Genomic DNA, 44919 nt, shown 5'->3' on the forward strand with positions numbered 1-44919 from the left:
CGCGTCGCTGCAGGGCATCATGTTCGCCTACGGGCGCAACATGTACTCGCTCTCCCGGGCCGGCTACTACCCGCGGGTGTTCTCGCTGACGGGTAAGCGCCAGACGCCGTGGATCGCGCTCACCGTGGGGGCCGTCATCGGCTTCGTCGCCCTCGTCGTGGTCGACGTGCTCAGCAGGCTCGACCCGGACAACGCCGGCGCCGTCGCCGGGGCGATCGTGCTGAACATCGCGGTCTGGGGCGCGGTCGTCGCGTACTTCATGCAGATGGTGTCGTTCGTGCTGCTGCGCCGCCGGTTCCCGAACGCGAGCCGGCCCTACCGCAGCCCGTGGGGCCTTCCGGGTGCGGTGATCGCGGCGCTGATCAACGTGCTGATCTTCCTCGGCTTCCTCTTCAACGACGCGTTCCAGCCGGCGATCATCGCGATCGCCGTGGTCTACGTGATCATCCTGATCGGCTTCGCCGTCTGGGGCCGGAAGCGCCTCGTCCTCTCGCCCGAGGAGCGCTACGCGCTGAGCGGCGGACTGCAGGCGGCGCCGAGCATCCCGGAGCCGGACCGCGTCGACTGAGTGCGGGGCGGGCGGAGGCGCCGCTGTCTCAGCCCCTGCCGCCCCGGCTGTCGTAGGCGCGGTCGAACGCGACGGGGGAGTAGCCGTCGCGCCGGACCGCGAGTGCGAGCGGAACCGCGACGGCGGCGAGCAGGACGAGGACGAGCGCGAGGACGAGGAGCAGGGCGAGCATGGGGCATCCGATCTCGAGGTGATGCTCCGAGAGTGGCCCGGTCCACTCTGCTCTGGGGAGGAGAAGAAGGGCCACCCTGCCGGTCGCGGTCCTTCGGTGGCCGCTTCGATCGGGGTGGCCTGGTCAATGGTGGGACCGTCGGCCAGGGCGGCCCCCGCGGATCCGTCGGAAGATGGCGCGCCGGAGCGTGCGTCGAACGCCGCCGACCCGGCGGATCGGAGCCCCGGCGTAGGCTGGCGGCGCAGTTCGCGGACCCCCTGCACCCTTCGGGGCCGCACGACGACAGCGACGGAGCTGACGTGACATCCGCCTCGACCACCCTCCCCGAGAGCATCGACCCTGCGAGCAACGACCCCGTGAGTAACGACCTGCGGGGCACCGCCCTGCAGGCCCCGCCGGAAGGACCCCCCGTGGACGCCGCCACCCGCACCGAGACCGACTCGCTCGGCCCGCTCGACATCCCGGCCGACGCCTACTGGGGCATCCACACCGCTCGGGCGCTCGACAACTTCCCGATCTCCAAGCGCCCGATCTCGATCTACCCCGATCTGGTCCGCGCACTCGCGACCGTCAAGCTCGCCGCCGCGCGTGCGAACACCGAGATCGGCAGCCTCGCCCCGGCGAAGGCCGAGCTGATCGAGCAGGCCTGCCGCCGGATCATCGACGGCGAGTTCCACGACCAGTTCGTGGTCGGCGTGATCCAGGGCGGCGCGGGCACCTCGACCAACATGAACGCGAACGAGGTCGTCGCCAACGTCGCTCTCGAGATCGCCGGGCGCCCCAAGGGCGACTACGCCTTCCTGCACCCGCTCGACGACGTGAACCGCAGCCAGTCGACGAACGACGTCTACCCGACGTCGATCAAGATCGCGATGACCTGGTCGCTGCGCCGCCTGCTCGACGAGCTCGCCCTGCTCCAGGCCGCGTTCTCGCGGAAGGCCGTCGAGTTCGGCAGCGTCCTCAAGGTCGGCCGCACCCAGCTGCAGGACGCCGTCCCGATGACCCTCGGCCAGGAGTTCCACGGCTTCGCCACCACGCTCGGCGAGGACCACGCGCGCCTCTCCGAGACGATCTGGCTGCTCGCCGAGGTCAACATCGGCGCCACCGCGATCGGCACCGGCATCACCGCCGACCCGCGCTACGGCGCCGCCGCCGTCCGGCACCTCAACGAGCTCACCGACCTCGACCTCGAGATGGCGCAGGACCTCGTCGAGGCCACCAGCGACACCGGCGTCTTCATGTCGTTCTCGAGCGCGCTGAAGCGCTCGGCCATCAAGCTGTCGAAGATCTGCAACGACCTGCGCCTGCTCTCCTCCGGTCCGCAGGCCGGGTTCGGCGAGATCAACCTGCCGTCGCGCCAGGCGGGCTCGAGCATCATGCCCGGCAAGGTGAACCCGGTGATCCCCGAGGTGGTCAACCAGGTCGCCTACTCGGTGGCGGGCGCCGACGTCACCGTGACGATGGCGGCCGAGGCGGGTCAGCTGCAGCTGAACGCGTTCGAGCCCGTCATCGCGCACTCGCTCCTGCAGAGCATCACCTGGATGACCCAGGCCTGCCTCACCCTGCGCATCAACTGCATCGACGGCATCACCGCGAACGTCGACCGGCTCGAGGCGATGGTCGCCTCCTCCGTCGGCGTCGTGACCGCGCTGACCCCGAGCATCGGCTACACCGCGTCGGCGGCCATCGCGAAGGCCGCGCTCGCCACCGGCCGCAACGTCGCCGACCTCGTCGTCGAGGCCGGGCTGATGTCCCGCGAGGAGGTCCTGCGCCTCATCTCGCCCGCCCGCCTCTCCGGCATCGAGGCGATGACCGCGGCCCTCCCGATCATCGAGCCCCCCACGGAGTAGCCCGCCCCCTCCCTCCGCGAGATGCCACTTGTGCACGCCTTCCTCGGCATGTCGCGCTCACAAGTGGCATCTCGCGGGGAGCGCCTGAGCGCGGCTGCCGAGGCGCATCACCCGAGCGGGTCGCTCTCAGTGCTGGTGCGTCGTGGTCCGCATTCCGCGAGATGCCACTTGTGACCGCGTTTCTCAGCGTGTCGCGCTCACAAGTGGCATCTCGCGGCGAGGTGGCGGGCGGCGTAGCTGCGCCAGGGCGCCCAGGGGCGAGCGGCCGCGGCGAGGGCTCGGGGAGTCGAGGGGAGGCCGAGTGCGGCGGCGCCGGCGCGGACGGCGCGGTCGTGGGCCGGGAAGACGTCCGGGTCGCCGGTGATCCGCGCCGCGACGGACGCGGCCGTGGCCGGGTCGATGCCGTCGACGGCGAGCAGGCGCTCCACCAGATCCTCACGGCGGAGGCCCGCGTCCAGGCGCAGTGTGCCGTCGACAAGGAAGGCCGCACTCCGCCGGACCGTCTGGACCCGGTGTTCGGAGCCACGCAGCACGTCCGCTCCGTTCTCCGCGATCGCCGCGGCGGAAGGGAACGCGTGGGTGACGCCGCCGGCGGCGAGGCCGACGGGCAGCGGCTCGCCGAGCGCCGCGATCAGCCGGGTCAGCGCCGTGCGCGCGACCGCGGTCGGCGCACCGAGCCCGATCAGCGCGCGCAGCAGGGTCTCGGCCGGGTCGACGGAGCCCGCCAGTCGGATCCCGGGAGTCGCGGAGACCAGCGGCGCCAGCACCGGATCGGCGCCGAGCGCCTCGTCGATCGCGGCGGAGTCGGCGTCGAGGTCGAGCAGCCGGCGCACCCGCGCGACCAGGGGTCCGACATCGGCCACCGAGACCAGGGTCGCGGTGCAGCGGATAGCCTCGCCGTCCTGCTCGAGCCGCACGATCGCCGGGCCGCCGGGCAGCGCGAGCGAGCGCGAGTACTGGCCCGGCCCCGCCTCCTCGAGCCCCGGAACTGCGTCGGCGCCGAGGACGGCGAGCACGCCCGGATCGAACGGCGCCCGCACGGCGAGCCGCAGCTCGAGCGTCGTCGCGCCCGCGTGCACAGCCGCCTCCGACCGGCCTCCCCGGGCCGAGGCCCGCAGTGCGCTCGGGCTCCGCTCGTACACCTCCTGGATCGTCGCGTTGAACTGCCGGATGCTCGCGAATCCCGCGGCGAACGCCACCTCCGACACCGGCAGCTCCGTGCCGGTGAGCAGCAGCCGCGCGGTCTGCGCCCGCTGCGCCCGGGCGAGGGCGAGCGGAGGCGCGCCCAGCTCGACGCGCAGGATCCGCCCGAGCTGGCGCGAGCCGTAGCCCAGGCGCCCGGCCAGCCCCTCGACGCCCTCGCGGTCGACCACGCCGTCGCCGATCAGCCGCATCGCGCGCGCCGCGGTGTCGTCGCGCAGGTTCCACTCGGGCGACCCGGGCACCGCATCGGGGAGGCAGCGCTTGCAGGCGCGCAGGCCCGCCTCGTGCGCGGCGGCCGCGGTCGGGTAGAACCGCACGTTCGCGGGGCGGGGCGTGGTGGCGGGGCAGCTCGGGCGGCAGTAGATGCCGGTCGAGTGCACCCCGGTGATGAAGCGGCCATCGAAGCGGGAGTCGCGCGAGGCGACCGCGCGGTAGCGCTCCTCGAACAGCGGATCCTCGACCATGCTCCGAGCCTGGCACGCCTCGCGCCTGGAGGATCGCGGGAATCGGACACGGCCCCGCGAGCTGTGCAGCTGCCCACCCGCACGACGGAGCCGCTTCGCGACTCGGTGGCGAGGGAAGGATGCCGCGGCGCCCCTCTTCATGGTGGTGGATCTCGATACGCCCGCTCCGCGGGCTACTCGATCAGCATGGATTTCCCGCATCGACGAGGTCATGGTGGTCGAGTAGCCCCGGAGGGGCGTATCGACACCCGGCGTGACCAGCAGGGCAGGTCTGCAGACCGGGCTTCTGACGGTGGTGGATCTCGATACGCCCGCTGCGCGGGCTACTCGATCAGCATGGCCGGCCACACCCGCACCCCCTGTCAACCGCCGGACCGCGCGCCCGCCGGTGCCCTACTCTCGGACCCCATGAGCGCCTACCCGCCGCCGGCCCCCGCACGCCCCTCGATCGTCCCGACGGTGCTGGGCGCGATCGGCGTCGCGCTGCTGGGCGTCCTGCTCCTGCTGGTCCTCGCCTACGTCGTCTCCGGGCTCGGCGCGACCGCGGCCGGGATCTGCGCGGTCGTCGCCCTGGTGCCGCTGCTCGTCGTGCTGGCCGGCGTCCGCTGGGTCGACCGCTGGGAGCCCGAAGCACCGCTCGGCCTCTGGTTCGCCTTCCTCTGGGGAGCGGCCGGCTCGGTGGCCATCTCGCTGCTGGTCGACCTCGGCGTGCAGATCGCGGTCTACGCCTCCGGTGCGCAGCCGAGCGAGTCGGACTTCGTCGGCGCCGTGATCCAGGCGCCGATCGTCGAGGAGTCCGCGAAGGGCCTCGGCGTCCTGCTGATCCTGCTGATCTGGCGCCGCAGCTTCGACGGACCGGTCGACGGCATCGTCTACGCAGCGGTCGTCGCCTCCGGCTTCGCCTTCGTCGAGAACATCCTCTACTTCGGCAGCGCGCTGGTGGAGGGCGGTCTCGGCTCGCTCGCCGTCACGTTCTTCCTCCGCGGCGTGCTGTCGCCCTTCGCGCACGTGCTCTTCACGTCCTGCACCGGTGCGGCCCTCGGGTTCGCGATGAGCCGCCCGCCGGCCGCGCGCCTGCCGATCGCGCTCCTGGGACTCGCCCTCGCGGCGTTCCTGCACGCGCTCTGGAACGGCTCGTCCTTCCTGGTCGCCGACTGGTTCGGGTTCTACGGGGTCGTGCAGGTGCCACTGTTCGTCGTCGCGGTCGTGGTCGTGGCGCTCCTGCGCCGGCAGGAGCGGCGGGTCACGCTCGAGCGACTCGGCGACTACGCGGCTGCCGGCTGGCTCTCGCCGACCGAGGTGCGGATGATCGGCACCGCCGAGGGGCGTCGCACCGCGGCGCGCTGGGCCCGGGTGGCGGGGGGCGACCGGCCACGGGCGATGCGCGGCTTCATCCGCTCCGCGACGAGGCTCGCGCACGTGCGCCAGCAGCAGCTCGCCGGGCGCGGCGGGCGGGCTGCCGCCGTCGACGAGCGGGTGCTGCTCGACGAGCTCGTCGCCCGCCGCGCGGCGCTCACCGGCGGCTGAGCGGTCCGGACCGGGGGATCAGCGGGCCGCGGGGTCCGCGAGAGGACAGGAGCAGCACATGGCCCCCACCATCGAGGTCGCGACCGCCGACGGCAGGACGCTCGTCGTCCACGACAGCGGCGACGAGGGGCGGCCGCTGCTCTGGCAGCACGGCTCCCCGCAGACCGGCGCCCTGCTCGCGCCGGTGCTCGAGGCCGCCCGCGCGCGCGGACTCCGCCTCCTCTCCTCCGCCCGCCCCGGCTACGGCGGCTCGACCGCGCGGCCGGGCCGCGACGTCGCCTCCGCGGCGGAGGACGTCCGCGCCGTGCTCGACGCGCTGGGACTCGACCGGATCCTCACCGCGGGCGCCTCGGGCGGCGGCCCGCACGCCCTGGCCTGCGCCGCACTGCTCACCGACCGGGTCGACGGCGTCGCCGTCCTCGCCTCACCCGCCCCGGACGACGGCGACCCCGCCTGGTTCGACGGCATGGCCGCTCCCGGCGGCCTCACCTCGGCGCGCGACGGCCGCGAGGCGCGCGCCCGCTTCGCCGAGACCGACGAGTTCGACCCCGAGTCGTTCGTCGCGGCCGACTACGCGGCCCTCGAGGAGGAGTGGGCGGCCCTCGGTGAGGACGTCGCGCGCTCGGAGCAGTGGGGCGACGGCGGCCTCATCGACGACGACGTCGCCTTCGCCGCGCCGTGGGGAGTCGACCTCGCGGCGATCCGCTGCCCGGTCGTCCTCGTGCAGGGCGGCCTCGACCGGGTGATCCCGGCGCACCACGCCCGATGTCTCCGGGCGCTGCTCCCGACCGCCGAGCTGATCGAGCACCCCGACGACGGCCACGTCTCGGTGCTGCGCCGGCTGCCCGAGGCGCTCGACCGCCTTCTCGCTCTGCGCTGATCGCCCTGAACTGATCACCCTGCGCTGATCGCTCCGGGCGGAGGGCCGATCGTCGATCGCCCCGTGCTGACCCGCAGTCGGCCGACCTCAGCCCGCGCGCAGCACCCGGCGCTCACCGGCCGTCACAGCGACGCCGAGGCGGTTCGGCGCGGGCGGCAGCGGGCAGTTGTAGTGCGGCGAGAACCCGCACGGCGGGATGTAGGCGCGGTTGAAGTCGAGCAGCACCGGGCCGGGCGTACCGGCGTCCGCTGTTCCGCCCAGGCGCTGCACCACGAGGAACCGGCCCACCGGATAGCTCTTCAGCTCCGGGTCGTCGCTGCGGTTGGTCGGGTCGCCGAACGGGACGAGCAGCGTGCCGCCGTCGTCGAACGCGGCGACCGTGTACTCGTGCGCCCGCCCGTCGTCGACGAGCGAGAAGGTGATGTCGCCGGGCACGACGAGGTCGCGCGTCGCCCCGTTGTCGCGGAGGTGCTCGAACGGGATGGTGCGCGCGTCGTCGACCGGCTCGAACCAGGCCTCGAGCACCCAGGCGGCGTCGAAGGGGAAGGTCTCGATCGCGTCGAACGAGCGGATGCCCTCGGAGGCCGCGTCCCAGACGCGGTAGCCGTACTCCTCCTCGCCGGTGTCCAGGCTCGCGCGGCGCATCCGGGTGAGGGTCGCGGTCGGCCCGTAGCCGGCCAGCGCGGCCTCGTCGTCGACGCTCTCGCCCGGCTCTAGCCAGCGGGTCTCGACCAGGGCCAGGTCGCCGCGCGGGCCGGTGACCCGCTCGGCGCGGCGCGCGAGCCACGACTCCCAGCCGGCGCGGGCCGACTCGGTGGTGTCGATCGAGGCGCGGGAGGGGGCGGTGACAGTGCTGCTCGTCGAAGGCATGCATCCTGCAACGCGGGGGCGGCCGCTTCTCTTCCCGAGGGGGCCGAGGGAGCCGAGGGGATCGACGGCCGCAGATGAGACGGCTCTCATCTTCGTCTCACACCCGGCTTACGCCCCGTCGGGAGGCTGTGAGCACGGGTCGAGGATCCGCCGCGGCCACCGGGCCGCGCTCATCGCCTTCGAGGGGAACGACATGGTCATCCGCATCGCCCTGTACTCGCACGACTCGGTGGGGCTCGGCCACGTGCGGCGCAACGTCGCCCTCGCGCACGCCCTGAACGGCGCCCTGCCCGAGCTGCTCGGCGAGGAGGTGACCGGCCTGCTGGTGACGGGTCAGTCCTCCGCCACGGCGTTCGCCGCGCCCGACGGCTGGGACTGGCTCGCGCTCCCCGGCGTCACCACCGGCGAGCAGGGCTACCGCTCGCGCCACCTCGACGTCGAGCTGCGCACCCTGACGAGCCTGCGCGGCGACGTCGTCCGCGCCGGTCTCGCCGCCTTCGCCCCCGACCTGGTGATCGTCGACCGGCACGCGTTCGGAGTGCACGGCGAGCTCGAGCCCGCGCTGCGCGCCGTCCGCTCTGCGAATCCCGCCGCGGTCGTCGTGCTCGGACTGCGCGACGTGCTCGACCGCCGCTCCGCGACCTCGGCCGAGTGGAAGGCGATCGGCGGGGCCGGTGCCGTCCGCGAGCTGTACGACGCCGTCTGGGTCTACGGCGACCCGACCGTGCACGACCCGGCGGCCACCGGCGAGATCCCGCGTGGGCTGCACGACCTCGTCGAGCACACCGGCTTCCTCGCGAACGGCCGGCTCGGCGCCGGTCACTCCGTGGTCGAGGAGCCCTTCGTCCTCACCACCGTCGGCGGCGGCTCGGACGGCCGGGCGATCGCCGAGGCGGCGGTCGCGGCGGAGGTGCCGGTCGGCTACCGACACGTCGTCGTCACCGGACCGCAGATGCCGGCCGAGCACCGGCGGGCGATCCGCGCCGCCGCCGGCCCCGCGACCACGGTGGTCCGCTCGGTCCCGGACGCGCTCGCGCTGCTGCGCCGGGCCTCCGCCGTGGTGAGCATGGGCGGCTACAACACCGTCTGCGAGGTGATGAGCACCACGGTGCCGGCCCTGATCGTGCCGCGCTCGCACCGCCGCCAGGAGCAGCGGCTGCGGGCGGAGGCGCTCGAGGCCCGCGGCGCCGTCGAGGTCCTCGCGTCCGCCGAGGTCAGCGCCGAGCGGCTCGGCGCCTGGTTCGCGGCGAGGGTCGGCACCGAGGTGCAGCGCACGGGGATCGACCTCGACGGTCTCGCCGCCGTCGGTCCGCTCGCCGCCCGTCTCGTCACCGCCGCCCGCGGCACCGCGGTCGAGGAGGCGGACCGTGCCGTCTGACGCTCCGGCCCCCACCCCGCCCGCCGCCCCTGTCCCGTCCGCCACCGCCTCCGGAGGAGCCCCGATGCCCCGCACCGCCTACGTCCTCAAGGTCTACCCGCGCTTCTCCGAGACCTTCGTCGTCTCCGAGATCCTGGCCCGAGAGGCCGCGGGGGAGGACCTGGTGATCTTCTCGCTGCGCGCGCCCGACGACCCGCGCTTCCACCCCGAGCTCGCCCGGGTGAGCGCTCCGGTGCGCTACCTCGACAAGCCGGTCAAGGCGTCCGCGCTCTGGCAGGGCCTGCGGGCCGCCGAGCAGTCGCCCGAGCTGCTGGCCGCCGTCGGCCGGCTGCTGCCGGAGCTGCTGCGCGCGAGCCCGGAGGACGCGGCGCAGGCCGTGCAGCTCGCCGCCGCCGTCCAGCGCGAGGGCGTGACGCACCTGCACGCGCACTTCGCCTCGAGCGCCACCACGGTCACCCGGCTCGCCTCGCTGCTCACCGGAGTGCCCTACTCCTTCACGGCGCACGCCAAGGACCTCTTCCACGAGTCCGTCGACGCCGCGGACCTGGAGCGCAAGCTCGCCGGCGCCCGGTTCGCCGTCACGGTCAGCGACTACAACGTGCTGCACCTGGCCGCGCGCTTCCCGGCCGCGAGCGCCCGGGTGCACCGGGTCTACAACGGGCTCGAGCTCGAGCGCTTCGCCTTCTCGCCGCGGCCCGAGCGGACCGGCGTGCTCCGGGTCGCCGCGGTCGGCCGGCTGGTCGAGAAGAAGGGCTTCTCGGTGCTCGTCGACGCCGTCGCGATGCTCGCCCTCGGCGGGACCGCCGTCCAGGTCGAGATCGCGGGCGGAGGCGAGCTGCACGACGCGCTCGCCGAGCGGATCCGCGCCGCCGGCCTCGACGGGAGCGTCCGGCTGCTCGGCCCGGTGCCGCAGAACGAGGTCGCGGAGCTGCTGCGCCGCGCCGACGTCTTCGTCGCTCCCTGCGTGGTCGGCGCCGACGGCAACGCCGACGGTCTGCCGACCGTGCTGCTGGAGGCGATGGCGACCGGGGTGCCCTGCATCTCGACCGCGGTCACCGGGATCCCCGAGGTGATCCGCGACGGCGACACCGGAGTCCTCTGCCGTCCGGGCCGCGCGGACGACCTCGCCCGCGCGCTGCAACGGGTGGTGGATCCCGACTTCGACACCGCCGGGATCGCCGCCCGCGCCCGCGCGCTGGTGGAGCGCGAGTTCGACTCCCGAGGGCAGGCGCGCACGCTCGCCGCGCTGACCCTCGCGGCGCCCGCGCCCGCGCCCGCGACCGCGACCGCGCCCGCCCGGCCCGCGGCGGAGGCGGCCTGATGCGCGTCGCGTTCGTCTGCGCCGACCCCGGCGTGCCGGTCTTCGGCAGCAAGGGCTCCTCGGTCCACGCCCAGGAGATCCTCCGGGCCTACCGCGCGCGCGGCGACGAGGTCCGCGTCTTCTGCGCCCGGGCCGGCGACAGCGTCCCCGCCGACCTGGAGGACGTCGAGGTGCTGGAGCACCGCACCCGCGTGCAGGACCCGGCCGCGCGCGAGCGCGCCGTGGAGGAGGCCGCCGCCCACCTCGCCGAGGCGGTCGTGCTCGACGGCTGCGACCTCGTGCACGAGCGCTACTCCCTCTTCAGCCGCGCCTCCGCCCTGGTCTCGCGTGCCCTGGGCGTCCCCGCGGTGCTCGAGGTGAACGCGCCGCTGATCGACGAGCAGCGCGAGCACCGCGTCCTCGTCGACGAGGCGCGAGCGGAGCAGGCGACCCGCGCGGTGCTGTCCTCGGCCGCGGTCGTCGCCTGCGTCTCCGAGCCCGTCGCCCGCTGGGCCGCCGAGCACGGCGCCGCCGCACCGCTGGTCGCGCCCAACGGCGTGAACACCCGCCGCATCCAGCCCGGCCCCGCGCGCTCCGGCGGCCCGCTCGTCGTCGGCTTCGTCGGCACCCTCAAGCCGTGGCACGGCGTCGGCGGCCTGCTCGACGCCGTCGCGCTGCTCGACCCCGAGCGCGTCCGCCTCCTGGTGATCGGCGACGGCCCGGAGGGACCGGCCCTGCGCGAGCAGGCCGGTCGCCTCGGCCTCGACGTCGAGTTCACCGGCGCCGTCGCCCCCGCGGACATGCCCGCGCAGCTCGCCCGCCTCGACGTCGGCGTCGCGCCCTACCCGGCCCGCGAGGGCCAGGACTACTTCTCGCCGCTCAAGGTCTACGAGTACCTGGCCGCCGGTCTGCCCGTGATCGCCACCGCGGTCGGGCAGATCCCCGCGATCCTCCGGCACGGGGTCACCGGCCTCGTCGTCGAGCCGGGGCGGCCGGAGGCGCTCGCCGCGGCCGTCGCGGACCTCGCCGCCGACCCCGCCCGCCGCCGCGCGATGGGCGCCGCCGCCCGAGCCGACGCGGTCACCGAGCACGACTGGTCGCGGGTGCTCGAGCGGATCCTCGCCGCCGTCCCCGCGGATCGTCCCGCGGGCAGGCGCACCGACGACGTGCGCACCGGCACCGGCACCAGCACCGACAGCACCGAGGAGGCCGCCGCATGAGCCGCGCGAGCCGCAGCACCCCCGACCCCGGCGCCCTCCGCCGCAGCCTCGGCATCGTTCGCCCGCACCTGCGCGAGCATCGCTTTCTGATGCTCGGCGGCCTCGTCGCGCTGCTGGCCGAGGTGATCCTCCGGGTCCTCGAGCCGTGGCCGCTGAAGATCGTGATCGACAGCGTCAGCGCGAGCCTGGGCGCCACGGCCGGCGCCAACGCCGGCACCCCGCCCGCCACCATCGGCCTCCTCGTCGCCTGCGGCGCGATCCTGCTCGGCCTGGTGGGCCTGCGCGCGATCACCGCCTACCTCTCCACGATCGCCTTCGCGCTGGTCGGCTCGCGGGTCGCGACCGCGCTCCGCGCCCGCGTCTTCGCGCACGTGCAGGCCCTCTCGCTGCGGTACCACACGGTCTCCTCGGCCGGTGACACGGTGCAGCGGCTGGTCGGCGACATCGGCCGGCTGCAGGAGGTCGCGGTCACCGCCGGGCTCCCGCTGGTCGGCAACGTGATCACGCTGGTCGTCCTGACCGTCGTGATGCTGTGGCTGGATCCGCTGCTCACCCTGGTCGTGATCGGCGCGGCGATCGTCTATCTCGTCTCCTCCCGCCGCAGCTCGAGCTCGATCACCAGCGCCTCGCGCTCCACCCGCAAGGGCGAGGGCGCGCTGGCCGACACCGCCGCGCAGACCCTCGGCGCGATCCGCGTCGTCCAGGCCTACGGGCTGGAGAAGGAGGTGGGCGGCGCGTTCGACCGCGGCAACGCGACGGCGCTGCACCAGGGGGTGAAGGCCCGGCGGCTCGCCGCCGCGCTCGAGCGCCGGACCGACGTGATCGTCGGCGCCGCGACCGCCCTCGTGCTGGCCGGCGGCGGCTGGCGGGTGCTCGAGGGGCAGATGACTCCGGGCGATCTCGTGGTCTTCACGATGTACCTCAAGATCGCGATGCGCCCGCTGAAGGACCTCGCGAAGTACACCGGCCGGATCGCGCGCGCCGCCGCCTCGGGCGAGCGGGTCGCCGACCTCCTCGACGAGGAGATCGAGGTGCACGACCGCCCGGGCGCGCGAGCGCTGGTCACGACGGCGGGTGCCGTCTCGTTCGAGGCGATCGGCGTCGACGACGGCTACGGCCGCGCGCTCTTCACCGACCTGTCGCTGCAGCTGCGCGGCGGCGAGAGCGTCTGCCTGCTCGGTGCCTCGGGTGCCGGCAAGTCGACGCTCGTGAGCCTGCTCGTACGCGCCTCCGACCCGCGCCGCGGCCGCATCGCGATCGACGGGACGGATCTGCGCGACGCGACGCTCGCGAGCCTGCGCTCGAGCATCTCGCTGCTGCTGCAGGACTCGGTCCTCTTCGCCACGACGGTCCGCGAGAACATCCGCTACGGACGCCTCGACGCGAGCGACGCCGACGTGGAGGAGGCCGCCCGCCGCGCGAACGCGCTCGACTTCGTGCTGGCGCTGCCGCACGGCTTCGAGACCGTGCTCGGCGAGCGCGGCGGGACCCTCTCCGGCGGGCAGCGTCAGCGGATCGCCATCGCCCGTGCGCTGCTCCGCGACGCGCCGGTGGTCGTCCTCGACGAGGCGACGACCGGGCTCGATCCGGAGGCGCGCGCCCAGGTCGCGCAGTCGCTCGCCGAGCTCACCCGCGGCCGCACCACGATCTCGATCACCCACGACCCCGCCGCGATCGCGGGCGCCGACCGCCTGCTCTGGCTCGAGGACGGCCGCATCGTCGAGGACGGGACACCCGAGGAGCTGCTCGGCCGCGACTCCCGCGTCGCCGCCTGGTTCCATCGCGCCGCGGCGACCGAGCCCGGAGCGGAGGTGCGCGCATGAGCGCCCGCACCGGCGCCGACAGGTCCGCCGTCACGACCGCCGTCACGACCACCGTCACGGAGGCGGCCGTCGCCGACCTCGCCCGCCGCGACCCGGCGCTGCCCGCGCTCGCCGAGCTCCTCGACCCCCGGCGCCTCGCCGAGGCCCTGGGCCGTCCCGTGTGGGTCACCCGCCGCCGCTGGAAGCGCTCCGCGGACGTCGTGGTCGCCTTCGACTCGGCCGACGGCCCGGGCTGGATCGCCTCCTACGCCGACCCGGCCAAGCTCGACAAGACGCGCGAGCGCGCCGCCCGCGTGGGCGTCGAGCTGCGCGAGCACCCGAGGCTCGCGGCCGTGAGCGGACCGGTGCGCGCCGATCGCGAGCTCTCGCCGACCCTGCGGCGTCTCGCGCTCGCCGAGGCGGGACTCCTCGAGCGCTCGCAGGTGCTCCGGCACAATCCGCACCGCCGGCTGGTCCTGGCGGACGGGTCGCGCGTCGTCAAGATCGTGCCGCGCGGAGCCGCCGCCTCGGTCGCCGAGGTCGCGCGCGTGCAGGCGGAGCTGGCCGCGCAGGGCGTGCCGGTGCTCGTGCCGACGGTGCTCGGCTCCGGAGCGGCGTCGACTCCGTGGTGGGGCGAGGGCGATCTCGCCGAGCACCCTTCGGCCGGCGGCGCCGAGGCCGCCGGCGCGGCACTCGCCCGGCTGCACGAGGTGCGCGGAGTGCGCGTGCCCGGCGGCTCCCGCGACGAGGTCGCGACGGCGGTCCGCGCGCTCGTCGACCTCGCGCCGGGCCTCGCTCCGCGCCTCGAGCGACTCGGCGCGGCCCTGGCCGTCGAGGCCCCCGCCCGCTCGGTCGTCGTGCACGGCGACTTCTCCGCCGACCAGGTCCTCGTCGGCGACGGCGTCCGCCTGATCGACTTCGACCGCGTCCGTCGCGACGAGCCCGAGCGCGATCTCGGCGGGCTGGTCGCGGCCGAGGCCCCCGGCTCCGCCCTCGCGGAGGCGCTGCTCGACGCCTACCTGGCAGCCGGGGGAGTCATCGACGAGGCGGCGCTGCGACGTCGCACGGCCTCGAGCGTGCTGCTGCGCGCGGTCGAGCCCTTCCGCACCGCGCTGCCGGACTGGCGCGAGCGCCTCGACGACGCCGTCGCCCGCGCCGAGGAGGTGCTCGGATGACGACCGCCCCGGACCTGCTGAGCTTGCCGAGTGCGCTGAGCGCGGCGCCCGCCGTTCCCGCCGAGGTCGTCGAGGACGGCGTGAGGTGGACCGTCTCGCGCGCCTGGCCGTCCCGCGACGGAGCGGATCTCGAGGCCCGCACCGCCGGCTCGCCCGAGGTGCGCGCCGGCCGCTGGACCGCCGAGCGAGGTGTCCGGCTGCTCCCGGTCGGCACCGACCGCCGCCTCCCGGCGCTCGAGCACGCCCGCCGTGAGGGGGCCGTGATCGTGCACCGGCCCGGCCGCCGTGCCGTGGTGCGCGCCGCAGACGGCAGCAGCTTCCTCAAGGTCCTCCGCCCGCAGGCCGCCCCCGCGGTGGCCGCGGCCCACCGGAGCGCCGAGGCGTTCGCCGCGGGCTTCGACCTGCCGCGGCTGCTGCACCGCCCGGACGACCCGGAGGGACTCGTCCGCTTCTCGGCGCTGCCCGGACGCACCGTCCTCGAGGTCGGCTCCGACCCGCGGACCACCGCCGTCCAGTGGCGTGCGCTCTGGGGGCGCTGGGCCGAGGGCTGGGCGCTCCTGCCCGCGGCGCCGGCCGAGCTGCCCGAGCACGGCCCGGAGGCGGAGGCCGCCGTCGTCACGCGCTGGGCGGCCCTCGCCGCGCCACTGCTCCTCCCCGGGCTGCGCGCCGAGGTGCTCGCGGCCGCCGAGCGGGTGGCGGAGTCACTCCTCGCGGGGCCCGTCGAGCCGCTCGTGCTCTCCCATCGCGACCTGCACGACAAGCAGCTGCTGGTCGCGGAGAGCGGGCTCGCCCTGCTCGACCTCGACACCGCCGCACGGGCCGAGGCGGCGCTCGACCTCGGCAACCTGCGGGCCCACCTGCGGCTGCGCACCGCGCAGGGCCTGCTGCCCGCGGATCTCGCCACCCGGGCCGCCGCCGTGGTGGACCGGGCGGCCGAGCACGCAGGCGCCTCGCCCGAGCGCCTCGCGGCCTGCGAGACCGCGACCCGGTTCCGCCTCGCCTGCCTCTACCTCTTCCGCCCGGCCTGGCGCTCGTCGGCCGCCCACTCGCTCACCCGCCTCGCTGGAAGGATCATCGCTCCATGAGAAGATCATCAGGAAACCCGTTCCGCCGCCCCGATCCCGACACGACCGATCAGGAGACGCCGATGCCCCGTCGCGGGCCCGTCCTGCTCGCCGCCGCGGCGGCCCTCTGCCTGGCCGCGATCGCCGGGGGAGTCGTCACCGTCGCGAGCGCGCTGCAGCAGCCCCCGCAGGTCACCGAGATCGGCTCGACGCCCGTCGTCGGACCGAGCCGCGCCCCCGGTGCCGGCGAGACCCCGGGCGCCGACCCGTCGAGCACCGATCCGGCCGGCGATCCGGCCGGCGCCGATCCCGCCGCGACCGATCCCGCCGCCGTGGACCCCGCCGCCACGACCGCGCCCGCGGCACCGGCCGCACCGGCCCCGCAGAGCCCGGCCGCCGAGCAGGGCGGCGGCACCGCCCCCGTCCCGGTCGTGCCGGTCCCGGCCCCCGCGCCGGCCGACGGGGACGACGACGGCGACGACGAGGACACCGACGACCCGGATGACGACATCGACGACGACACGGACGACTGACGACGGTGCCCGTCCCGGTACCGCTCGGCGCCGGTGGAGGACCGCTCCGCCTCAGCCCACCATCCGGTAGCCCATGCCGCGCACCGTCTCGATCCGCTCGGCCCCGATCTTGCCGCGCAGATACCGCACGTAGACGTCGACGACGTTCGAGCCCGGATCGAAGTCGAACCCCCAGACCCGGCTCAGCAGCTGCTCCCGGCTGAGCACCTGCTCCGGGTGGCGGAGGAACTCCTCCGCCAGCGCGAACTCCCGCGCCGAGAGGTCGAGCGTGCTGCCCTCGACCGTCGCCCGGCGAGAGCGCAGATCGAGGGTCACTCCGCCGTGCACGAGCAGGCCGTCGTCCTCGGCCGGACCCGAGCCCGCCGCTGCGTCGCGCAGCCGCACCCGGATCCGCGCGAGCAGCTCGTCGAAGCGGAACGGCTTGGCGAGGTAGTCGTTCGCGCCGAGGTCGAGCCCCTCGACCGTGTCGGCGACGGAGCTGCGCGCCGTCAGCATGATCACCGGCAGTGTCGCCCCCTCTGCCCGCAGCGTGCGCAGCACGGCGAAGCCGTCCATGCCGGGCAGACCGACGTCCAGCAGCACGAGGTCGAACCCGCCGCTGCGCAGATACGCGAGCGCGTCGTCGCCGCGCGCCGCCCGGGTCGTCGTGTAGCCGGCCGAGCGCAGGCCCTTCTCGACGAAGGCGGCGATGCGCTCCTCGTCCTCGGCGATGAGGATGGTGCTCACTGTGCTCGTCCTCTCGGGGGAACGTCGGTCGGTTCGTCGTCGGCGGGGGAGCGCCGCTCGAGGGGGAGCGAGAGCGCGAAGCGGGTGCCGCGGCCGGGGACGGAGTCGAGCTCGACCCGGCCGCCGTGCGCGCGGGCGATCGCGGAGACGATCGCGAGGCCGAGCCCGGAGCCGCGGATGCCGCGACCGTCGTCGACGCGGCCGAAGCGCTCGAAGATCCGCTCGCGCGCCGCGGCCGGGATCCCGGGTCCCTCGTCGGTGACGAACAGCTCGACCCGGTCGCCGCGCCGCTCGCTGCCGAGCACGACCGCCGAGCCCTCCGGGCTGTACTTCGCGGCGTTGTCGGCCAGCTGCAGCCAGGCCTGGGTGAGCCGCGCCGGATCCGCGTCCATCTGCACCTCGGCCACGGGCCCTGCCCGCCAGTCGCGTCCGGGGATCACCGCGACCTTCGCCAGCACCCGCCGGGTGAGCTCGCCGACGTCGACCGGCTGCAGCGGGACGCGGTCCTCGCGCTCGGCCTCCGACAGCTCGGCGATGTCGTCCAGCAGGTTCCCCATCCGGTCCAGCTCGTCGAGCGCTATGGCGCGAGTGGCCTCGACGTCGCCGGGGTCGCGGGCGTCGACGAGCTCGAGGTGGCCCCGGACGATCGTGATCGGCGTGCCCAGCTCGTGGCGCACGTCCGCCAGCAGCCGCCGCTGTGCGTCGAACGAGCCCTCGAGCCGCCCGATCATGTCGTTCACGGTGCGGGTCAGGTCGGAGACGTCGTCGTCTCCGCCGACCGGGATCCGCTCGCCGAGATCGGTCGCGGTGATCCGGGACGCGGTGCGCCGCAGCTCGCGGATCGGGGAGAGCAGGCGGCCCGCGACGAACCAGCCCACGAGTCCCGTCGCCGCGAGCGCCAGCGCGGCGATCACGGCGTAGCTCCGCGACACGTCCGCGAGGTCGGAGAGCCGAGCGTCGGTGTCGACCGCCGTCACGTACACCCCGGCCGCGTCCGAGCCCTCGACGCGCAGGGGCACGGCGGCGTAGCGGAGCGTCCCGTCCTCCGTCTCGCCCCAGCCGAGCACCGTCGCTCCCGCCGCCGTCTCTCCCGACACGCGGGCGAGGAAGTCGGGGTCGTCGTCGAGCAGGAAGCTGAGGGCGTAGGGCTGCGGCTCCCAGCGGGCGATTCCGTCGACCAGGCCCACGGTGCTCCCGTCCAGCCGCGGCAGCACCTGCCCGAGGACGGTCCGCAGCAGGGCGTCGATGTCGGTGAACCCGGAGCCGTCCGTGGGAGCCGCGGTGAGCGGCGACTCGTCCGGCTCGATCCGAGTCGCCTCGGCGGGCGACTCCACGATCGTGCGCACGCTCTCGACCTGCTGGCGCAGCTCCTCGTCGATCGAGGCGAGGATCCGGTCGCGCTGCAGCAGGAACGACGCGCCCCCCGAGACCAGCAGGCCGAGCGCGGTGACGACCAGGATCGCCGCGAGGATCCGCACCCGGACGGAGCGCAGGCGGCGCACCGGGGCGGGCGCGGGTGTCGGAGTCATGCGGGCTCCCGAGGGCGTGGCCGTGCGCGGGCAGGCGGTCGAGAGCCCTGAGGTTCCCGCACTCATCATCGCAGCAGCTCGCACGGATCACTGAGAAGCTTCTCAGGAGGAGCGGGGACGGGGCCGCGCGAACCTGCCCGTTAAAGACCTCGACGCCCTGCGGCAGCGGCAGGGCCGGCTGCTCTGACGGGGCGTCGAGCTCTTCTTGACCGACAGCATGCGCCTCTCGGCGGCCGTCCGCAAGAGGGCGGCGCCGTTCGCCCACGGCGAGGCGCGAGAAGCCCCGTCGCGCGGGTCGGCACCCGCGCGGTCGTTAGACTGGACCGCCTGTTTTTGACGGTCCCCGGAGCGCATCCGCCTCCCGCCCGAGACCGCGGAACCGGCAGGGAAGGGCGCACGATGACGGACAGCGACACGATCCTCGAGTCCGAGCTCTCGCGCGAGCGCGCGTACGTGGCGGGGCTCTACGCCCGCCTCGACGAGCTGATCGCGCAGTCCAGGGAGGCGCTCGACTCGGTCCGGATCGAGAGCGTCGGCGGCAACCACCAGAGCCGGTCCGAGCGCGACGCGTTCGCGCGCCTCTACGAGGACCGCATCCGCTCGCTCTCCGGCGCCGACGACCGCCTCGCCTTCGGCCGGCTCACCCTCGCCGACGCCGAGACGGAGCACCGCTACATCGGCCGCATCGGCCTCCGCGACGACGAGCAGGACACCCTGCTGCTCGACTGGCGCGCTCCCCAGTCGGCCGCCTTCTACCAGGCCACCGCCGCCCGGCCGATGGGCACCCGCGCCCGCCGGCACCTGACCCTCCGCGGCCGCGAGGTGATCCGCTTCGAGGACGAGGTCTTCGACGAGGAGCTGCTCCGCGAGGGCACGGCGCTCCAGGGTGAGGGCGCGCTGATGGCGGCTCTCGGCGCCCAGCGCACCGGGCGGATGCACGACATCGTCGCGACCATCCAGAGCGAGCAGGACCGCATCATCCGCTCCGAGCTGCGCGGCGTGCTCGTCGTGCAGGGCGGCCCGGGCACCGGCAAGACCGCGGTGGCGCTGCACCGCGCCGCCTACCTCCTCTACTCGCACCGCGACCGGATCGCATCTTCGGGTGTCCTCGTCGTCGGGCCGTCGCGCTCCTTCCTGCGCTACATCGAGGCGGTGCTGCCCTCGCTCGGCGAGACCGGCGTCGTGCTCTCCACCCTCGGCCAGCTCTATCCGGGCCTCGACCTGATCGAGGAGGACCGCCCCGCGGTCGCCCGGGTCAAGGGCTCCGCGCGGATGGCCGAGCTGCTCAAGCGCGCCGTCCGCTCGCGCCAGGCGGTCCCGGCCGAGACGCTGGTCCTCGACGTCAACGGCGAGAAGCTTCGGCTCGAGCCGCACGAGGTCGAGCGGGCGATCACCCGCGCCCGCGACTCGCGCAAGCCGCACAACGAGGCCCGCGTCACCTTCGTCAAGGCGATGATCACCCAGCTGACGCGGCAGCTCGCCGACCAGCTGCGCAGCCACGGCAACACGGTCGACGAGGCCGACGAGGCCGTGCTCCGCGAGGACGTCCGCACCGCGTACGACGTCCGCGTCGCCCTCAACACCGCGTGGATCCCGCTCACCCCGGAGAAGCTGCTGCAGGACCTCTACGCGAGGCCGAACTGGTTCGCCTCGCTCACCCCGCGCTGGACTCCCGAGCAGCGCGCCCTGCTGCGCCGCGACCGCGACGCGGCCTTCACCGTCTCCGATGTGCCGCTGCTCGACGAGGCGGCCGAGCTCCTCGGCGCCTACGACGACCACGCCGACGCCCAGAAGAAGGCCGAGAAGGAGCAGCGCCGCCGCGACGTCGAGAACGCCGAGGCCGCGATCCGCAACATGGGCGTCGACGGGCTCGTGAACGCCAAGGACCTCGCCGCGGGCTTCGCCGAGCGCACCAGCGTCGGCACCACCGCCGAGCGCGCGGCGGCCGACCGCTCCTGGACCTACGGGCACGTCGTGGTCGACGAGGCGCAGGAGCTCTCGCCGATGCAGTGGCGGGTGCTGCTGCGGCGCTGCCCGATGCGCTCCTTCACCATCGTCGGCGACGTCGCCCAGGCCTCCGGCGCCTCGGCCGCGTCCAGCTGGGACGCCGCCCTCCGCGACACCTTCGGCCGTCAGGGCCGCGACGGCGAGGCCGCGCCCTGGCGCCTCGAGGAGCTGACCGTCAACTACCGCACGCCCGCGCAGATCGTCGCCTACGCCGAGCGCACCGCGCGCGAGAACGGACTCGAGATCACTCCGGGCGAGGCGGTGCGCTCCACGGAGTGGCCGGTCCGCACCGTGCGAGACCGCGGCGACGCCGTGCTCGCCGACCGGGTGCTCGCCGTCGTCCTGGAGGACCGCGCGATCGGGGACGGCACGCTCGCCGTGATCGCGCCCGACGACGAGCTCGACGCGATCACCGCGCGGCTGGAGCAGGAGCTCGGCCGCGAGGTCGGCCGCGGCTCCCGGGGACTCGACCGTCCGGTCGCCGTGCTCTCGACGGCCGATGCGAAGGGGCTCGAGTTCGACTCCGTCGTGATCGCCCGGCCGCGGCTGATCGCGGCGGAGGAGCGCGGCGCCGCCTCGCTGTACGTCGCGATGACCCGGCCGACGCAGCGCCTCACGCTGGTCGAGTGAGCCGGTCGGAGTGGCGGCCGGCGGGGATCGAGCGTCCAGGGCGTCCCTCCTAGGATGGAGAGCATGAGCAGCGAGAACCTGACCAAGCCCGAGCTCGACGCCCCCGACGGCCCGGCCCCCGACACCCTCGTCGTCGAGGACCTCGTCATCGGCGACGGCGCCGAGGCCCAGCCCGGCTCCACCGTCGACGTGCACTACCTCGGCGTCGAGTACGACACCGGCGAGGAGTTCGACTCCTCCTGGAGCCGCAACCAGTCGATCAACTTCCCCCTGAACAACCTCATCCGCGCCTGGCAGCAGGGCATCCCCGGCATGAAGGTCGGCGGCCGCCGCAAGCTGATCTGCCCGCCCGCCCTCGCCTACGGCCCCGCCGGCGGAGGCCACCCCCTCTCCGGCAAGACCCTCATCTTCGTGATCGACCTCCTCGGCACGAAGTAGCCCGCTGGTCGAGTAGCCCCGCAGGGGCGCAACGAGCGGCGATGCCGCCCTGCGTCTCGGCGGCCAGGAGAAGGACGCCGAGGCGGCCCTTTCCTGCTGGTCGAGTAGCCCCGGAGGGGCCGACCATGCTGGTCGAGTAGCCCCGGAGGGGCGTATCGAGACCCACCCCGAAAGCACCGAAGGCGCAGCCCCCGTTCACCGGGGTCTGCGCCTTCGTCGTTCCCCGCCGCCGCCCCTCAGCGCGGCTGCGCCCTCTTCACCCGATCGACCAGCTCGCGCCAGGCCCCGTCGAGCTCCGTCTCACCGAGCCGCACCGTGTGCGTCTGCACCCGGATCTCGTAGACGAACCGGTCGGGCCGCCCGGCGGGGGTCGCCGCGGCGCGCGGCCGGTCGTCCCAGTCGAGCGAGCCGATCAGAGCGTGCCAGGCGCCCTCGTCCGGCTGCTGATCGACATCGATCCGCCAGACCCGGCGGAGCCCGGCGAAGCCGCCACTGCGCGACACGATCACATCCATGGCCGCGATCGTACGCGCCCGCCCCCACAGCATGCTGGTCGAGCACCCCGCGCACCGGGCAACCTATGCCGATCGAGCAGCCCGCGCATCGGGCGCCCCGTGCTGTTCGCGTGGTCCGCGCAGCCGGCGCCCATGCCACCCGCGTGGCCCGCGCAGTGTTCGCCCCATGTTGATCGAGTAGCCCGCGCAGCGGGCGTATCGAGATCCACCATCGCCGAGAGGCGAGTCTGCAGACCGGACTGCTGACGGTGGTGGGTCTCGATACGCCCCTGCAGGGCTACTCGACCAGCATGGAGAGGCCCTGCGGGGCTACTGACCAGTATGGGGAGGCCCTGCGCCGGCTGCTCGACCAGCAGGGGGAGGCGGCTGCGCCGGCTGCTCGACCAGCAGGGGGAGGCGGCTACTCCGGCAGCGCGACCCCGACCGTCGTCCAGCCGGCGCGGACCGCCGCCTCGACCTCGGAGCCGGCGCCGAAGCGCTCGGCCGCCGCGGCCACGGTGAGGGCGGCGAAGCCCTCGAAGTCCGCCGTCGCCGTCAGCACGCCGCCGGTCAGCACGTCGTACCAGACCTGCCCCGCGCGCTCCCACGAGGGACCGCCGAGCTCGATCGCCGCCACCGCGAAGGCGCGGTTGGGGATGCCGGAGTTGATGTGCACGCCGCCGTTGTCGTCCTCGGTGTCGACGTAGTCGGCCATCGAGCCGGGCTGCGGGTCCTTGCCGAGCACGTCGTCGTCGTAGGCGGTGCCCGGCGCGATCATCGAGCGCAGCGCGGTGCCCTGCACCTCGTCGGTGAAGAGGCCCTCGCCGATCAGCCAGCTCGCGTCCGCCGCGCCCTGGCCGGCACCGAACTGCTCGAGCATCGCGCCGAAGACGTCCGAGATCGACTCGTTGAGCGCCCCCGACTGCCCCCGGTAGACGAGGTTCGCGGTGTACTCCGTGATCCCGTGCGCCAGCTCGTGGCCGATCACGCTCTGCGAGACCGTGAAGCGGCGGAAGACCTGCCCGTCGCCGTCGCCGAAGACCATTCGCGAGCCGTCCCAGAAGGCGTTGTCGTAGTCCTCGCCGAAGTGCACCGTGGCGTCCAGCGGCAGCCAGGCGTCGTCGATCGAGTCGCGGCCGAAGGCCTGCTGCAGGAAGTCGGACATCGCCCCGAGCCCGTCGTAGGCCTCGTCCGCCGCAGCGTCGCCGGTGGCGGGAGCGCCCTCGGTGCGCACGACGGTGCCGGGCAGGGTCTCGGTCGACTGCGCGTCCGAGATGGTCCGCTGCAGGGCGGCGACCCGCTCCGCGCGGGGGATCGGCGACGCGGTGGCGGTCGAGCGCCCGGGGGAGGGCTCGCCCGGCCGGACGCGACGGAAGGGCACGTCCTGCTCGAGGGAGCGGCTGGCCGCCCGCGCGGCCCGGGCGAACGCCGGGTCGTCGAGGCGGGCGATGCGGACGAGGAGATACGGCGGCACGACTGTTCTGCTCATGGCCCGATCCTCGCACCCACCCCCGACACGGTCGCGGGCTCGCTGCTCGCGGCCCGATGCGGTAGCGGGGCGCCGCGCGCTAGCCTGGCGAGCGACGAGCGGCATCCACGGACCGGGGCGCACCCGAGGACTTGAGGCGGACATGGGCATCATCACGCGGGGCTTCTTCGGCAAGCGCGAGCAGAACCCGGACATCCCGCCGGGCCAGTACCTGGAGAAGGGCTTCCCCGTCCTCTCGATCGGGCCGACCCCGAACATCCACGAATGGGCCTTCTCGATCGACGCCGGCCCCGCCGGAGTGCGCCGCTGGACGGCGGACGAGTTCGCCGCGCTGCCCCGCGAGGACATCCACACCGACCTCCACTGCGTCACGCGCTGGTCCAAGCTCGCCACCAACTGGCGCGGCGTCTCGGTCGACCTCCTGCTCGACGGCATCGAGAGTGACGCCGGCTTCGTGATGGCGCAGAGCTACGGCGGCTACACGACCAACCTGCCGCTCTCCGAGATCCGCGACGGCAAGGCCTGGATCGCGACCGAGTTCGAGGGCGCGCCGCTCGCGGCCGAGCACGGCGGACCCGCGCGGCTGCTCGTGCCGCACCTCTACCTCTGGAAGAGCGCGAAGTGGGTCCGCAGCCTCCGCCTGATGCCCGGCGACGAGCCCGGCTTCTGGGAGCAGAACGGCTACCACATGCACGGCGATCCCTGGAAGGAGGAGCGCTACTGGTGATCTGGACGGAGGCGGTGACCGAGTCGGTCCTGCCGCTCACTCCGACCTCACGCCTCATCGCGCTCCGCGTCCCCGGCTGGCCCGGGCACCTCGCCGGGCAGCACCTCGACGTGCGGCTGACCGCACCCGACGGCTACCAGGCGAGCCGCTCCTACTCCATCGGCGCGCCCTCCGACGGCGAGCGCGTCGAGCTGGCCGTCGAGCGCCTCGACGACGGCGAGGTCTCGCCGTACCTGGTCGAGGGGCTGGAGGCCGGCGACCGGCTCGAGGTGCGCGGTCCGATCGGCGGCTGGTTCGTCTGGCGTCCCGAGCAGACCGAGCCGGTGCAGCTGATCGCCGGCGGCAGCGGGCTGGTCCCGCTGATGGCGATGGCCCGCGAGCACGGCCGTGTCGGCAGCGCCGCCCCGATGCGCCTGCTCTACTCCGTGCGCTCCAGCGTCTTCGCCTACTACCGCGACGACCTGCGCGCACTCGGCGAGCTGCCCGCCGACCGCGGTGGCGTCGAGACCGAGCTCGTGTACACCCGCGTCGCCCCGCCCGATGCCGCCCGTCCCGCGGGTCGGCTCACGCCCGAGCTGCTGGCCGCGACGGCGATCCCCGCCTCCGAGGAGCCGACGGTCTACGTCTGCGGCCCCACCGCCTTCGTCGAGGCCGTCGCGACGGCCCTCGTCGCCCAGGGCCACGACCCCGCCCGCGTCCGCACCGAGCGCTTCGGCGGCCCGTAGCCCCTGCCCCCCTCCGCGAGATGCCACTTATGAGCGCGACACGCCGTGAAAAGCGTGCACAAGTGGCATCTCGCGGAGGGGAAGGAGCCGCGGCTACTCGAAGGAGACGGTGCGGTTCTCGCCGATGTCGGGCTGGCCGCCGGTGACGGCCGCCTTGGCGACCTTGAAGAGCACGACGGGGGCGGGGGAGTCGGTCACCCAGAGCTCGACGGTCTCGGCCGAGACGCGCAGCAGCGCGACGCTCGGGTCGTCCTTGCCGTCGGGGAACCAGGCCGAGATCGAGGGCGACCACAGCTCGTCCACCTTGGCGGGGTCGTGCACGACGGTCGCCGAGCCGGCCACCGACAGGTAGCCCTTCTTCGACTCGAACGCGACGTTGACGCTCGGGTTGGCGCGGATGTCGTCGACCTTCGCCGACGGGTCCTGGGTGAAGAACCAGAGGTCGCCGTCGAAGTCGACGTCCTGCGCGGCGAGCGGCCGGCTGACGAGCTGCCCGGTCTCGTTGACGGTGGTGAGGAGTCCGATCTTCGCGCTCTTCACGATCTCGGTGATCTGAGCGCGGTCGTCGTCCGTGGCGGGGGTGATGGTGGTGTCGGTCATGCTGCCGACGCTACGCGGAAGCACGGACGCCGCAAGGGGTGGCGAGTGCGTCGACCGCCTGGCTAGCGTCGAGGGATGGACACCACCACGTACACGGCCATGCTCGACAGCGGCGCGGAGCAGGAGAGCATCCGCCTCGAACTCATCGACGGCTCCCCGCAGCGCTCCCTCACCCGCCTCGCCGACATCGACGGCGAGGAGGTCGAGGTCGTCTGGGAGCTCGACGGCGAGATCGACGGCATGCACGTCTACCGCCCCGTCCGCGTCGAGGGACGCGACGACGACAGCGGCGAGGTCTCGGACGACCTGACCGACGGCAACGCCGCCGGCGCCTACGCGGGCGAGTAGCCCCTCGACCGCGTCGCACGCCCGTCCAGCGGGGTGCGGCGCGGTCGCCCCTCCCCGTCCCTCAGGCCACCGGGTGCAGCGCGTCGTAGCGCCGGAAGCCCGGGCTGAGCCGCAGCACCGCCGCCAGGATCAGGACGATCGCGAGGCCGCCGGCCAGCGGCGGCAGCCAGAGCAGCGCGAGCGAGGCGAGCAGTCCCGTGTAGAGGTCGCCGACCCGCGGTCCGCCCGTCACCACCACGATGAAGACGCCCTGCAGCCGCCCTCGCATGTTGTCGGGCACCGCGGTCTGCAGCATCGTCTGCCGGAAGATCGAGCTGACGTTGTCGGCCGCACCGGCTCCCGCGAGCGCGACCGAGGCCGCCGCGATCAGGCCGAGGTTCGGCTCCGAGGCGTCGTGCGCCGTCAGCTCCGCCACCAGCAGCACCGCGCCGAAGCCGACGATCAGCGCCCCGTAGGCCTGGATCGACCGCCCGATCGCAAGCCCCTGACTCCGCACCCCGGTCAGCCGCCCGGAGAAGACGCTGCTCAGCAGCGCCCCGACCGCGTACGCCGCGGTGAGGAAGCCGACGGTCACCGCCCCGCCGCCCAGCAGCAGCGCGGCCGCCGCCGGGAAGACGACCCGCGGCTGCCCGAACGTCATCGCCACGATGTCGACGAGGAAGGACAGCCGGATGTTCGGTGCCCCGCGCAAGAACCGCAGCCCGTAGCGCAGCGACTCCAGCCCCGGCCGCTGCCGCTCGCCCTCGGGCACCAGCGCCGGCAGCCCGGCGATGCCGAGGAACGCCGCGAGGAAGAGCACCACGTCGATCGTGTAGGTCACCGCGAAGCCGGAGGAGGCGACCAGCACGCCCGCGAGAGCCGGCCCGACCGTCACCTCCACGCCGCCCGCGATACCGCCGAGCGCCGCCGCCGCCGGCACCAGCTCGAGCCGCAGCAGCCGCGGCGCCACCGTCATCCGGGTCGCGCCGATGATGGTCGTCGCCACCGCGTTGACCGCCGTCAGCGCGTAGAGCGTCAGCGGAGTCTCCGCCCCGAACCAGGCGAGCGCCGCGATCGCCGCGGTCGAGCCCCAGGCGACGATCGCGGAGAGCAGCAGCACCAGCCGCCGGTCGAACGCGTCCGCGAGCATGCCGCCGTACAGCCCGGCGATCACGGTCGGCACCAGCGCCACCACGCCGACCATCGCGACGGCGAGCGTCGAGCCGGTCAGCTCGTAGATGTGCAGGCCGACTGCGACGATCGTCATCTGCCCGCCGATGCCCGAGATCACGTTGCCCGCCCAGAGGCGGGCGAAGGCGGGGGACTCGCGGAGGGGGGAGAGGTCGACGACGTGGCTGCGCCGGGGCGCGGAGGGGGGCTGGCTCACCCGCTCCATTCTCGTGCCTGCCCGCAGGGACTGTGCGGAGGCGATGGCGGTGGTGCAGCGCGGTGGTGCTGCGCGGCGGTGCTGCGCGGTCGTGCCGCGCGGCGATCGGCCGCACGGGGCCGTCAGGACGGAGCCCGTAGGGTGGGGAGCATGAGCACGTCATCCGACGGCGCGCCCCGACGCCCGCGCACCACCGCGTCGCGCGTCGCCGGCGCCGCCCCCGCGCGCCGCGCCGCCGCCCCCGCTCCGCGCACCCGGACCCGCACCGCGAGCTCGAGCGCCGCGGCCTCGGGGGGCCGCTTCGCCGCGCTCCGTCGTCGCTACGGCGCCGCGACGGCCTCGATCCTCCTCGCGATCGTCGTCGTCCCGATCGCGTTCTTCGTCTGGTACGCGATCATCTCGCTCGGCGCCTACCCGGGCGACCAGGCCGTCAGCGACCTGCTCGTCGGCGTCCTCTACACCGCGATCATCCACGCGCTCCTGCTCGCCGGCGTGCTGCTCGGCGTCTCCTCGATTCGCGCGCGACGCCGCGAGGGCCGTCCGGCGATCGCCGGCTGGATCGGCGTCGTGCTGAACGTGCTCGTCGTCCTCTTCTGGGAGCTGCTCGTCTCGCCGTGGCTCGTCGAGCTCTGGAACCGGGCCGTCGGCGCCTGACCCACCGGTCCCCGCCGGCCGGCAACCGATCCGCTCGACCACCGGCCCCTGCGCTCTGGTAGACTCCTCAGGTTGCCGTCCAACGGCCGCGGATCAAGAGAGCCCACGCATCAGGCGCCGGGCACCGCGCAACGAGAGAGAGGGGATCCCATTCATGGCACTCGAAGCAGACGTCAAGAAGGCGATCATCGAAGAGTACGCGACCCACCCCGGTGACACCGGATCCCCCGAGGTGCAGGTGGCCGTCCTGACCAAGCGGATCAAGGACCTCACCGAGCACCTCAAGGAGCACAAGCACGACCACCACTCGCGTCGTGGTCTGCTGCTGCTCGTGGGTCAGCGCCGTCGACTCCTCGGCTACCTGTCGGACGTGGACATCAGCCGCTACCGCTCGCTGATCGAGCGTCTCGGCCTGCGTCGATAGTCCCCTTCGCTCCTCCCCTCACCGGGTCGAGCGCGGGGTCTCGATGACACCGCGATCTTCTTCAGAACGGGCCGCTCTCCTCCGGGAGGGCGGCCCGTTCCGCGTTCCCGGGTCGGAGCACCGAGGGGCTCCGCTCAGTCCAGGCGCTCCGGTCGGTCGACCCCGCCCCAGGAGAAGCCGGCCGACGCCGCGAACCAGTCGGCCGCCGACCGCGCGAGCGCCGCGTCCTCCTCCGGCCGTCCGGGCAGCGCCAGGGCCTCGGCGAGACCGGGCAGGGTCCACCGGTCGTCGAGGGCCTTCGCCTGCGCCCGCTGCCAGGCGTCGGCGCAGGCGGGCTCGCCGGCGGCCCGGGTGATCGAGGGGCCCCCGGGGGCGGCGCCGTCCCGCACGAGCGCGAGCGCGCAGGTCAGCGCCGCCGTCCGCACGACGCTCCGCGGCGCCCGCGGCGGCTCGGTGGCGCGCACCTGGTCCTGCGCGCCGACGATCGCGGTCAGCGCGAGGAAGAGCCGCGTCGCCTCCTCGTCCGGTCGCGGCGCCAGCCGGCCCGGTCCCGCCGAGATCGCGGCGGACGCTCCCGGGGCGAGCACCAGTCCGTGCCCGATCCGCGCGGAGTAGGAGCTCAGCAGGCCGGTGACGCCGGCGTCCCGGCGGGGGTCGTCCTGGCCGACGACTCCGCGCACCGACGGATCGCTCAGCACCCAGACCACGGGGGTGCCGTTGTGGATTGTCAGACTCCGGTGGTCGTCGTCGACGCAGGCGAGCAGGTGCCCCGCCAGCGCCTCGCCCTCGCGGTCGAGCACCGAGGAGGAGGCGAGCAGCTCGCGAGGCTCGTCGCACGGGCCCGCGGACGCTCCCGCCGAGGAGGGCAGGGCGGCGAGGGGAGCGAGCGCGCCGAGCGCGAGAGCGAGCACCGCGATCGCGACGACGGAGGCCGCGCCCGCGCCGAGGAGCCGGCCGGGGGAGTCGCCGCGGACAGCGTCCCCGGGAAGGCCGCCCGGCCGCACTCGACCCCGCCGCACCCGATCGAGCGCGGACGCCACCGTGCCTCGACGCACCATGCGGGACTCCCTCTGCTCGGAGGCTAGACCCGGAACCGGCAGCTGACCAGGCCCTGAGCGCGACCGAAGCGGGGAGGGGCGGGAATTCCTTCGAGAATTCTCCGGTCCGGTGCATCCGCGGAGGCCCCTCGGCCGGAAGTAGTGGTGAAGGCCCTTCTCGAGAACCCACCGACCCGCCCGCGGGTCCCATCGTGAAAGAGGAACACCGTGACCACCTCCCGCCTCACCCACCGCCTGCTCGCCGGAGCGTGCCTCGGCACCCTCGCCGTCGCCGGTCTCGCCGCCGCCCCCGCGAGCGCGGCCGACGCCGACTCGGCCGACCTCTACGTGCTGCACGCGGTCCCCGACACCCCGGTCGACGTGTACGTCAACGGAGCACTGACGCTCGACGACTTCACGCCCGGCTCGCTGGCCGGACCGCTCGACCTGCCCACCGGCACCTACACCGTCGCGATCACCGCCGCGGACGCCGCCGACGCGAGCGCCCCGGTCATCGGCCCGGTCGACCTCGCGCTCGAGGCCGGCAAGAGCTACACCGTCGCCGCGCACCTCAAGCCCGACAACACCCCCACCGCGACGCTGTTCCCGAACGACATCTCGGCCACTGCGGCCGGAGAGGGACGCCTCACGGTCCGCCACATCGCCGCGGCGCCCGCCGTGGACATCCTCGCCGGCGGCTCGCCCGTGCTGACGAACGTGACCAACCCGAACGAGGGCATCCTCAACCTCGCTCCGGCCACGATCTCGACCGTGGTCGCCGCGACCGGGACCACCGCTCCGGTGATCGGGCCGGCCGACGTCCAGGTCCAGGAGGGCGTCAACACGATCGTCTACGCCTGGGGCAGCCTGGAGAAGGGCAACCTCGCCCTCGCGACGCAGACCATCGGCGGTCTGCACTCGTCGCCGTCCGGTGTCCCCGCCGGTGAGGCCGGCCTCGCCGCCGACAACCGCACCGACTCGGCCGCGGGCTGGTGGGGCGCTGCCGCGCTCGCCTCGCTCGCGCTGATCGGCGCCGCGCTGGTCGGCCGCCGCAAGGCCGTCGCCGGTCGCTGACCGACGCGGACGACCGCCGGTCGCTGACCGGCACCGAAGACCGCCGGTCCCCGACCGGCACCGAAGACCGCCGGCCCGGTGTGCCCCCGCACCCGGGCCGGCCGCCGACCACGACGAGAGGAGGACGTGATGAGCAGGATCCCCACCCGGCCGCGCGCTCTCCTCGTGGTCGGCGCGATCGCGGTCGGCTTCGGCCTCGGCGGCTGCTCGGCACAGGCGGTCGGGGTCGTGCCCGCCCCTGACGCGAGCCCGCTGATCCAGGCGTCGACGCCGGCCGCGATCCCCTCCAGCACTCCCGCTCCCGCCGCCGCCGTGCCGGACGTGCCGGTGGCCGACGCCCGGCTCGGCGCGACGCCCGCACCCGTCACGCTGCCGCCCACCCGGCTGGTCGTCGACGGCCTGCCGATCGACATGCCCGTGCAGCCGGTCGGCGTCGCCGACGACGGCACGATGGAGCTCGTCCCCGACACCGACGTGGCCGGCTGGTACCGCTACGGCCGCGGCCTCGACGCCACCGAGGGGACGACCGTGATCGCCGCACACGTCGACTCCCTCACCTACGGGCTCGGCCCGTTCGCCGAGCTGAAGAAGGCGCAGCCCGGCCAGCGCATAGGCCTGACGGGCGAGGACGGCGTCCAGCGCGTCTATACGGTGGACACCGTCGAGACCACGGAGAAGACCACGGTCGACCTCTCGAGCGTCTTCGTCCAGGACGGCGCCGCCCGGCTGGTCCTGATCACCTGCGGCGGCGACTTCGACTACGACACCCGCCACTACCTCAGCAACGTGGTCGTCACCGCGACCCCCTCGCCGTGACCGCCCGACGATGACTCCCGCCGGCCGCTTCCGTGCTCCCGCCGTGAGCGAGCCGTAGCATGAGCATCACCGCAGCGCCGCAGGCCGCAGAGCCACTCGCGACCGGGCCCCGCTGCCGCCCCCAGTCCAGGAGGACCCCCCTGAGCGACGCCCAGTCCCGCGAGCCCGACGACGAGGCCGCCGACGAGCGCGCCCTCGTCCAGCGCCTCGGCCTGCGCTTCGCGGCGGGGGAGGAGTCGGCGCTCGCCGAGGCCTACTCGCGCTGGTCCCCGCTCGTCTTCACCCTCGCCCTGCGCTCGCTCGGCGACCGCGGCGACGCCGAGGACGTGGTCCAGCGCGTCTTCGTCTCCGCCTGGACCGGGCGCGGCAGCTTCGACCCCGGCCGCGCGGCGCTCGGCGCCTGGCTGGTCGGGATCTCGCGCAAGCGCATCGCGGACGCCCACGAGAACCGCTCGCGCGAGCGCCGGCTCACCGCCGCACTGGTCGCGGTCGCCCCGGTGGACGAGGGCGAGCCCGCGGTCGACCTCGAGGAGCGAGTCCTGGTGGCCGACGAGCTCGCCCGCCTCGATCCGGTCCCGCGGCGGGTGATGAGCCTCGCCTTCTACGACGACCTGACCCACACCGAGATCGCCGAGCGGACCGGCCTGCCGCTCGGCACCGTCAAGAGCCACATCCGCCGCAGTCTCGACAGACTCCGCTCCCGATTGGAGGTGAGCAGCCCATGACGCATCTCGATCCCGACGAGCTCGCCCTCCTCGCCCTCGGCGAGGACTCCTCCGTCGACGCCGCCGCCCACCTCGAGGCGTGCCCCGAGTGCGCTCAGCAGCTGGTCGAGCTCGGCCACGCCGCCGGTCTCGGCCGGCAGAGCCGCTCGCTGACCCTCGAGGCGCCTCCGGCGGAGGTCTGGGACCGGATCCGCGGCGAGCTCGCGCTGGGGACCGCGGATGCGCCGATCGCCCCGGTCACCGCGCTCCCGGTGGGCCGCCACACGCCCTCGCACCGTCGACCGCGCGCTCGCCGGCTGCTCCCCGCGGCGCTCGCCGCCCTCGCGGCCCTGGCGATCGGCGTCGTCGGCGGCTTCTGGCTGCAGGCCTCGCAGGGCACCGACGCGGTCGTGGTCGCCCGCGCCGACCTCGCGGCCTTCCCCGATTGGCAGGGGGCGAGCGGCAGCGCCGAGCTCGAGGACGCCGACGGCGAGCGGCAGCTGGTCGTGCACCTCGACGCGGCCGGCGCGACCGACTCCTACCGCGAGGTCTGGCTGATCGCCGCCGACACCACCGGACTGGTGGGGCTCGGGGTGCTGGACGGCACGGACGGCCGCTTCACGGTCCCCGCCGACATCGACCTCGCCGAGTACTCGCTCGTCGACATCTCCGAGGAGCCCGACGACGGCGACCCGCAGCACTCCGGCGACTCGATCGTCCGCGGGCCGCTTCGCGAGGGCTGAGCGCCCGCCGGGCCGACCGGCCGAGGCGTCAGACCGCCCCGGTCCGCTCCGCCAGCAGCGCGGTGAGGGCCTGCACGGCCGCGGAGGGACGCTGCGCACTGCAGACCGACACCTCCCATACCAGTCCGGGCCAGTCGAGCTCGATCGCGGTCACCCCCTCCAGCGGCGCGATACCCGATCGGGGGACCACCGCGGGTCCCAGACCGGCCTGCACGAAGAGCGGGATCGCGGGCAGGTCGGCGACCTCGGTCGCGACCCGCCGCGTCGCTCCCGCCGCGCGGAAGGCCCGGTCCACGCTGACGCGGTTGCCGAAGCCGGACGGGGTGTCGATGAACGCCGCGCCCTCCAGGTCCGCGGGGGAGGGCCGCACCAGCCCCGCCAGCGGGTCCGCGCTGTCGACCAGCAGCACGTAGCGGTCGCGGACGACGGTCGTCACGGCGAGATCGTCCAGCTCGGCGACCGGCAGCGCGAGCAGCGCCACGTCGAGCCGGCCGCGGCGCAGGTCCTCCGCCAGCCCGGTCGATCCGCTCGGCGAGGTGCGCAGGAGCAGGTCCACCAGCGGATGCCGCCGCCGGAACGCACCGAGGACACCCGGCAGGTCGAGGATGTCGAGCGCCGAGAAGGTGCCGACCCGGACCCGGCCGCGGAGCCCCGCCGCGTCCTCCGCCGCGAGCGAGCGCATCCGGTCGACGCTGTCGATCGCCGCGCGGGCCGAGGGCAGCAGCGCCTCGCCGACGGCCGTCAGCGCCACGCGCCGCGTCGAGCGGGTGAACAGCGGCGCCCCCAGGTCCTGCTCGAGCGCGCGGACGGTCGCCGACAGCGTCGACTGCACCACGTAGAGGCGGGCGGCCGCGCGGGTGAAGCTGAGCTCCTCCGCGACGGCGACGAAGGCGGCGAGCTGACGATCGTCCATCCGTGAATCATGCAGGATCGTCGATCAATGCGTCCACGATCCTCCGTTGGACGTGGACGATCGGGAGGAGCAGTCTGGGCGCATGCCGACCTCCGGAACCCCCGCCGAGCGCACGACCGCCCGCACCGCCTCCTCCGCCTCACGCCGCCCCGAGCTCGGGCACCACCTCGGCTTCTGGGTGATCGCGGTCGCCTTCCTCTCCGTGATGGCCTTCTCGACGGTGCCGACCCCGCTCTACGCGATCTACCAGCAGCGCGACGGCTTCCCCGCCTTCGTGGTCACCGTGATCTTCGCGGCCTACGCCGTCGGAGTGGTGGCCAGCCTCTTCCTCGCCGGTCACGTCAGCGACTGGCTCGGCCGTCGGCGCATCCTGCTCGCCGCGATCCTCGTCGAGGTGCTGGCGAGCATCGTCTTCCTGCTCTGGCCGGACGTGCCGGGGCTGATCGTCGCCCGGCTGCTGACCGGCATCGGCGTCGGCGCGCTCACCGCGACCGCGACCGCGCACCTCTCCGAGCTCCGCGCGATCGCCCGGCCGGAGGAGGGACCCGGCGCCTCGCGCGCCGTCTCGACCCTCGTCAACGTCGGCGGCCTCGCCCTCGGCCCGCTGATCGGCGGCGTCCTCGCGGTGACCGTCGACCGCCCCCTCGTGGTGCCCTACGAGGTCTTCCTGGTGCTGCTCGTCGTGCTCGGCATCGCGGTCGCCCTGGTCCCCGAGACCGTCGAGCGCCGCGAGGAGCTGCCCGCCTACCGCCCGCAGCGGCTCGCCGTCCCCGCCGCCTCGCGCGGCACCTTCCTGTCGGCCGCGGTCGGCGCGTTCGCCGGCTTCGCCGTCTTCGGCCTCTTCACCTCGCTCGCGCCGACCTTCCTGGCCGGCCGCTTCGGCGAGACCTCGCACCTGCTGGCGGGCGTCGTCTCGTTCGGCGTCTTCGCGGCCGGAGCCGTCGCCCAGCTGACCGCCGCGCGACTGCCCGTCCGCCGCGCGCTGATCCTCTCGGCCACGGCCCTCACCGTCGGGCTCGTGCTCGTCGCCTGGGGCGCCGTCGCCGTGGTGCTGCCCGCCTTCATCGGCGGCGGCGTGATCGCCGGGGCCGGCGTCGGCCTGATCTTCCGCCTGGCGCTCGGGGTCGCCGGCTCGCTCGCCTCGGACGAGACCCGCGGCGAGGTCCTCGCCGGGATGTTCCTCGCCTCCTACGTCGGTCTCGCGGTCCCGGTCCTCCTGATCGGCGCGGCGCTCGCCGTCCTCCCCGCGGTCCCGGTGCTGGTCGGCTTCGTGGCGATCGTGCTCGCGCTGGTGCTGGTGGCCATCGCGCGGATGCTGCGCTCGGCCGTCTGAGGACGCCCGCCGCGGGAGGCGGGCGCGGCCCGCGACACGGGCGGCCCCGGCGCTCCATGATGGAGGCATGAAGCTCTTCTCGTTCGGCCGCTCCGACTCCGACCCCCTGCCCGCCGGCGACCGCGGCTCGGGCAAGCTCGACGACTACGACTACGAGCTGCGGCCCAAGTCCAAGCGCGGCGACACCTTACTCGGCATCGCCGACTCCCTGCCGCACCAGGACGAGCTGGCCCGCGTGCACGCCCTCGGCGAGGAGGAGATCACGGCGGTCATCCCGCGCCGCACGATCGAGGAGGAGCGCACCGACGCCCCGATGCCGGTCCGGCTCTTCGCGAACCACCGGCCGACCGACCTCGTGGGCTACGTCCCGCGCGGTCTGGAGAACGTGGTCGAGGCGGCGCTCGCCCGGCTCACCGAGGCCGGCAAGCAGCCGCGCATCCCCGCCCGCATCGTGAAGGGCAAGGGCGGTCTCCGGGTCCAGCTGCTGATGCACGAGACCCGTGGCTGACGACCGGGGGCCGCAGGGATCGTCGTCCCCGGCGGAGTTCTGGGGCAGCCCCGCCCCCGCCGGTCCGCCGCCCGGCTGGTACCCGGATCCCGCTCAGGTGAACACGCAGCGCTACTGGGACGGCCGGGCCTGGACCGGGCACCACGCTCCGCTCGCGCCCGCGGCACCCGCCGTCGGCAACGCCGCCGCGACCGCGTCTCTCGTCCTCGGGATCCTCGGGCTGCTCCTCACGCCGATCCCGCTGTTCATCGGCCTGCTGCTCGGCGGCCCGCTCGACGTGCTCGCCGTCGTCTTCGGCGTCGTCGGCCTCGTCAAGGGCGGCGCGCGGCGGGGCGCGGGCGTCACCCGCGCGGTGGTCGGACTCGTCCTCGGCGCCCTCATGCTCGCGGCGATCACCGTCGGGGCCGGCACGATCTGGTAGCCGTGCGGCGGTGCTCCCGGGGCGGAGCCGCGCGGCACTCCCGCGGTTCCTGGTCGATCGGGGCCCGCACTGATAGCATGAACCGGTTCCGAATCCGGAAGCGACCGCCGGTCGCCGTCGGGTTCGAACCACGGAGCAGGCCGGCAGGAAGCTGGTCCTCGGTGGTGGAGTCCCGGTTCGCGACATCACGCGCTGCTGCAGCGCAGTGGACGATGTCGGGCAGACCCGGAGCCCTTCTACTGGTGGCCAGCACGAACGCCCTCCACACGACGGCACGGCGCGAAGCCCTGCCGTGGGATCGCGTGCGATTCCTGACCGTCATGCCGCTCCGACGAACGCCGGCGCCCAGAGGGGTGCCGCTGCAGACGTTAAGGAGACAGACCTCTTGGAAGGTCCTGAAATCACATTCGCCGAAGCCGTTCTCGACAACGGCTCGTACGGCACCCGCACCGTCCGCTTCGAGACCGGCCGCCTCGCGCAGCAGGCTCAGGGCGCGGTCGCCGCGTACCTCGACGAGGACACCATGCTCCTCTCCGCCACCTCGGCGTCGAAGAACCCGAAGGACAACTTCGACTTCTTCCCGCTGACCGTCGACGTCGAGGAGCGCTCCTACGCCGCCGGCAAGATCCCCGGCTCGTTCTTCCGCCGCGAGGGCCGTCCCTCCACCGAGGCGATCCTGGTCTGCCGTCTGATCGACCGGCCGCTGCGCCCCTCGTTCGTCGAGGGCCTGCGCAACGAGGTCCAGATCGTCATCACGGTCCTCAGCATCGCCCCGGACGAGTTCTACGACGCCCTCGCGATCAACGCCGCGAGCGCCTCGACCCAGATCTCCGGCCTGCCCTTCTCGGGCCCGGTCGCCGGTGTGCGCCTCGCGCTCATGTCCGACGGCTCCGGCAACGACCAGTGGGTCGCCTTCCCCAAGGCCTCGCAGCTCGAGAACGCCGTCTTCGACCTCACCGTCGCCGGCCGCGTCGTCACCAACGAGGACGGCTCCTCGGACGTCGCCATCATGATGGTCGAGGCCGAGGCCACCGACGTCTCGTGGAACCTCATCAAGGCGGGCGCCACCAAGCCCGACGAGGCCGTCGTCGCCCAGGGCCTCGAGGCCGCCAAGCCCTTCCTCCGCGCGCTCGTCGAGGCGCAGTCGAAGCTGGCCGCCGAGACCGCGAAGCCGGTCAAGGACTACCCGGTCTTCCTGCCCTACGCGCAGGAGACCTACGACAACGTCGCCGAGCTCAGCTACGACGAGCTCGTCCGCGTCTACCAGATCGCCGACAAGGTCGAGCGTCAGGACGCCGACGACGCCCTCAAGGCGAAGGTCAAGGAGCAGATCGCCGAGCGCATCGCCTCCGGCCGCCTCTCCGCCGAGGCCTTCGCGCAGGTCGGCGCCGCGTACAAGTCCGTCACGAAGGTGGTCGTCCGCGGCCGCATCCTCCGCGACGGCGTCCGCATCGACGGCCGCGGCCTGGCCGACATCCGACCGCTCGACGCCGAGGTGCAGGTCATCCCGCGCGTCCACGGCTCGGCGATCTTCCAGCGCGGCGAGACCCAGATCCTGGGTGTCACCACGCTGAACATGCTCAAGATGGAGCAGCAGATCGACTCGCTGTCGCCCGTCACGAAGAAGCGCTACCTGCACCACTACAACTTCCCGCCCTACTCGACCGGTGAGACCGGCCGCGTCGGGTCGCCGAAGCGTCGCGAGATCGGGCACGGCTTCCTCGCCGAGCGCGCCCTCGTTCCGGTGCTGCCGAGCCGCGAGGAGTTCCCCTACGCGATCCGCCAGGTGTCCGAGGCGCTCAGCTCCAACGGCTCCACCTCGATGGGCTCCGTCTGCGCGTCGACCCTGTCGCTCCTCAACGCCGGTGTGCCGCTGCGCGCCCCGGTCGCGGGCATCGCGATGGGCCTCGTCTCCGACGTGGTCGACGGTCACACCCGCTACGCGGCGCTGACCGACATCCTGGGCGCCGAGGACGCGCTCGGCGACATGGACTTCAAGGTCGCCGGCACCTCCGAGTACGTCACGGCCATCCAGCTCGACACGAAGCTCGACGGCATCCCGTCGTCGGTCCTCGACGCCGCGCTCAAGCAGGCCAAGGACGCCCGCACCACGATCCTCGCGGTGCTCACGGCGGCCATCGACCAGCCCGACGAGATGGCCCCGACCGCGCCCCGCGTGATCTCGGTCCAGATCCCCGTCGACAAGATCGGCGAGCTGATCGGCCCCAAGGGCAAGACGATCAACGCGATCCAGGACGAGACCGGCGCCGACATCTCCATCGAGGAGGACGGCACCGTCTACATCGGCGCCGTCGACGGTCCGTCGGCCGAGGCCGCTCGTGCCCAGGTCAACGCCATCGCGAACCCGACCAACCCCGAGGTCGGCGAGCAGTTCCTCGGAACCGTCGTCAAGATCGCGACCTTCGGTGCGTTCGTCTCGCTCCTCCCCGGCAAGGACGGACTGCTGCACATCAGCGAGGTCCGCAAGCTCGCCGGTGGCAAGCGCGTCGAGAACGTCGAGGACGTCCTCGGAGTCGGCCAGAAGCTGCTCGTCTCGATCACCAAGATCGACGACCGCGGCAAGCTGTCCCTCGCGCCCGTCGTGGCCGAGGACGCCGAGGCGCCCGTCGAGGTCCCCGCCGAGAGCTGATCCCTCCCGCACGACCGACGCCCGTCCCACTCCGGTGGGGCGGGCGTCCGTCGTTCCCGGGCGGTGGCCGTCCCACTCCCGTGGGGCGGGGGTCCGTCGTTCCCGGGGGCGGTGGCCGTCCGGTCCGGCGTCGGGCCGTCCCTCGTTCCTGGGGTACGGTGGCGGGACCGTGCCGTCGCACCGCCCCGACCGGAGGACCCCGTGACCGACTCGACGCCCCCGGCCCTCGCGCCGGAGACGCCCCTTCCGCCCCGCCTCCTCGGAGCCACCGGTCTGCCCGTGCACCCGGTCGCCCTCGACGGCTCCGTCTTCGGCTGGGCCGCGAGCATCGACGAGACCACCGAGGTGCTCGACGCGTTCGCACAGCTCGGCGGCACCCTGATCTCGACCGCCGACCACTACGCCACCGGGCGCAGCGAGTACATGATCGGCCGCTGGCTCGAGCAGTCCACCCGGCGCGACGAGCTGCTCGTCGCCACCAAGGTCGGCCGCCACCCCGACGCCCCGGGCCTCGCGGCCGAGGACGTGCGGGTCGCGATCGAGGGCTGCCTCGAGCGGCTCGGCACCCGGATCGACCTGCTCTCCTTCGACAGCGAGGACCCGGAGGTCCCGATCGCCGAGAGCCTCGCCGCCGTCGCCCCGTTCATCGAGAACGGCTCGGTCGGCGCCCTCGGTGCGGCCCACTTCAGCGGAGCCGCCCTGGCCGAGGCGGAGGCGGCCGCCCGCGACCTCGGCCTGCCCGCGTTCACCGCGGTGATCGCCGAGTACAACCTGATGGAGCGCAAGCACTACGAGGCGGACGTCGCCCCCGAGGTGCTCCGCCAGGGTCTCGGCACCCTCGCCCGCCTGCCGCTCGCGAGCGGCTACCTCACCGGGCGGCTGCGCCACCGCTCCGACGAGCCGGAGTCGGTCATGTTCGAGGCCGCGCTCGACTACGTCGGCCGGCACGGCAACAAGGTGCTCGCGGCGCTCGACGAGGTCGCGGAGGCGCACGGCAGCAATCCCGGCACCGCCGCGCTCGCCTGGGTGCTCGCGCACCAGGAGGTCTCGGCCGTCATCGTGCGCGCCCGCGGCGCCGAGGAGCTGGCGTCGATCTTCGGAGCGGCCACGCTGCCGATCACCCGGAGCGAGATCGCCCAGCTCGACCGCGCCTCCGCCTGAGCGGCGGCTCCGCAGGTCGGCCGGCAGCACAGGCCGGGCCTGCGGTCAGCGACGCAGGATGCGCGCCTCCCACGGCCCGAGCGTCGACCCCGACGCGCCCGCGACGTTGCCCAGCACCGTCTCGGCTCCGGCCCACTCCTCGAGCAGCGCGACCTCGAGCGGCTCGCCGGAGACGTTGCCGACCACGAGCAGCTCGCTCGCCCCGGTGCGCGTGAAGGCGAAGAGCGTCGGATGCTCGGCCTCGAGCAGGGCGAAGCGGCCCAGCTGCACCGTCTCGTCCTCGTGCCGCAGCGCGATCAGCGCGCGGTAGTACTCGAAGACGGAGCGCTCCGCCGAGCGGTCGGCCGCGACGTTGACCTCGACGTGGTTCGGGTTGACCGGGATCCACGGCTCGCCGGTCGTGAAGCCGGCCTGCGGTCCGCCGTCCCACTGCACCGGCGTCCGCGCGTTGTCGCGGCTCTGCGCGCGCAGCCCGGCGAGCACCTGCTCCGGGTCCTCGCCGCGCTCCTCCACCGCCTCGGCGTAGTAGTTCAGCGACTCGACGTCGCGGAAGTCCTCGATGCCGGCGAACGGCACGTTGGTCATGCCGATCTCGTCGCCCTGGTAGATGTACGGCGTGCCGCGCTGCAGGTGCAGGAGCGTCGCCCAGAGCGTGGCCGACTCGTAGCGCCAGGCGCCGTCGTCGCCGAAGCGGGACACCAGCCGGGGCTGGTCGTGGTTGCCGAGGTAGAGGCTGTTCCAGCCGCGCTCGGCCAGTCCGTCCTGCCAGCGGGCGAGATTCGCTTTCAGGGCGACGAGATCGAGCGGGACCGGGTGGAACTTGTCGACGCCGTGGTCGATGCCGACGTGCTCGAACTGGAAGACCATGTCGAGCTCGCGCCGCTCCGGGTCGGTGACGAGCACCGCCTCCTCGAGCGTGACACCCGGCATCTCGCCGACCGTCATCAGAGCGCCCTCGCGCCCGGCGAAGACGGCCTCGTTCATCTCGCGGAGGTACTCGTGCAGCCGGGGGCCCACCCCGCCGACGATCCCGGAGCCGCCGCCCGGCCCGTCGATCTCGTCGACGTTCTTGGAGACCAGGTTGATGACGTCCATCCGGAAGCCGTCGACCCCGCGGTCGAGCCACCAGTTCATCATCGCGTGCACCGCGTGCCGGACCTCCGGGTTCTCCCAGTTGAGGTCGGGCTGCTGCACCGCGAAGAGGTGCAGGAAGTACTCGTCGGTCGCCGGATCGAGGGTCCAGGCCGGGCCGGAGAAGTAGGAGCGCCAGCCGTTGGGCTCGGCGACGTCGAGGCTCGCGGCGGCGGTGGCCTCGAGCTCGGCGTCCGGCGCGAGCGCCGCCTCAGGAGCGGCGTTCTCGCGCCCCTGACGCCACCAGTACCAGTCGCGCTTCGCGTCCTCCTGCGAGGAGCGCGACTGCACGAACCAGGCGTGCTCGTCGCTGGTGTGGTTCACCACGAGGTCCATCACCAGCTTGATCCCGCGCTCGTGAGCCTCGGCGAGGAGCAGATCGAACTCCTCGAGCGAGCCGAACAGCGGGTCGATGTCCTGGTAGTCCGAGATGTCGTAGCCGTTGTCGTGCTGCGGCGAGGGGTACACCGGCGACAGCCAGACGACGTCCACGCCGAGGTCGGCGAGGTGGTCGAGATGCGCGCGGATGCCGCCGAGGTCGCCGAACCCGTCGCCGTTCGAGTCGGCGAACGAGCGGGGGTAGATCTGGTAGACGACCGCGCTCGTCCACCAGGGCGTCGCGGGGGTCGGGGTGAGGGGCTCCATGGCCCGAATCTAGCCGCCACCACCGACGCCGGCGGGGTCGCCGCACCGTCTCCGGCCGCCCTCGCGAGACCGCCGGAGAACACCGTGTAACGATCGGGTTAAGCGTTCCCGGGCGCCCCGCGAGGCACCCGCCGCGCTCGGATACCCTCGGTCCCGGCGGACCCGACCGCCGCGGGGGAGTGGGCGAGTGGCGAGGGTGAAGTCCGGCTCTGCCGCGCGGGCGATGCGCGGCACCGCGGCGCATCCGCCCCTCGCGGACAGCGGGCCCGTCGTGGCCCCCGCCGCCCTCCGGCGCTCTCTCGGCGACACGGCCGAGGCCCTCTTCCCGCTCGTCCTCGACGCCGCAGCCCTCGCGCGGCGCGAGGACGGCGGCCCCGAGCTGCTCGAGCGCTTCGCGGCCTGGGGCGGCGACGGCTTCGTCGTCGCGGACACCGCCGGATCCGCGACGGGGGAGGAGCGGGTCGGCGCCTGGCTCGCCGGCCACCGCGACCGCGATCGGTTCCGGCTGCTCGGCCGCTTCGGCGGCTCCCCGTCCGCCGTCGCCTCCCCGCGCGCCCTGGTGACCCGGGTGGAGGAGACACTGCGACGCCTCGGAGTCGAACGACTCGACGTCCTCGCAGTCCGCCCCGACGGCGCCGGTCGCCTCGACCAGCTGCTCAGCGCCGTCGAGGTCCTGCTCGCCCGCGGTCTCGTCGGCACCGCCGTCGCCTCGGGGTTCGCCGCCGAGGAGCTCTTCGAGGCGCGCGTGCTCGCCGGCCACGGCCACCCGCGGTTCGCCGGCGTCGAACTGCCCTACAGCCTGCTCGACAGCACCCGGGCGGACGGCGACCTCGGTCTGGTCGCGGCCGGCCAGGGTCTCTCGCTGCTCTGCACGGCGCCGCTCGCGCACGGCTTCCTCGACGGCGTCGAGCGCGGGCGGAGGCAGCTCGGCCGGCTCCCCGACGGCGTCCTCGCCGCTGCCCACGTCGGGCGGCGCGGGCGACGCGTGCTGGTCGCCCTCGACGCCATCGGCGCCGAGCTCTCCGCCACCCCGGCCGCCGTCGCACTGGCCTGGCTGCTCTCCCGGCCGGGAGTGGTCGCGGCTGCGGTCGCCCCGCGCTCTCCGGCCGACGTCGACGCGGTGGTGCGCGCCGTCTCGCTCGAGCTCGACGCCGGGCACCTGGCGGCCCTGGAGCGCGCCCGCCGCTGACGGGTCGCAGGGATCACCCGGTGCAGGTGGCCTAGGCTGTGCCGGATGAACCACGGTGTCGCACTCCCTCTCGAACAGCCGGAGACGACCATCGGGGCCGCCGGCGGCTCGCTCGTCCGCCGGACCGTCCTCTCGAGCGGTGTCCGCATCCTCAGCGAGGCGATGCCCGGGGCCCGCAGCGCGACGATCGGCTTCTGGGTCGCGGCCGGCTCGCGCGACGAGGCGCCTGCCCTGCCCGCGGTCGACGGCCGTCCCGCCGTGCCGTCCAACTTCGGCTCCACGCACTTCCTCGAGCACCTGCTCTTCAAGGGCACGGGCACCCGGTCGGCGCTCGACATCGCGGTCGCCTTCGACTCGGTCGGCGGCGAGCACAACGCGCTGACCGCCAAGGAGTACACCTGCTACTACGCCAAGGTGCAGGACCGCGATCTGCCGATGGCGGTCGAGGTCATCGGCGACATGGTCACCTCGAGCCTGCTCGACCCGGCCGAATTCGAGACCGAGCGGGGCGTCATCCTCGAGGAGCTCGCGATGGCCGACGACGACCCGGCCGACGTCGCCAGCGAGCGGCTCTTCGAGGCCGTCTTCGGCGACCACCCGCTCGGGCGCCCGATCGGCGGCACCCCCGCGATCATCGGCGAGGCCACCCGCGACGCCGTCTGGGCGCACTACCGCGCCGCCTACCGCCCGCGCGACCTCGTCGTCACGGTCGCGGGAGCGGTCGACCACGAGGTGCTCGTCGCCCAGCTCGAGCGTGTCCTCGCCGCCGACGGCTGGGATCTCAGCACGCCGGCCGCGCCGGTCGAGCGCCGGGTCGGCGGCTCGGCCGTCTTCACCCGCGGCACCGCCCTCTCGATCACGCACCGCCCGACCGAGCAGGCGAACCTGCTGATCGGCTTCCCCGGCCTGGCCGCCGCGGACGACCGGCGGATGACGATGGGCGTGCTGAACTCGATCCTCGGCGGCGGCATGTCCTCGCGCCTCTTCCAGGAGGTGCGCGAGAAGCGCGGCCTGGCCTACTCCGTCTACTCGTTCGCCCCGTCCTACTCCGACGCGGGCCTCTTCGGCCTCTACGCGGCCTGCACGCCGTCGAAGGCGGGTACCGTCGCCGAGCTGCTGCTGGCCGAGTTCACCCGGCTCGCCGAGCACGGCGTCACCGCCGACGAGCTCGCCCGCGCCCGCGGCCAGCTCTCCGGCGCGGCGGCGCTCGCGCTGGAGGACTCGGACACCCGGATGTCGCGGCTCGGCCGCTCCGAGCTGACCTTCGGCGAGTTCGTCGACCTCGACGAGAGCCTGCGCCGACTCGCCCTCGTCGGCGCGGAGGACGTCCAGGCACTCGCGGCAGACTTGGCCCGGGGGCCGTCGTCGATCTCGGCCGTCGGAGCGGTCGACGAGTCGACCTTCGCCGGCATCGCCGAGATCGAGACCACTCCCGCGGCCTGATCCGCTCTGAGAACACCCGCTGACCGCGCACCGTCGCGCCGCACCAGGGAGGACCTCCGTGTCCCACTACATCTACCTCGTCCGCCACGGCGAGCAGCAGGACGCCGAGCACGGCATGCCCGACGGGCCACTGTCGGCCCGTGGCGAGCGCCAGGCCCGGCTGATCGCCGAGCGGCTCGGCGGCGTCCCCTTCACCGGGGCGTGGCACTCGCCGCTGCGCCGGGCGGAGGAGACCGCCGCACGCTTCCAGGCGGTCCTGCCCGGGCTGTCGATCGAGCCGTCCTCGCTGCTGTTCGACTGCATCCCCTCCGGCCCGACGCCGGACATGCCGCGCGCCTTCGAGCCGTTCTTCGGCAGCGTCACCCCGGCCGAGATCGACGCCGGGCACGCGCAGATGCAGGACGCCGTGGCCGAGTTCCTCGCCCCGTCCCGCGAGGACCGCCACGACCTGCTCATCACGCACAACTTCGTCATCGGCTGGTTCGTCCGGCACGTCTTCGACGCCCCGGACTGGCGCTGGCTGGGCGTCAACCAGGCGAACTGCGGCCTGACGATAATCCGCGTCCGCTCCCGCAAGCCCCCGGTCCTCGTCGTCCACAACGACCTCGCCCACCTCCCCGTCGAGCTGCGCACCGGCCTCCCCGAGGCCCAGTCCTACTGACATCGCCTCCATGCTGATCGAGTAGCCCGCGCAGCGGGCGTATCGAGATCCACCAGCGTCAGAGCAGTAGCCTGCAGACCCGCCGTGCCGGCGACGGTGGGTCTCGATACGCCCCTGCGGGGCTACTCGACCAGCAGGGAAAGAGGCCCCTCCGGGGCTACTCGACCAGCAGGGGAAGAGGCCCCTCTGGGACTGCCCGACCAGCCGGGGTCGCGCTGCATGCTGATCGAGTAGCCCGCGCAGCGGGCGTATCGGTGATTGCCTTGGTGTGTCGCGGGGTTCTGACTCGTCTGCGTATCTGACGCCTGGCAGGGCTGTCTGGATCTC

The 44919-nt window shown here is 74.1% G+C and carries 42 protein-coding genes (1 of these 42 cut by a window edge); 30 read left to right on the plus strand and 12 right to left on the minus strand.

The features are described from left to right. Positions 1 to 568 carry the end of an amino acid permease gene (locus tag EDF17_RS17830; protein ID WP_123447918.1) on the plus strand. 1019 nt of this gene lie to the left of the window's left edge, so only the last 568 of its 1587 coding nucleotides appear in the window; its start codon lies off the left edge, out of view; its stop codon occupies positions 566 to 568. 28 nt (positions 569 to 596) lie between these two features. Here EDF17_RS17830 and EDF17_RS20005 read toward each other — a convergent pair whose 3' ends face one another. Further along, the gene (locus EDF17_RS20005; RefSeq protein ID WP_166649735.1) at positions 597 to 740 is read right to left on the minus strand and encodes a hypothetical protein; all 144 of its coding nucleotides are present in this window, start codon (positions 738 to 740) and stop codon (positions 597 to 599) included. Between the two features lie 410 nt (positions 741 to 1150). Between EDF17_RS20005 and EDF17_RS17835 the strand changes: the two genes are divergently transcribed. Next, positions 1151 to 2590 (plus strand): aspartate ammonia-lyase, encoded by a 1440-nt coding sequence (locus EDF17_RS17835; RefSeq protein WP_208645113.1) that lies wholly within the window; start codon positions 1151 to 1153, stop codon positions 2588 to 2590. A gap of 197 nt (positions 2591 to 2787) precedes the next feature. Here EDF17_RS17835 and EDF17_RS17840 read toward each other — a convergent pair whose 3' ends face one another. Further along, positions 2788 to 4257, minus strand: a complete 1470-nt coding sequence (locus EDF17_RS17840; RefSeq protein ID WP_123447917.1) for an Ada metal-binding domain-containing protein — start codon at positions 4255 to 4257, stop codon at positions 2788 to 2790. Positions 4258 to 4665: 408 nt separating this feature from the next. Between EDF17_RS17840 and EDF17_RS17845 the strand changes: the two genes are divergently transcribed. Both EDF17_RS17845 and EDF17_RS17850 read left to right on the plus strand, forming a co-directional pair. Further along, on the plus strand, positions 4666 to 5784 hold the full coding sequence (locus EDF17_RS17845; protein WP_243732960.1) for a PrsW family intramembrane metalloprotease: 1119 nt from the start codon (positions 4666 to 4668) through the stop codon (positions 5782 to 5784). A 58-nt stretch (positions 5785 to 5842) separates the two neighbouring features. Next, a complete protein-coding gene (locus EDF17_RS17850; RefSeq protein ID WP_123447916.1) occupies positions 5843 to 6664 on the plus strand; it encodes an alpha/beta fold hydrolase in 822 nt (273 codons plus the stop codon). An 87-nt stretch (positions 6665 to 6751) separates the two neighbouring features. On the opposite strand, the gene EDF17_RS17855 is transcribed toward EDF17_RS17850, so the two are convergent. Next, the gene (locus EDF17_RS17855) at positions 6752 to 7534 is read right to left on the minus strand and encodes a DUF1684 domain-containing protein (protein WP_123447915.1); all 783 of its coding nucleotides are present in this window, start codon (positions 7532 to 7534) and stop codon (positions 6752 to 6754) included. Positions 7535 to 7727: 193 nt separating this feature from the next. Here EDF17_RS17855 and EDF17_RS17860 point away from each other — a divergent pair, with 193 nt between their 5' ends. The 7 genes from EDF17_RS17860 to EDF17_RS17890 all read left to right on the plus strand — a co-directional run bounded on the left by EDF17_RS17860 (position 7728) and on the right by EDF17_RS17890 (position 16006). Further along, positions 7728 to 8912 carry a glycosyltransferase gene (locus tag EDF17_RS17860; protein WP_123447914.1) on the plus strand — a complete coding sequence of 395 codons (1185 nt, stop codon included), beginning with the start codon at positions 7728 to 7730 and terminating at the stop codon, positions 8910 to 8912. Positions 8913 to 8976: 64 nt separating this feature from the next. Further along, the gene (locus EDF17_RS17865) at positions 8977 to 10233 is read left to right on the plus strand and encodes a glycosyltransferase (protein WP_123447913.1); all 1257 of its coding nucleotides are present in this window, start codon (positions 8977 to 8979) and stop codon (positions 10231 to 10233) included. Further along, positions 10233 to 11432: a glycosyltransferase family 4 protein gene (locus EDF17_RS17870; RefSeq protein ID WP_123447912.1), complete on the plus strand. Its 1200-nt coding sequence runs from the start codon at positions 10233 to 10235 to the stop codon at positions 11430 to 11432. Before EDF17_RS17865 ends, EDF17_RS17870 begins: the two co-directional genes overlap by 1 nt. Further along, positions 11429 to 13255, plus strand: coding sequence for an ABC transporter ATP-binding protein (locus tag EDF17_RS17875; protein WP_123447911.1), 1827 nt, complete (start codon positions 11429 to 11431; stop codon positions 13253 to 13255). Before EDF17_RS17870 ends, EDF17_RS17875 begins: the two co-directional genes overlap by 4 nt. Next, on the plus strand, positions 13252 to 14409 hold the full coding sequence (locus tag EDF17_RS17880) for a hypothetical protein (protein WP_123447910.1): 1158 nt from the start codon (positions 13252 to 13254) through the stop codon (positions 14407 to 14409). The genes EDF17_RS17875 and EDF17_RS17880 overlap by 4 nt, the downstream gene beginning before the upstream one ends. Then, a complete protein-coding gene (locus tag EDF17_RS17885; RefSeq protein ID WP_123447909.1) occupies positions 14406 to 15494 on the plus strand; it encodes a hypothetical protein in 1089 nt (362 codons plus the stop codon). The genes EDF17_RS17880 and EDF17_RS17885 overlap by 4 nt, the downstream gene beginning before the upstream one ends. Further along, positions 15491 to 16006 (plus strand): hypothetical protein, encoded by a 516-nt coding sequence (locus EDF17_RS17890; protein ID WP_133672144.1) that lies wholly within the window; start codon positions 15491 to 15493, stop codon positions 16004 to 16006. The genes EDF17_RS17885 and EDF17_RS17890 overlap by 4 nt, the downstream gene beginning before the upstream one ends. 51 nt (positions 16007 to 16057) lie before the next feature. Here the strand turns inward: EDF17_RS17890 and EDF17_RS17895 are convergent, their stop codons facing one another. Both EDF17_RS17895 and EDF17_RS17900 read right to left on the minus strand, forming a co-directional pair. Next, complete coding sequence (locus EDF17_RS17895; RefSeq protein ID WP_123447907.1) at positions 16058 to 16732, minus strand: response regulator transcription factor; 675 nt, start codon at positions 16730 to 16732, stop codon at positions 16058 to 16060. Further along, entirely contained in the window at positions 16729 to 18261 is a 1533-nt protein-coding gene (locus tag EDF17_RS17900) for a HAMP domain-containing sensor histidine kinase (RefSeq protein ID WP_123447906.1), read from the minus strand. Before EDF17_RS17900 ends, EDF17_RS17895 begins: the two co-directional genes overlap by 4 nt. A 399-nt stretch (positions 18262 to 18660) precedes the next feature. Here EDF17_RS17900 and EDF17_RS17905 point away from each other — a divergent pair, with 399 nt between their 5' ends. Together EDF17_RS17905 and EDF17_RS17910 are read left to right on the plus strand one after the other, a co-directional pair. Beyond that, a complete protein-coding gene (locus EDF17_RS17905; protein ID WP_123447905.1) occupies positions 18661 to 20898 on the plus strand; it encodes a UvrD-helicase domain-containing protein in 2238 nt (745 codons plus the stop codon). A 63-nt stretch (positions 20899 to 20961) separates the two neighbouring features. Beyond that, entirely contained in the window at positions 20962 to 21336 is a 375-nt protein-coding gene (locus EDF17_RS17910) for an FKBP-type peptidyl-prolyl cis-trans isomerase (RefSeq protein WP_123447904.1), read from the plus strand. A gap of 236 nt (positions 21337 to 21572) precedes the next feature. Here EDF17_RS17910 and EDF17_RS17915 read toward each other — a convergent pair whose 3' ends face one another. Then, positions 21573 to 21851: a protealysin inhibitor emfourin gene (locus tag EDF17_RS17915; protein WP_123447903.1), complete on the minus strand. Its 279-nt coding sequence runs from the start codon at positions 21849 to 21851 to the stop codon at positions 21573 to 21575. 400 nt (positions 21852 to 22251) lie between these two features. Next, positions 22252 to 23319, minus strand: a complete 1068-nt coding sequence (locus EDF17_RS17920) for a M4 family metallopeptidase (RefSeq protein WP_123447902.1) — start codon at positions 23317 to 23319, stop codon at positions 22252 to 22254. A 142-nt stretch (positions 23320 to 23461) separates the two neighbouring features. Between EDF17_RS17920 and EDF17_RS17925 the strand changes: the two genes are divergently transcribed. Both EDF17_RS17925 and EDF17_RS17930 read left to right on the plus strand, forming a co-directional pair. Continuing rightward, positions 23462 to 24046: a molybdopterin-dependent oxidoreductase gene (locus EDF17_RS17925; protein WP_123447901.1), complete on the plus strand. Its 585-nt coding sequence runs from the start codon at positions 23462 to 23464 to the stop codon at positions 24044 to 24046. Beyond that, positions 24043 to 24771 carry a ferredoxin reductase gene (locus tag EDF17_RS17930; protein ID WP_243598642.1) on the plus strand — a complete coding sequence of 243 codons (729 nt, stop codon included), beginning with the start codon at positions 24043 to 24045 and terminating at the stop codon, positions 24769 to 24771. The genes EDF17_RS17925 and EDF17_RS17930 overlap by 4 nt, the downstream gene beginning before the upstream one ends. Positions 24772 to 24864: 93 nt before the next feature. On the opposite strand, the gene EDF17_RS17935 is transcribed toward EDF17_RS17930, so the two are convergent. Next, positions 24865 to 25371, minus strand: a complete 507-nt coding sequence (locus EDF17_RS17935) for a pyridoxamine 5'-phosphate oxidase family protein (RefSeq protein ID WP_123447900.1) — start codon at positions 25369 to 25371, stop codon at positions 24865 to 24867. Positions 25372 to 25446: 75 nt separating this feature from the next. Here EDF17_RS17935 and EDF17_RS17940 point away from each other — a divergent pair, with 75 nt between their 5' ends. Beyond that, positions 25447 to 25719 (plus strand): hypothetical protein, encoded by a 273-nt coding sequence (locus EDF17_RS17940; protein WP_123447899.1) that lies wholly within the window; start codon positions 25447 to 25449, stop codon positions 25717 to 25719. Between the two features lie 61 nt (positions 25720 to 25780). Here the strand turns inward: EDF17_RS17940 and EDF17_RS17945 are convergent, their stop codons facing one another. Continuing rightward, positions 25781 to 27085 (minus strand): MFS transporter, encoded by a 1305-nt coding sequence (locus EDF17_RS17945; RefSeq protein WP_243732961.1) that lies wholly within the window; start codon positions 27083 to 27085, stop codon positions 25781 to 25783. Positions 27086 to 27235: 150 nt separating this feature from the next. Between EDF17_RS17945 and EDF17_RS17950 the strand changes: the two genes are divergently transcribed. Both EDF17_RS17950 and rpsO read left to right on the plus strand, forming a co-directional pair. Next, positions 27236 to 27739, plus strand: a complete 504-nt coding sequence (locus EDF17_RS17950; RefSeq protein WP_123447897.1) for a hypothetical protein — start codon at positions 27236 to 27238, stop codon at positions 27737 to 27739. A gap of 154 nt (positions 27740 to 27893) precedes the next feature. Beyond that, on the plus strand, positions 27894 to 28163 hold the full coding sequence (gene rpsO / locus EDF17_RS17955) for a 30S ribosomal protein S15 (RefSeq protein ID WP_123447896.1): 270 nt from the start codon (positions 27894 to 27896) through the stop codon (positions 28161 to 28163). 134 nt (positions 28164 to 28297) lie between these two features. On the opposite strand, the gene EDF17_RS17960 is transcribed toward rpsO, so the two are convergent. After that, positions 28298 to 29221 carry a hypothetical protein gene (locus EDF17_RS17960; RefSeq protein ID WP_133672146.1) on the minus strand — a complete coding sequence of 308 codons (924 nt, stop codon included), beginning with the start codon at positions 29219 to 29221 and terminating at the stop codon, positions 28298 to 28300. Positions 29222 to 29428: 207 nt separating this feature from the next. On the opposite strand from EDF17_RS17960, the gene EDF17_RS17965 reads away from it, so the two are divergent. The 4 genes from EDF17_RS17965 (at position 29429) to EDF17_RS17980 (ending at position 32537) form a co-directional block, all read left to right on the plus strand. After that, positions 29429 to 30274, plus strand: a complete 846-nt coding sequence (locus EDF17_RS17965; RefSeq protein ID WP_123447894.1) for a DUF4397 domain-containing protein — start codon at positions 29429 to 29431, stop codon at positions 30272 to 30274. Between the two features lie 129 nt (positions 30275 to 30403). Next, positions 30404 to 31090, plus strand: a complete 687-nt coding sequence (locus tag EDF17_RS17970; protein WP_123447893.1) for a class F sortase — start codon at positions 30404 to 30406, stop codon at positions 31088 to 31090. Between the two features lie 59 nt (positions 31091 to 31149). Further along, on the plus strand, positions 31150 to 31815 hold the full coding sequence (locus tag EDF17_RS17975; protein WP_123447892.1) for a sigma-70 family RNA polymerase sigma factor: 666 nt from the start codon (positions 31150 to 31152) through the stop codon (positions 31813 to 31815). Next, the gene (locus EDF17_RS17980; RefSeq protein WP_123447891.1) at positions 31812 to 32537 is read left to right on the plus strand and encodes an anti-sigma factor; all 726 of its coding nucleotides are present in this window, start codon (positions 31812 to 31814) and stop codon (positions 32535 to 32537) included. The genes EDF17_RS17975 and EDF17_RS17980 overlap by 4 nt, the downstream gene beginning before the upstream one ends. A 28-nt stretch (positions 32538 to 32565) precedes the next feature. On the opposite strand, the gene EDF17_RS17985 is transcribed toward EDF17_RS17980, so the two are convergent. Beyond that, positions 32566 to 33450: a LysR family transcriptional regulator gene (locus tag EDF17_RS17985; RefSeq protein ID WP_123447890.1), complete on the minus strand. Its 885-nt coding sequence runs from the start codon at positions 33448 to 33450 to the stop codon at positions 32566 to 32568. 82 nt (positions 33451 to 33532) lie between these two features. Between EDF17_RS17985 and EDF17_RS17990 the strand changes: the two genes are divergently transcribed. From EDF17_RS17990 to EDF17_RS18010, 5 genes are all read left to right on the plus strand, one after another. After that, entirely contained in the window at positions 33533 to 34783 is a 1251-nt protein-coding gene (locus tag EDF17_RS17990; protein ID WP_123447889.1) for an MFS transporter, read from the plus strand. Positions 34784 to 34850: 67 nt separating this feature from the next. Beyond that, positions 34851 to 35291 carry a hypothetical protein gene (locus tag EDF17_RS17995; protein ID WP_123447888.1) on the plus strand — a complete coding sequence of 147 codons (441 nt, stop codon included), beginning with the start codon at positions 34851 to 34853 and terminating at the stop codon, positions 35289 to 35291. Then, positions 35284 to 35712 (plus strand): DUF2510 domain-containing protein, encoded by a 429-nt coding sequence (locus tag EDF17_RS20185; protein ID WP_123447887.1) that lies wholly within the window; start codon positions 35284 to 35286, stop codon positions 35710 to 35712. Before EDF17_RS17995 ends, EDF17_RS20185 begins: the two co-directional genes overlap by 8 nt. Positions 35713 to 36097: 385 nt before the next feature. Then, positions 36098 to 38362, plus strand: coding sequence for a polyribonucleotide nucleotidyltransferase (locus tag EDF17_RS18005; protein WP_123447886.1), 2265 nt, complete (start codon positions 36098 to 36100; stop codon positions 38360 to 38362). A gap of 201 nt (positions 38363 to 38563) precedes the next feature. Then, positions 38564 to 39523: an aldo/keto reductase gene (locus EDF17_RS18010; protein ID WP_166649736.1), complete on the plus strand. Its 960-nt coding sequence runs from the start codon at positions 38564 to 38566 to the stop codon at positions 39521 to 39523. Positions 39524 to 39568: 45 nt separating this feature from the next. On the opposite strand, the gene EDF17_RS18015 is transcribed toward EDF17_RS18010, so the two are convergent. Next, entirely contained in the window at positions 39569 to 41299 is a 1731-nt protein-coding gene (locus tag EDF17_RS18015) for an alpha-glucosidase (protein ID WP_123447884.1), read from the minus strand. 196 nt (positions 41300 to 41495) lie between these two features. Between EDF17_RS18015 and EDF17_RS18020 the strand changes: the two genes are divergently transcribed. Genes EDF17_RS18020 through EDF17_RS18030 form a run of 3 tightly spaced genes read left to right on the plus strand, consistent with a single transcriptional unit; the run spans position 41496 to position 44592 of the window. Then, the gene (locus EDF17_RS18020) at positions 41496 to 42488 is read left to right on the plus strand and encodes an aldo/keto reductase (RefSeq protein ID WP_133672148.1); all 993 of its coding nucleotides are present in this window, start codon (positions 41496 to 41498) and stop codon (positions 42486 to 42488) included. 45 nt (positions 42489 to 42533) lie between these two features. Continuing rightward, a complete protein-coding gene (locus EDF17_RS18025; RefSeq protein ID WP_123447882.1) occupies positions 42534 to 43931 on the plus strand; it encodes a pitrilysin family protein in 1398 nt (465 codons plus the stop codon). A 58-nt stretch (positions 43932 to 43989) separates the two neighbouring features. Continuing rightward, positions 43990 to 44592, plus strand: a complete 603-nt coding sequence (locus tag EDF17_RS18030; RefSeq protein WP_123447881.1) for a histidine phosphatase family protein — start codon at positions 43990 to 43992, stop codon at positions 44590 to 44592. The last annotated feature ends 327 nt before the right edge of the window (positions 44593 to 44919 follow it).

The sequence above is a fragment of the Rathayibacter sp. PhB1 genome, assembly GCF_004362935.1.
GTDB lineage: Bacteria > Actinomycetota > Actinomycetes > Actinomycetales > Microbacteriaceae > Rathayibacter > Rathayibacter festucae.

Coding starts and splice junctions, on each gene's coding strand:
- EDF17_RS17850 (WP_123447916.1), top strand. CDS start 5,843: ATGGCCCCCACCATCGAGGTCGCGACCGCCGACGGCAGGACGCTCGTC.
- EDF17_RS17970 (WP_123447893.1), top strand. CDS start 30,404: ATGAGCAGGATCCCCACCCGGCCGCGCGCTCTCCTCGTGGTCGGCGCG.
- EDF17_RS17975 (WP_123447892.1), top strand. CDS start 31,150: ATGAGCATCACCGCAGCGCCGCAGGCCGCAGAGCCACTCGCGACCGGG.
- rpsO (WP_123447896.1), top strand. CDS start 27,894: ATGGCACTCGAAGCAGACGTCAAGAAGGCGATCATCGAAGAGTACGCG.
- EDF17_RS17865 (WP_123447913.1), top strand. CDS start 8,977: ATGCCCCGCACCGCCTACGTCCTCAAGGTCTACCCGCGCTTCTCCGAG.
- EDF17_RS17870 (WP_123447912.1), top strand. CDS start 10,233: ATGCGCGTCGCGTTCGTCTGCGCCGACCCCGGCGTGCCGGTCTTCGGC.
- EDF17_RS17910 (WP_123447904.1), top strand. CDS start 20,962: ATGAGCAGCGAGAACCTGACCAAGCCCGAGCTCGACGCCCCCGACGGC.
- EDF17_RS17915 (WP_123447903.1), bottom strand. CDS start 21,851: ATGGATGTGATCGTGTCGCGCAGTGGCGGCTTCGCCGGGCTCCGCCGG.
- EDF17_RS17920 (WP_123447902.1), bottom strand. CDS start 23,319: ATGAGCAGAACAGTCGTGCCGCCGTATCTCCTCGTCCGCATCGCCCGC.
- EDF17_RS20005 (WP_166649735.1), bottom strand. CDS start 740: ATGCTCGCCCTGCTCCTCGTCCTCGCGCTCGTCCTCGTCCTGCTCGCC.
- EDF17_RS17940 (WP_123447899.1), top strand. CDS start 25,447: ATGGACACCACCACGTACACGGCCATGCTCGACAGCGGCGCGGAGCAG.
- EDF17_RS17890 (WP_133672144.1), top strand. CDS start 15,491: ATGAGAAGATCATCAGGAAACCCGTTCCGCCGCCCCGATCCCGACACG.
- EDF17_RS17855 (WP_123447915.1), bottom strand. CDS start 7,534: ATGCCTTCGACGAGCAGCACTGTCACCGCCCCCTCCCGCGCCTCGATC.
- EDF17_RS18025 (WP_123447882.1), top strand. CDS start 42,534: ATGAACCACGGTGTCGCACTCCCTCTCGAACAGCCGGAGACGACCATC.
- EDF17_RS17885 (WP_123447909.1), top strand. CDS start 14,406: ATGACGACCGCCCCGGACCTGCTGAGCTTGCCGAGTGCGCTGAGCGCG.
- EDF17_RS17935 (WP_123447900.1), bottom strand. CDS start 25,371: ATGACCGACACCACCATCACCCCCGCCACGGACGACGACCGCGCTCAG.
- EDF17_RS17980 (WP_123447891.1), top strand. CDS start 31,812: ATGACGCATCTCGATCCCGACGAGCTCGCCCTCCTCGCCCTCGGCGAG.
- EDF17_RS17900 (WP_123447906.1), bottom strand. CDS start 18,261: ATGACTCCGACACCCGCGCCCGCCCCGGTGCGCCGCCTGCGCTCCGTC.
- EDF17_RS17840 (WP_123447917.1), bottom strand. CDS start 4,257: ATGGTCGAGGATCCGCTGTTCGAGGAGCGCTACCGCGCGGTCGCCTCG.
- EDF17_RS17995 (WP_123447888.1), top strand. CDS start 34,851: ATGAAGCTCTTCTCGTTCGGCCGCTCCGACTCCGACCCCCTGCCCGCC.
- EDF17_RS17950 (WP_123447897.1), top strand. CDS start 27,236: ATGAGCACGTCATCCGACGGCGCGCCCCGACGCCCGCGCACCACCGCG.
- EDF17_RS17875 (WP_123447911.1), top strand. CDS start 11,429: ATGAGCCGCGCGAGCCGCAGCACCCCCGACCCCGGCGCCCTCCGCCGC.
- EDF17_RS17990 (WP_123447889.1), top strand. CDS start 33,533: ATGCCGACCTCCGGAACCCCCGCCGAGCGCACGACCGCCCGCACCGCC.
- EDF17_RS17880 (WP_123447910.1), top strand. CDS start 13,252: ATGAGCGCCCGCACCGGCGCCGACAGGTCCGCCGTCACGACCGCCGTC.
- EDF17_RS17925 (WP_123447901.1), top strand. CDS start 23,462: ATGGGCATCATCACGCGGGGCTTCTTCGGCAAGCGCGAGCAGAACCCG.
- EDF17_RS17960 (WP_133672146.1), bottom strand. CDS start 29,221: ATGGTGCGTCGAGGCACGGTGGCGTCCGCGCTCGATCGGGTGCGGCGG.
- EDF17_RS17905 (WP_123447905.1), top strand. CDS start 18,661: ATGACGGACAGCGACACGATCCTCGAGTCCGAGCTCTCGCGCGAGCGC.
- EDF17_RS17985 (WP_123447890.1), bottom strand. CDS start 33,450: ATGGACGATCGTCAGCTCGCCGCCTTCGTCGCCGTCGCGGAGGAGCTC.
- EDF17_RS17845 (WP_243732960.1), top strand. CDS start 4,666: ATGAGCGCCTACCCGCCGCCGGCCCCCGCACGCCCCTCGATCGTCCCG.
- EDF17_RS17860 (WP_123447914.1), top strand. CDS start 7,728: ATGGTCATCCGCATCGCCCTGTACTCGCACGACTCGGTGGGGCTCGGC.
- EDF17_RS18015 (WP_123447884.1), bottom strand. CDS start 41,299: ATGGAGCCCCTCACCCCGACCCCCGCGACGCCCTGGTGGACGAGCGCG.